The 57,671-nt window shown below is 59.1% G+C and carries 50 protein-coding genes and 1 tRNA gene (1 of these 51 running past the window's edge); 28 read left to right on the forward strand and 23 right to left on the reverse strand.

Going from position 1 to position 57,671, the window contains the following annotated elements; genetic code table 11:
* The first annotated feature begins 90 nt into the window (after positions 1-90).
* Positions 91-167: transfer RNA gene (locus AC1DTN_RS02780), tRNA-Met, on the forward strand.
* Positions 168-446: 279 nt separating this feature from the next.
* Here AC1DTN_RS02780 and AC1DTN_RS02785 read toward each other — a convergent pair.
* Positions 447-941 (reverse strand): YqhA family protein, encoded by a 495-nt coding sequence (locus tag AC1DTN_RS02785; RefSeq protein WP_113322757.1) that lies wholly within the window; start codon positions 939-941, stop codon positions 447-449.
* Between the two features lie 355 nt (positions 942-1,296).
* Between AC1DTN_RS02785 and AC1DTN_RS02790 the strand changes: the two genes are divergently transcribed.
* The 6 genes from AC1DTN_RS02790 (at position 1,297) to AC1DTN_RS02815 (ending at position 9,299) form a co-directional block, all read left to right on the forward strand.
* On the forward strand, positions 1,297-2,727 hold the full coding sequence (locus tag AC1DTN_RS02790) for a basic amino acid/polyamine antiporter (RefSeq protein WP_113322755.1): 1,431 nt from the start codon (positions 1,297-1,299) through the stop codon (positions 2,725-2,727).
* Positions 2,728-2,974: 247 nt separating this feature from the next.
* Positions 2,975-4,408 (forward strand): basic amino acid/polyamine antiporter, encoded by a 1,434-nt coding sequence (locus AC1DTN_RS02795; RefSeq protein WP_477919902.1) that lies wholly within the window; start codon positions 2,975-2,977, stop codon positions 4,406-4,408.
* Between the two features lie 18 nt (positions 4,409-4,426).
* A complete protein-coding gene (gene arcA / locus AC1DTN_RS02800; RefSeq protein ID WP_477919904.1) occupies positions 4,427-5,674 on the forward strand; it encodes an arginine deiminase in 1,248 nt (415 codons plus the stop codon).
* 83 nt (positions 5,675-5,757) lie between these two features.
* Entirely contained in the window at positions 5,758-7,428 is a 1,671-nt protein-coding gene (locus tag AC1DTN_RS02805; RefSeq protein ID WP_477919906.1) for an alpha/beta hydrolase, read from the forward strand.
* A gap of 187 nt (positions 7,429-7,615) precedes the next feature.
* The gene (locus AC1DTN_RS02810) at positions 7,616-8,110 is read left to right on the forward strand and encodes a DUF1269 domain-containing protein (RefSeq protein ID WP_025669117.1); all 495 of its coding nucleotides are present in this window, start codon (positions 7,616-7,618) and stop codon (positions 8,108-8,110) included.
* Between the two features lie 172 nt (positions 8,111-8,282).
* On the forward strand, positions 8,283-9,299 hold the full coding sequence (locus tag AC1DTN_RS02815; RefSeq protein ID WP_477919907.1) for an AI-2E family transporter: 1,017 nt from the start codon (positions 8,283-8,285) through the stop codon (positions 9,297-9,299).
* 22 nt (positions 9,300-9,321) lie between these two features.
* Here the strand turns inward: AC1DTN_RS02815 and AC1DTN_RS02820 are convergent, their stop codons facing one another.
* A complete protein-coding gene (locus AC1DTN_RS02820; protein ID WP_439016434.1) occupies positions 9,322-12,489 on the reverse strand; it encodes an efflux RND transporter permease subunit in 3,168 nt (1,055 codons plus the stop codon).
* A complete protein-coding gene (locus AC1DTN_RS02825) occupies positions 12,486-13,535 on the reverse strand; it encodes an efflux RND transporter periplasmic adaptor subunit (protein ID WP_477920067.1) in 1,050 nt (349 codons plus the stop codon). The genes AC1DTN_RS02820 and AC1DTN_RS02825 overlap by 4 nt, the downstream gene beginning before the upstream one ends.
* A 591-nt stretch (positions 13,536-14,126) precedes the next feature.
* Here AC1DTN_RS02825 and AC1DTN_RS02830 point away from each other — a divergent pair.
* The 3 genes from AC1DTN_RS02830 to AC1DTN_RS02840 all read left to right on the forward strand — a co-directional run bounded on the left by AC1DTN_RS02830 (position 14,127) and on the right by AC1DTN_RS02840 (position 16,198).
* Positions 14,127-15,272, forward strand: a complete 1,146-nt coding sequence (locus AC1DTN_RS02830; RefSeq protein WP_442206933.1) for an AraC family transcriptional regulator — start codon at positions 14,127-14,129, stop codon at positions 15,270-15,272.
* Between the two features lie 312 nt (positions 15,273-15,584).
* Positions 15,585-15,827, forward strand: coding sequence for a glycine zipper 2TM domain-containing protein (locus AC1DTN_RS02835; RefSeq protein WP_310386141.1), 243 nt, complete (start codon positions 15,585-15,587; stop codon positions 15,825-15,827).
* Between the two features lie 17 nt (positions 15,828-15,844).
* Positions 15,845-16,198: an EF-hand domain-containing protein gene (locus tag AC1DTN_RS02840; RefSeq protein WP_477919908.1), complete on the forward strand. Its 354-nt coding sequence runs from the start codon at positions 15,845-15,847 to the stop codon at positions 16,196-16,198.
* 149 nt (positions 16,199-16,347) lie between these two features.
* On the opposite strand, the gene AC1DTN_RS02845 is transcribed toward AC1DTN_RS02840, so the two are convergent.
* Together AC1DTN_RS02845 and AC1DTN_RS02850 are read right to left on the reverse strand one after the other, a co-directional pair.
* Positions 16,348-17,346: an ABC transporter permease gene (locus AC1DTN_RS02845; RefSeq protein WP_113322736.1), complete on the reverse strand. Its 999-nt coding sequence runs from the start codon at positions 17,344-17,346 to the stop codon at positions 16,348-16,350.
* A 40-nt stretch (positions 17,347-17,386) separates the two neighbouring features.
* Positions 17,387-18,127, reverse strand: a complete 741-nt coding sequence (locus AC1DTN_RS02850; RefSeq protein WP_310386138.1) for an ATP-binding cassette domain-containing protein — start codon at positions 18,125-18,127, stop codon at positions 17,387-17,389.
* 256 nt (positions 18,128-18,383) lie between these two features.
* Between AC1DTN_RS02850 and AC1DTN_RS02855 the strand changes: the two genes are divergently transcribed.
* From AC1DTN_RS02855 to AC1DTN_RS02865, 3 genes are all read left to right on the forward strand, one after another.
* Positions 18,384-19,364: an NAD-dependent epimerase/dehydratase family protein gene (locus AC1DTN_RS02855; RefSeq protein ID WP_477919910.1), complete on the forward strand. Its 981-nt coding sequence runs from the start codon at positions 18,384-18,386 to the stop codon at positions 19,362-19,364.
* A 48-nt stretch (positions 19,365-19,412) separates the two neighbouring features.
* Positions 19,413-20,399, forward strand: a complete 987-nt coding sequence (locus AC1DTN_RS02860; protein ID WP_029868596.1) for a substrate-binding domain-containing protein — start codon at positions 19,413-19,415, stop codon at positions 20,397-20,399.
* A gap of 194 nt (positions 20,400-20,593) precedes the next feature.
* Positions 20,594-21,376, forward strand: coding sequence for a FadR/GntR family transcriptional regulator (locus AC1DTN_RS02865; protein ID WP_477919911.1), 783 nt, complete (start codon positions 20,594-20,596; stop codon positions 21,374-21,376).
* A 126-nt stretch (positions 21,377-21,502) separates the two neighbouring features.
* On the opposite strand, the gene pdxA is transcribed toward AC1DTN_RS02865, so the two are convergent.
* The 4 genes from pdxA to AC1DTN_RS02885 all read right to left on the reverse strand — a co-directional run bounded on the left by pdxA (position 21,503) and on the right by AC1DTN_RS02885 (position 26,091).
* Positions 21,503-22,501, reverse strand: coding sequence for a 4-hydroxythreonine-4-phosphate dehydrogenase PdxA (pdxA, locus tag AC1DTN_RS02870; RefSeq protein WP_477919913.1), 999 nt, complete (start codon positions 22,499-22,501; stop codon positions 21,503-21,505).
* Positions 22,502-22,529: 28 nt separating this feature from the next.
* The gene (locus tag AC1DTN_RS02875; RefSeq protein WP_113322728.1) at positions 22,530-23,663 is read right to left on the reverse strand and encodes an iron-containing alcohol dehydrogenase; all 1,134 of its coding nucleotides are present in this window, start codon (positions 23,661-23,663) and stop codon (positions 22,530-22,532) included.
* Between the two features lie 326 nt (positions 23,664-23,989).
* Entirely contained in the window at positions 23,990-25,174 is a 1,185-nt protein-coding gene (locus tag AC1DTN_RS02880) for a sialidase family protein (protein ID WP_113322727.1), read from the reverse strand.
* Positions 25,175-25,185: 11 nt separating this feature from the next.
* Positions 25,186-26,091 carry a dihydrodipicolinate synthase family protein gene (locus AC1DTN_RS02885; protein ID WP_477919914.1) on the reverse strand — a complete coding sequence of 302 codons (906 nt, stop codon included), beginning with the start codon at positions 26,089-26,091 and terminating at the stop codon, positions 25,186-25,188.
* 276 nt (positions 26,092-26,367) lie between these two features.
* Between AC1DTN_RS02885 and AC1DTN_RS02890 the strand changes: the two genes are divergently transcribed.
* The 7 genes from AC1DTN_RS02890 (at position 26,368) to AC1DTN_RS02920 (ending at position 33,903) form a co-directional block, all read left to right on the forward strand.
* Positions 26,368-28,008 carry an ABC transporter substrate-binding protein gene (locus AC1DTN_RS02890; RefSeq protein WP_477919916.1) on the forward strand — a complete coding sequence of 547 codons (1,641 nt, stop codon included), beginning with the start codon at positions 26,368-26,370 and terminating at the stop codon, positions 28,006-28,008.
* 133 nt (positions 28,009-28,141) lie between these two features.
* Positions 28,142-29,098, forward strand: a complete 957-nt coding sequence (locus tag AC1DTN_RS02895; RefSeq protein ID WP_113322721.1) for an ABC transporter permease — start codon at positions 28,142-28,144, stop codon at positions 29,096-29,098.
* A 2-nt stretch (positions 29,099-29,100) separates the two neighbouring features.
* The gene (locus AC1DTN_RS02900; protein WP_310386123.1) at positions 29,101-30,060 is read left to right on the forward strand and encodes an ABC transporter permease; all 960 of its coding nucleotides are present in this window, start codon (positions 29,101-29,103) and stop codon (positions 30,058-30,060) included.
* On the forward strand, positions 30,060-31,064 hold the full coding sequence (locus AC1DTN_RS02905; RefSeq protein WP_405049747.1) for an ABC transporter ATP-binding protein: 1,005 nt from the start codon (positions 30,060-30,062) through the stop codon (positions 31,062-31,064). The genes AC1DTN_RS02900 and AC1DTN_RS02905 overlap by 1 nt, the downstream gene beginning before the upstream one ends.
* On the forward strand, positions 31,064-32,056 hold the full coding sequence (locus AC1DTN_RS02910) for an ABC transporter ATP-binding protein (RefSeq protein ID WP_477919918.1): 993 nt from the start codon (positions 31,064-31,066) through the stop codon (positions 32,054-32,056). Before AC1DTN_RS02905 ends, AC1DTN_RS02910 begins: the two co-directional genes overlap by 1 nt.
* The gene (locus tag AC1DTN_RS02915; RefSeq protein ID WP_113322715.1) at positions 32,053-33,114 is read left to right on the forward strand and encodes a four-carbon acid sugar kinase family protein; all 1,062 of its coding nucleotides are present in this window, start codon (positions 32,053-32,055) and stop codon (positions 33,112-33,114) included. Before AC1DTN_RS02910 ends, AC1DTN_RS02915 begins: the two co-directional genes overlap by 4 nt.
* A 24-nt stretch (positions 33,115-33,138) precedes the next feature.
* On the forward strand, positions 33,139-33,903 hold the full coding sequence (locus tag AC1DTN_RS02920; protein WP_477821127.1) for a FadR/GntR family transcriptional regulator: 765 nt from the start codon (positions 33,139-33,141) through the stop codon (positions 33,901-33,903).
* Positions 33,904-33,936: 33 nt separating this feature from the next.
* Here the strand turns inward: AC1DTN_RS02920 and AC1DTN_RS02925 are convergent, their stop codons facing one another.
* Positions 33,937-34,824, reverse strand: coding sequence for a LysR family transcriptional regulator (locus tag AC1DTN_RS02925; RefSeq protein WP_310386113.1), 888 nt, complete (start codon positions 34,822-34,824; stop codon positions 33,937-33,939).
* Between the two features lie 78 nt (positions 34,825-34,902).
* Here AC1DTN_RS02925 and AC1DTN_RS02930 point away from each other — a divergent pair, with 78 nt between their 5' ends.
* The 4 genes from AC1DTN_RS02930 (at position 34,903) to AC1DTN_RS02945 (ending at position 37,875) form a co-directional block, all read left to right on the forward strand.
* Entirely contained in the window at positions 34,903-35,685 is a 783-nt protein-coding gene (locus AC1DTN_RS02930; RefSeq protein WP_477919920.1) for an MBL fold metallo-hydrolase, read from the forward strand.
* Between the two features lie 48 nt (positions 35,686-35,733).
* Positions 35,734-36,447: an SDR family NAD(P)-dependent oxidoreductase gene (locus tag AC1DTN_RS02935; protein WP_439016420.1), complete on the forward strand. Its 714-nt coding sequence runs from the start codon at positions 35,734-35,736 to the stop codon at positions 36,445-36,447.
* Positions 36,448-36,508: 61 nt separating this feature from the next.
* Complete coding sequence (locus AC1DTN_RS02940) at positions 36,509-36,754, forward strand: tautomerase family protein (RefSeq protein ID WP_113322707.1); 246 nt, start codon at positions 36,509-36,511, stop codon at positions 36,752-36,754.
* A 65-nt stretch (positions 36,755-36,819) separates the two neighbouring features.
* Positions 36,820-37,875 carry an NAD(P)H-dependent flavin oxidoreductase gene (locus tag AC1DTN_RS02945; protein WP_439016419.1) on the forward strand — a complete coding sequence of 352 codons (1,056 nt, stop codon included), beginning with the start codon at positions 36,820-36,822 and terminating at the stop codon, positions 37,873-37,875.
* A 27-nt stretch (positions 37,876-37,902) separates the two neighbouring features.
* Here the strand turns inward: AC1DTN_RS02945 and AC1DTN_RS02950 are convergent, their stop codons facing one another.
* A complete protein-coding gene (locus tag AC1DTN_RS02950; protein WP_477919923.1) occupies positions 37,903-39,840 on the reverse strand; it encodes a mechanosensitive ion channel family protein in 1,938 nt (645 codons plus the stop codon).
* Positions 39,841-40,082: 242 nt separating this feature from the next.
* On the opposite strand from AC1DTN_RS02950, the gene AC1DTN_RS02955 reads away from it, so the two are divergent.
* From AC1DTN_RS02955 to AC1DTN_RS02965, 3 genes are all read left to right on the forward strand, one after another.
* Complete coding sequence (locus tag AC1DTN_RS02955) at positions 40,083-40,382, forward strand: hypothetical protein (protein WP_113322702.1); 300 nt, start codon at positions 40,083-40,085, stop codon at positions 40,380-40,382.
* Between the two features lie 126 nt (positions 40,383-40,508).
* On the forward strand, positions 40,509-42,248 hold the full coding sequence (locus AC1DTN_RS02960; RefSeq protein WP_477919925.1) for a hypothetical protein: 1,740 nt from the start codon (positions 40,509-40,511) through the stop codon (positions 42,246-42,248).
* 254 nt (positions 42,249-42,502) lie between these two features.
* The gene (locus tag AC1DTN_RS02965) at positions 42,503-43,285 is read left to right on the forward strand and encodes a DUF481 domain-containing protein (RefSeq protein WP_439016416.1); all 783 of its coding nucleotides are present in this window, start codon (positions 42,503-42,505) and stop codon (positions 43,283-43,285) included.
* A gap of 45 nt (positions 43,286-43,330) precedes the next feature.
* Here AC1DTN_RS02965 and AC1DTN_RS02970 read toward each other — a convergent pair whose 3' ends face one another.
* Positions 43,331-44,347, reverse strand: a complete 1,017-nt coding sequence (locus AC1DTN_RS02970) for an HAD family hydrolase (RefSeq protein ID WP_113322697.1) — start codon at positions 44,345-44,347, stop codon at positions 43,331-43,333.
* The gene (locus tag AC1DTN_RS02975; protein WP_439016415.1) at positions 44,322-45,326 is read right to left on the reverse strand and encodes a formylglycine-generating enzyme family protein; all 1,005 of its coding nucleotides are present in this window, start codon (positions 45,324-45,326) and stop codon (positions 44,322-44,324) included. Before AC1DTN_RS02975 ends, AC1DTN_RS02970 begins: the two co-directional genes overlap by 26 nt.
* A gap of 231 nt (positions 45,327-45,557) precedes the next feature.
* Between AC1DTN_RS02975 and AC1DTN_RS02980 the strand changes: the two genes are divergently transcribed.
* Entirely contained in the window at positions 45,558-46,313 is a 756-nt protein-coding gene (locus AC1DTN_RS02980) for a transporter (RefSeq protein WP_405049746.1), read from the forward strand.
* Between the two features lie 15 nt (positions 46,314-46,328).
* Here AC1DTN_RS02980 and AC1DTN_RS02985 read toward each other — a convergent pair whose 3' ends face one another.
* The 10 genes from AC1DTN_RS02985 to AC1DTN_RS03030 all read right to left on the reverse strand — a co-directional run.
* A complete protein-coding gene (locus AC1DTN_RS02985) occupies positions 46,329-47,627 on the reverse strand; it encodes a hypothetical protein (protein WP_477919927.1) in 1,299 nt (432 codons plus the stop codon).
* Entirely contained in the window at positions 47,624-49,180 is a 1,557-nt protein-coding gene (locus AC1DTN_RS02990) for a VWA domain-containing protein (RefSeq protein ID WP_477919928.1), read from the reverse strand. Before AC1DTN_RS02990 ends, AC1DTN_RS02985 begins: the two co-directional genes overlap by 4 nt.
* Complete coding sequence (locus AC1DTN_RS02995; protein WP_477919929.1) at positions 49,177-50,166, reverse strand: VWA domain-containing protein; 990 nt, start codon at positions 50,164-50,166, stop codon at positions 49,177-49,179. The genes AC1DTN_RS02990 and AC1DTN_RS02995 overlap by 4 nt, the downstream gene beginning before the upstream one ends.
* Positions 50,153-50,665 (reverse strand): DUF4381 domain-containing protein, encoded by a 513-nt coding sequence (locus AC1DTN_RS03000; RefSeq protein WP_477919931.1) that lies wholly within the window; start codon positions 50,663-50,665, stop codon positions 50,153-50,155. Before AC1DTN_RS03000 ends, AC1DTN_RS02995 begins: the two co-directional genes overlap by 14 nt.
* On the reverse strand, positions 50,665-51,618 hold the full coding sequence (locus AC1DTN_RS03005) for a DUF58 domain-containing protein (protein ID WP_477919932.1): 954 nt from the start codon (positions 51,616-51,618) through the stop codon (positions 50,665-50,667). The genes AC1DTN_RS03000 and AC1DTN_RS03005 overlap by 1 nt, the downstream gene beginning before the upstream one ends.
* Positions 51,615-52,592, reverse strand: a complete 978-nt coding sequence (locus AC1DTN_RS03010; protein WP_477919934.1) for an AAA family ATPase — start codon at positions 52,590-52,592, stop codon at positions 51,615-51,617. Before AC1DTN_RS03010 ends, AC1DTN_RS03005 begins: the two co-directional genes overlap by 4 nt.
* Before the next feature lie 72 nt (positions 52,593-52,664).
* Positions 52,665-54,290: an arylsulfatase gene (locus AC1DTN_RS03015; protein ID WP_113322681.1), complete on the reverse strand. Its 1,626-nt coding sequence runs from the start codon at positions 54,288-54,290 to the stop codon at positions 52,665-52,667.
* A 186-nt stretch (positions 54,291-54,476) separates the two neighbouring features.
* On the reverse strand, positions 54,477-55,691 hold the full coding sequence (locus AC1DTN_RS03020; protein WP_113322679.1) for an alpha/beta hydrolase: 1,215 nt from the start codon (positions 55,689-55,691) through the stop codon (positions 54,477-54,479).
* A 161-nt stretch (positions 55,692-55,852) separates the two neighbouring features.
* Complete coding sequence (locus AC1DTN_RS03025; protein WP_113322678.1) at positions 55,853-56,956, reverse strand: glycosyltransferase family 2 protein; 1,104 nt, start codon at positions 56,954-56,956, stop codon at positions 55,853-55,855.
* A gap of 69 nt (positions 56,957-57,025) precedes the next feature.
* On the reverse strand, positions 57,026-57,671 hold the 3' portion of the coding sequence (locus tag AC1DTN_RS03030; RefSeq protein ID WP_037104230.1) for a glycosyltransferase family 8 protein. Its footprint extends 266 nt past the window's final position; the window shows 646 of its 912 coding nt (coding positions 267-912); its start codon lies beyond the right edge, outside the window; the stop codon is at positions 57,026-57,028.

Genomic DNA, 57,671 nt, shown 5'->3' on the forward strand with positions numbered 1-57,671 from the left:
GCAGACGATATTTTGCCAAAGGCAAAAATCGGTCGGTATTTTGCCAATAGGCAAAAACCTGGACGGACGACGCTAGCGTCGCCTGGATAACGCGGGGTGGAGCAGCCCGGTAGCTCGTCAGGCTCATAACCTGAAGGCCGCAGGTTCAAATCCTGCCCCCGCAACCAAACTCTTTCCGAAGATCAAAACGAAAAAGCCCTCCATATCGGAGGGCTTTCGTATGTCTGCACCAGCGCTCGCATCGTCGGGCTCCGTGCAATTCCATCTCCCCGAAATACCGAAGTCCGTTATCGCAGGCGCTAAGACCGCATCTTCGATGGCCATCCCGACGCCTAGTCCTGCGTTCAATAGCCGCAAGGGTCTACGCAGCGAATGCAGCAATGCCGCAACACAAAACCACAAGCCCGCCGCAAAGCGGGTTGTTTTATTGTCGCGAGAAAAAGCAATCACTTTTGTGCCGCTCGCCTGCGGTTCTCGTCATGCGACGAACTCGCCACCAGTTTCATTGCGGCAGCGAGCAGGACGATAGCACCGGGCAGCACGAGAGTGTTCCACTCAAGCTCTCCCTCGGTTTCTGCGATGAGCGTCGCAAAATGAACCACCAAATACAAAATGATGACCTGGAAGAAGAGAATCTTCAATTCATTAATTGTGGACAGCAGCATCCACCTCGGCACTTTTCGACGCTCATCGTCCGACACATCGAAAACGAATCCGAACGTAATCGCATATGCAAAGATGATCAGAATGATGCCGAAAATGAACTTATCGGTAGAACGCAGCACTGCCGCGATAACGGACGAACTTGGATCCATACGAACGGCCGCGAACGCATTTCCGAGCGTCAGCGTGCCCTCCCAGAACGTGAGTGCAGCACCGCTTAGAAGGCCTAAAGGCGCGATGATGATGACATAGCGCAGCGATAGAAACAGCGAGAGCATAAACGTACTCCGTCGGCGGAACTGACGGTGGTCAAACCACCTTGCTATGTCGGGGGCAACGGCTCCATCCGGGCATGCCCAGCACCCCGCGTCAGCAAAAGCTAATCAATGACTCCTGAACCAGAAGATCGGAGGAAAGGAACTCTGGTCAATCGTTCAGGTTATTCAGATATTTGCGTGTACGGTTGGCAAAGCATAGCCCGGACCGCTCCGCCCCGCCATTGCCGTCGGGTCATTCCAGGTCGAAATGGACTTGAAGCATAGTCTTGGGATTCCATGCCGATTACCGGGACTCCGGGGCAAGGCTAAAGTGGCAATTCGACGAACACGACCAGTCCGCCAGGAGCGCGTGACGATGACTTCAGATTCAAATCGGCATTTTTCCGTTTGGACATTGATGGCGATGGTCGTGGGCTCAATGGTCGGGGCCGGAATTTTTTCTCTGCCGCAGGCCTTCGGACGCGCGACCGGACCGTTCGGCGCATTGATCGCGTGGTCGATCGCCGGTATCGGCATGCTGATGCTAGCCTTCGTATTTCAGACACTGTCTCGACGAAAACCGGAGTTGGACGCAGGGATATACGCCTATGCAAAAGCCGGGTTCGGCAACTATCTCGGGTTTCTCTCTGCGCTTGGATATTGGTCGGCTGCCTGCCTCGGCAATGTTTCGTATTTCGTCCTGATCAAGTCGACACTTGGCTTGTTTTTCCCCGTCTTCGGGGACGGTAACACAATCATCGCGATCTTCTGCTCATCGATCCTGCTGTGGCTCTTTCACACGCTCATTCTGCGCGGTGTCAAAGGCGCAGCCGCGATCAACACCATCGTGACTTTCGCCAAGATCATTCCAATTATCCTTTTCATTGCCTTTGTTGCCTGGGGATTCCACGCGGATATTTTCGCTGCCAATTTCTGGGGCGGCGAGGACGTCAGTTTCAGCAACGTCGCCAGCCAGGTTCGCGCCACGATGCTTGTGACCGTCTTCGTCTTTGTCGGAATCGAAGGCGCCAGTGTGTATTCCCGCTATGCGCGGAACCGCAACGATGTTGGAGTGGCAACGCTTGTGGGTTTCCTCGGCGTATTATGCCTGCTTGCTCTTGTTACGATCCTTTCCTATGGCGCCATGTTGCGCGCCGATCTTGCAGGACTGCGCAATCCGTCCATGGCCGGCGTTCTGCAAAGCATCGTTGGACCTTGGGGGGCCGTATTTGTCAGTTTGGGATTGTTGATTTCCGTTCTGGGCGCCTACCTGTCGTGGGTGCTTCTCGCCGCAGAAATTCTTTTTTCGGCCTCGAAATACGAAACCATGCCGCGGTTTTTGTCGCACGAAAACAGAAACGGAGTGCCCTCGAACGCATTGTGGCTCACCAATATCGTCGTCCAAACGTTTTTGATTCTGACGCTGTTTACGCAATATGCGTTCAGACTTGCGCTCGAGCTGACGAGCTCGATGATCCTCGTTCCCTATCTCCTCGTTGCCGCGTACGGATTTAAACTTGCCTGGTCAGGCGAAACATACGACCGGGATCCGGCTGGCCACCGGACGGATCTGATACGTGCCGGGATCGCCCTGATATACACTGTGGGCTTGATCTATGCGGCCGGAGCAAAACACCTGCTGCTATCGGCGGTGATCTACGGGCCGGGTTCAATTCTCTTTATTGTTGCGCGCCGCGAAGGGGGCAAAACCGTCTTCACTCCAAGCGAATTGATCATGTTCGCAGCCGCGAGTCTCGGCGCGGCAATAGCGGTCTATTCCATCACAACAGGTCTCATTTCCGTTTGACCGAGCGCCGTGACGGTGTGCGTCGAAAGAAACGCTTTGGCGCCATTGCTGGCTCAGTTAGTCGCAGCGTTTCATTTCGGTCCAAAAGGTCGTTGCTTGCGTAAGTCGCGCACGAAAATCGGGACGCGAAGAATGGTCGTGGGATTCTATGCTGATCCACTGGAGGACCGAACAACACTATAATTCAAATCAGCACTCGCTACGGTCAGCGCACTCGGACATTTGATAGAGTTTTGTAGGGGACACCATGACTTCAGACTCTACTCAGAAATTCTCGTTGTTTGCGCTAACGGCCATGGTCGTCGGATCGATGGTCGGCGCTGGCATATTCAACCTGCCCGGTCGGTTCGGTGCCGCAACAGGCCCATTTGGCGCCATGATCGCCTGGGCGATCGCGGGCACCGGCATGTTCATGCTCGCCCGCGTGTTTCAAGCGCTTGCCGAGAAAAAGCCGGATATCGACTCGGGCGTGTTCGCCTATGCCAAGGCTGGCTTCGGCAACTATATGGGCTTCCTGTCGGCTTTTGGCTACTGGCTTGGTAGTTGCCTTGGCAACGTCTTCTACTGGGTGCTGATCGGCTCGACGCTGGGGCGCTTTTTCCCTGCCGTCTTCGGCGACGGAAGCAGCGCCACGGCGATCATCGTGTCGTTGATCGGTATCTGGGCATTTCATTTCATGATCCTGCGCGGCGTCGAGCAGGCGGCGTTCATCAACACCATCGTCACCATCGCCAAGATCGTGCCGATCCTCGTCTTCATCCTGATGCTGATCTTCTCCTTCCACTACGGGCAGTTCGCCGAAAACTTCTTCGGCGGCGCCGGCATGCCGGAAAAGTCGTTGGTCGCGCAGGTGCGTGACACCATGCTGATCACCGTGTTTGTTTTCCTCGGGATCGAAGGGGCGAGTGTCTATTCGCGCTTTGCCAAAGAGCGCGCGGATGTCGGCACCGCCACGATTCTGGGGTTCGTTGGCGTCACCGGCCTGATGGTGGCGGTCACCCTGCTGCCCTACGCAGCGATGCCGCAATCGGCTATCGCAGCCGTGCAGCAGCCTTCGATGGCCAGCGTTCTTGAGGCGGTCGTCGGTCATTGGGGCGCCGTCTTCATTTCCATCGGCGTTCTGGTCTCGGTTCTTGGCGCTTATCTCGCCTGGTCGCTGATTTGCGCCGAGGTCCTGTTTGCTGCCGCCAAATCTGAGGACATGCCGAGGCTTTTTGCCGCGCAGAACGGCAATCGGGTGCCTGCCAATGCCCTGTGGCTGACCAACATCGTCGTGTCGCTATTCGTCATCTCCACCTACTGGTCCCGGGATGCGTTCAACTTCATGCTCGACATGACCAGCGTCACGGCTCTTTTGCCCTATCTGCTTGTCGCGGGTTACGGCGTGCTGCTCGCCCGCAGTGGCGAAGGCTATGAAGAAACCGCCAATGAACGCGGCCGCGACCAGATCTTTTCCTGGATTGCGGTCATCTACACGATCATCATGTTCATCGCCGCCGGGCTGAAATATGTGCTGCTCGTAGCGGTCTTGTTCGTGCCAGGCACAATTCTCTACGTCTGGGCGCGGCGTGAGCAGAAGGTGCAGATGTTTACGTCTGTCGAACTCATCGTTTTGGCCGTCACGGTGATCGCCGGCATGATCGGCGCCTACGGCCTGCTGAGCGGCACTATCACGCCTTGATAGGGAGGTAGAAGAATCATGACCCAAGACATCACATTTGGCGTTCACTCCGAGGTCGGCCAATTGCGCAAGGTGATGGTTTGTGCGCCTGGTCGTGCCCATCAGCGCCTGACGCCGACCAACTGCGACGCCTTGCTCTTCGACGACGTTCTCTGGGTCGACAACGCCAAGCGCGATCATTTCGACTTCATGACCAAAATGCGCGACCGCGGTGTTGAAGTGGTGGAGATGCACAATCTGCTCGCTGAAACCGTTGCGGTCCCTGAAGGCAAGAAGTGGATACTCGACAACCAGGTGGTGCCAAACCAGGTCGGTCTAGGCCTCGTCGATGAAATCCGCAGCTATCTTGAAGGATTGTCCAACCGCGAATTGGCGGAAACCCTGATCGGTGGCCTGTCGACGCAGGAATTCCCTGAGACCCACGGCGGCGAAATGCTGAAGCTGGTACGCGAGGCGGCTGGCGTCACCGAATATCTGCTGCCGCCGCTGCCCAACACGCTGTACACCCGCGATACGACCTGCTGGATCTATGGCGGCGTGACGCTGAACTCGCTCTACTGGCCGGCACGCCACGAGGAGACCATACTCACCACCGCCATCTATAAATTCCATCCTGACTTCGCTGGCAAGGTCAAGGTATGGTGGGGCGATCCGACCAGGGACTGGGGTCTTGCCACGCTCGAGGGCGGAGACGTCATGCCGATCGGCAAAGGCAATGTGCTCATTGGCATGAGCGAACGCACCTCGCGCCAGGCGATCAGCCAGGTTGCCGTCAATCTCTTCGCGCAAGGTGCAGCCGAACGGGTCATTGTCGCGGCGATGCCGAAACTGCGTGCCGCGATGCACCTCGATACAGTGTTCACCTTTGCCGATCGCGACTGCGTGCTGCTCTATCCCGATATCGTCAATGGCATCTCCGCCTTTTCGTATCGGCCCGGTGCAACGCCGGGAACGGTCGAATTGCACAAGGATAAGGGAACATTTGTCGAGACTGTCCGTGATGCTCTAGGTCTCAAGGAGCTACGTATCGTTGAAACGGGTGGTAACGATTATATGCGCGAACGCACGCAGTGGGACAGTGGTGCCAATCTCGTTTGCGCTGCCCCAGGTGTCGTCTTCGCATATGATCGCAACACCTACACCAACACGCTTTTGCGTAAGCAGGGCATCGAGGTCATTACCATCACAGGCGCCGAGCTTGGCCGCGGTCGTGGCGGCGGCCATTGCATGACCTGCCCGATCATCCGCGACGCGGTGGATTACTAATTCTGGGATGCTTTGATCGCTGTGGCAAATACTGCGCACGCTTTATAGTAGCAAAGTTTAACGCCTACTGTGCGGAGGGTTAGTTGCAGGCGAAAATTGTTGCATTGGCGAGATCATTCTCAATTTTCGGTTTGGTTGTCGGCACTGTCTTTTTCGCTGCATCCTTAAGCCCGAGCCTAATGCCACGAACTTACCTGGTTCAAGGCATTGTTGCTGGTTTCTGCGCAGCGCTGGGTTATGGGATCGGCGTATTGCTGCGTTGGCKTTGGCTCTATTTGGAGCTGCCGCTGCCGCGTGTTCGAACAACTGTGAAGATCGCGTCTATTGTCATCTGCATCGCAATTGCGGCTATCGTTCTTTGGAGAGCCACCGAATGGCAGAACTCCATTCGGAAGCTGATGGGGCTCGATCCAGTGCAAAGCGCAGAGCCCTTTGAGCTCGTTGTCATTGCGCTGGCTGTGTTCGGTTTGCTGGTGTTGTTCGCGCGGCTCTTCAGGCTGACCTGGATGGCTCTCGCGGCTTTGTTCGAACGATTTCTTCCAAGACGAGTGTCCATTCTCGTCGGCGGTTTGATTGCAGTCGGATTGTTTTGGTCGATCGCAGAGGGTCTTCTTTTCAGAACAGCGTTGCGGATTGCGGATAGCTCATTCCAGCAGCTCGACGCCATGATTGACGATGATCTGGCGATGCCGGGTGATCCTCTAAAAACAGGCAGTGCGGCTTCTCTTATCGACTGGAAAGAACTGGGTCGGCGGGGCCGCGAGTTCATTATTTCCGGGCCTACAGGCGCTGAAATTGGCAATTTCTTCCACGAAAACGCTCTCGACCCTATCCGGGTTTATGTCGGACTTAACAGCGCAGATACCGCTGAGGAGAGAGCTCGGTTGGCTTTGGCGGAGCTCAAGCGAAACGGGGCTTTCAAGAGATCTATCCTGATCGTCATTGTTCCAACAGGGACTGGTTGGGTGGACCCTGCGGCAGTGGACACAGTCGAATTCCTTCACAAGGGCGATGTTGCGAGCGTAGCCCTCCAGTATTCATACCTGAGCAGCTGGCTGTCGCTGTTGGTCGAGCCAGCCTACGGCGCAGAAGCGGGGCGCGCGCTTTTTCGTGAAGTCTATCGCTATTGGATCACGCTCCCTCGTGATCGGCGCCCGAAACTGTACCTGCATGGGCTCAGCCTCGGCGCAATGAATTCAGAGCTTTCGGCCGATCTCTTCGATATCGTTGCCGACCCGTTTCAAGGCGCATTGTGGAGCGGGCCTCCCTTCCAGAGCCGCACGTGGAAGTCGGTGACTGCCAATCGCAATCCCGGTTCGCCCGCCTGGTTGCCGCGTTTCCGCGACGGCTCCATCGTTCGATTTACCAATCAGCATAATGCGCTGGACATCTCGGGTTCCGTCTGGGGGCCGATCCGGATCGTTTACCTGCAGTATGCCAGCGATCCAGTCACGTTTTTCGATTTTCATTCGCTCTACCGGGAACCTGATTGGATGAAGATGCCACGCGGTCCGGATGTATCCCCTGAGTTTCGCTGGTTCCCTCTGGTCACAATGACGCAACTTTTACTGGACATGGCAACAGCCACCACATCTCCGATCGGGTATGGCCATGTCTATGCACCGGAACACTATATCGATGCGTGGATTGCCGTCACTGATCCGCAGGGTCTTTCCCCCGATGATGTTCTCCGCCTCAAAACATTTTTCGAGAACAAGTTTCGAAGTGGCGCTGAGGTGGCCGCGCACGGATAGGGTCTTAGTCAACTACGGCGCTGGTCGACTGTAGTGTCGTATGCATTGCCGACGGCGCATTCAAAAAGAGACGCAACGCATCACTCTGGGATTCTGTGCCAATTTCCTCGCTGCATTCGCGCGATATGTTTTCGATGTGGCCTCGTGATCAAGGTCTAAGGGTTCGGTTCACAACTTGGAGGGTGTCATGTCTAGTCTGATCGCCATCGTCTATCCAACGGAAGCAAAGGCTGAGGAGGTGCGCCGACGCCTTATCGAACTGCAGAAGGAGTATTTGATCAAACTTGGTGACGCTGTCATCGCAACCAAGACACAGGGCGGCAAAGTCAGGCTGAACCAGCTTGTAAGTATGACGACGTCTGGAGCTGTATCGGGCAGTTTTTGGGGCCTTCTCGTGGGTGTCCTATTTCTGAACCCGCTCATCGGCGCGGCGGTGGGGGCGGCATCGGGAGCCATCGCAGGCGCACTAACCGATGTCGGCATAGACGATGCATTCATGAAAGACCTTGCGAGCAGTCTGCAGCCCGGGAATGCGGCGTTGTTTGTGCTGGTGCAGGAAATGACGGCCGATAAGCTGCTGAAGGAGATATCCGGTTTTGGCGGTGTGGTGCTTAAAACCTCCTTGGATGAGACCAAGGAGCAGACTTTACGTGATGCCCTGCAGAAAGATGCGGCAGCCTAATTGGCCGATGTTCACGCCTGAAGCGTAACCCATTGTGATCGCCGGCATTGAGCCGGCGAGAAGGAGGTATACGGAAATCGAAATTTTCGAAGTCGCCAAGCAATCCAGGCGACGCCCAATCGGCGCATGAACATCCTGATATTCCGTTTGGCGAGCCGATAGGGAGTGAAACATGACAGGACAAAGGCAATTCGGACCTATTGCGACCGGTATTCTGATTCTTGCCCTCCTTCATTTCGCTCAGGCGATCTTCGTTCCGCTTGCATTCTCGCTGTTTCTCATCGCGTTGGTTTGTCCAATCCAATCCACACTGCAGCGGTGGTTGCCGCAGCTGATAGCGCTGCTCCTCACCCTTATTCTAACGATGGCAATCATTGCCGCCATCAGTTCATCGGTCGCTTGGGGGTTCGGCAAACTCGGTCAATGGCTTTTCACCAATGCGGGTCGTTTCCAGCTCATCTACGCGAGCTGGACCGATTGGCTGGAAGGACATGGCATAGCAATCGCCGGCGTGCTCGCCGACCGTTTCGATGTGAGGTGGCTGGTCGGCTTCACGCAAGGAATGGCCGGTCGAGTCAATAGTTTTGCCGGCTTCGCACTGCTGGTTCTTGTCTTCACCATGCTTGGTCTGCTCGAGGTTGGCGATTTCAACGAAAGACTGAAGACCCCTGCTGCACAGCCTTATGGCGCGCGCATTCTCCTTGCAAACCGCGAGATTGGCATGAAATTGCGCCGCTTCATGATCGTGCGCACATTCGCCAGTTTGTTGACGGGTCTCGTCGTCTGGATGTTCGCGCTCGCGGCAGGGCTGGAACTTGCGGCCGCTTGGGGCGCGATCGCCTTTACGCTCAATTATATTCCGTTCTTGGGTCCGTTTGTCGCAACGGTATTGCCGACACTGTTTGCCATTGCCCAATTCGAGTCATGGCCGATGGCGGTCGGGGTCTTCGTGGGGCTCAACCTGATCCAATTTGTTATCGGGAGCTATCTTGAGCCGCTGCTGATTGGCACTTCTCTTTCGATTTCGCCGTTTGCGGTAATTTTCGCAGTGTTTTTCTGGAGCTTCATGTGGGGTGTTCCTGGCGCCTTCATCGGTGTGCCAATTCTAATTGCCTTCATTGTCTATTGCTCAGGCGAGAAATCCACGAGATGGATCGCGACACTCGCTTCGCGAGGGTCGTCGACATGACCGGCCGGTGAATCTGGGCCGGTCAGCGTGAAGACTGTCGTTGTTCCGCCCTCTTTGCTTCCCGAGCATCGCCGAGCGGGCGGGTGAACCGGCCTGAAAACCATTCTGCAAATCGTTCCACAACGACGAACAATCCCGGGATCAACAATATTCCCACGGTCGTTGCCGCCAACATGCCTCCGAGAATGGTGACGCCAAGTGCCTGGCGGGCGTTGGCACCGGCGCCCGTTGCGACCACCAGCGGGATCATCCCCAAGATAAAGGAAACGGCAGTCATCATCACCGCCCTAAAACGCTGAGCCGCTGCGGAAACCGCTGAATCAACGATCGAGAGCCCGCGCTCCCGCTCAACTCGCGCAAATTCGACGATCAGGATGGCATTTTTCGAAGCGAGGCCAATCAGTAAAACGATACCAATCTGGGCATACAGCGAGTTTTCCAGTCCTGATACTGCGAGCGCCGTGATTGCGCCTAAAGCGGCAAAGGAGAGCGAGAGGATAATGGAGACCGGCAGGGTCCAGCTTTCGTACTGGGCAACAAGAAACAAGAACGCAAAGATGAGCGCCAGCGCCAAAATCATGGGGGTCTGCGCCGCAGATTGCCGCTCCTGCAGGGACAGCCCTGACCATTCGTAGCCGTAGCCTTCAGGCAGCACTTCTGAGGCCGCGCTCTCGAAAGCCGCCATCGCCCGAGCCGAACTGGTTCCCACAGCTGGAATTCCGTTTATAGGAGCGGCGGGAAAAAGATTATAGCGCGACAGCGAAAACGGTCCGAGGTCTGGTTCCAGGGTTACCAGAGTGCGCAGGGGTACCATCGTGCCATCGCGGCTTCTGACATGCAGATTGAGAACATCATCCGGAATTGTTCTGAACTGGCTGTCCGCCTGCAGGTTGACCTTGAATGATCTGCCGTCATGCGTGAAATCGTTGACATATCTTCCGCCGAACTGGGCACCGAGCGTCGAATAAATTTGATCGACGCTGACGCCCAGGCTTTCGGCACGCACGCGATTGACATTCACGAAAACCCGGGGGACATCCGCCGAGAAAGAACTGGATGCAATCGCAATCTCCGGCGTCTGGCCGGCAGCGGCTATCAGCGCCCGTGCCACCTGACTGATGTCTTCCGGCGATTGGCCCAAGTGTGCTTGTAGCCTGAAGTCCAATCCCCCCACTTGCCCGATGCCGGGGATGGGCGGAGGAGCGAATACAGCAACGTTGGCCTGCGGAAGGGTCGAGAAGCGCGCATTGAGCGATGCCAATAAGGCTGTTGTTGACAGGTTTGGCGCGTCTCTTTTTTCCCAGGGATCCAGCATGACAATGGCGAAGCCGCCATTCGGCACAGAGCCGCCCTGCAGAAGGCTGAAACCGGATATCGTCACGACCTTCGCCACGCCCTCCGTTTCTCGCAGCGCCGCTTCAACCTGTTGCATCGTTTTTTCGGTGGTCGAAAGTGTGGATGCATTGGGTAGCTGAAGGTCCACAAAGAGGAAGCCCTGATCCTCATCCGGCAGGAATGACGACGGCACTTTCAGGAAAAGCAGCATTGCTACGACGATCGTGGCAGCAAGGATGCCAAGAACAATGACGATACGCCGAGCGAGACCGCTGACAACACGGGTATAGCCACTACGCGTCTTTTCCAGCACGGACTCGAATCTTGCCAGCGGCCCGCTGAGTTCTGCCGGCTTGCGGAGAAGGGTCGCGCAAAGGGCCGGGCTCAAGGTTAAGCCGATAAAAGATGAAAAGACGAGCGATGCGGAGATTGTGACCGCAAACTGCCGGTAAAGCTGGCCGTTAATGCCTTGCAGAAATGCCGTCGGAACAAACACGCCCAGTAGCACCATCGTCGTGGAGATGATCGGGCCGGTGACCTGTAGCATGGCCCTTTCACTGGCAGTTTTTGCGTCCAATCCCTGATCTTTCATGAGCCGCTGCACATTTTCCACGACGAGAATGGCGTCATCAACAACAAGTCCCGTCGCCAGTATGAGCGCAAGCAGCGTGATGAGATTGATTGAAAACCCCGCGACATAAAGAACGGCGAATGTGGCGATCAGCGATGCCGGAATGGCGAGCGCAGGAATTATGGTGGCGCGCCATTCGCCAAGAAACAAGAAAGTGACCGCCACCACAATTACGAAGGTGATTGCGAGCGTTATGATGATTTCGCGAATGGACGCGCGCACGAACTGCGTCGAGTCATAAACCGGCTCATAGGTCAGACCGTGCGGAAACTGTCGCGAGAGAGTTTCAAGTTCCTTCGTCACCGCATCTGCTGTACCCAGCGCATTGGCGCGCGGCGCCTGATTTACGACGAGCATTGCACCAGGAGCTCCGTTCACTCTCACGCTGGACGCGTAGCTTTGCGCCCCGAGTTCGACCCGGCCGATATCGCGAATGCGAACGAGAGCGCCCGCCTGGCCTGTCTTCACGATAATGTCGCGGAAGGCTCCGGTCTCCTCAAGTCGGCCTTGGGCGACCAGCGTGTACTGAACCTTCGCATTGTCTTGCGAAGGTGGACCGCCGACCTGGCCGATCGACGCCTGAATATTCTGGGCTTGAATTGCCGATGCGACATCATCCGGTGTTATCTCGAGCGCTGCCATGCGCACGGGATCCATCCAGATGCGCATACTATATTGGGACGATCCCATGACCGACGCTTCGCCGACACCCGGCACGCGCGATAGGGCGTCTGTGACATTCATGGAGAGGTAATTGGCAATGTCGAGTTCGCTGAGCGTGTGATCCGGGGAATAGAAGCCGAAGGCCACCAGGAAATCAGGAGAGCGGGCTCGCACGGTGATCCCCTGCTGGGAGACCGCGGCCGGCAACTGTGCGGTTGCAAGTTGAGCACGATTCTGGACGTTGATCTGGGCGAGGTTGGGATCGGTGCCGACGGCGAAGGTCACCGTTAGGGTATAGGAACCGGCATCGGAGCTGTTTGATGACATATATATCATGTCATCGACGCCATTGATCGCCGTTTCCAGAGGGTCCCCGACCACCTTTGCGATGACCTCGGCATTGGCGCCGGGATAGAAAGCCGAAACCGTGATGCTTGGCGGCGTTATGTTGGGATATTGGGCAATGGGAAGCCCGAAAATTGATAGGCCGCCGGCGAGGCATAGGATAATGGCGACGACAATTGCGAACCGTGGACGGGAGATGAAGAAGCCCGAAATCATGGCTGCTTCCCAGCATCTTGCTCGACGGGCTGGACAGCGATGCCATCGGAGAGCCGCTGCGTCCCTTGCACAACGATCTTTTCTCCCGATTTCACACCCTGTCGGACAGCCCACAGATCACCGACCTTCGCCCCGGTGTCGATACGGCGTTGCCGAACAATATTGTTCTCACCCATCACGTATAAGAAGCGACCGTCGCGGTCCTGCAGGACGGCGGTTTGGGGCACGGATGGCCCCATGGCCTGCTGGACGCTACCGACAATGAGCTTGACGAACTGGCCAGGCATCAACAGTCCCTCGGGATTTGGGAATATCGTTCCGACGGTTGCTGTTCCTGTTCTTGAATCGACTTCTGGCGATAGGAACTCCAGAATACCATCCTGATTGTAAACGCTGCCGTTCGGTAACCTCAGGGTCAATTTCATGGCCTCGGCTGTCGATTTCATCTCCGCCGCGTCTCTTTGACGAAAGGTTGTGATGTCTCCTTCGGTGACAGAAAAGGCAACGCGCACCGGATCGACCTGCACCAGTCGAACAAGCGCTCCGACATCCGGACCAACGAAATTGCCTTTGGTAAAAAGCGGCTGACCGACGCGGCCCGAGATCGGCGCTGTTATGCGCGTGTAGGAAAGATCGAGTTCAGCCTTCGTGAGGCCTGCCTGAGCTGCGGCAAGGTCGGCGGTCGCAATCTCAAAGGCTGTCTGGGACTCTTCATAGGCGGCGCGCGCCACGGTGCTGCGTCGGACAAGTTCCGCATTCCTGTTTCGATTATCCGTGGCCTGGTGAAGGGTTGCCTCGGCACGTGCGACCTGCGCCTTGGCAGTGGCGACGGCAGCTTCATAGAGCGCAGGCTCAATGACGAACAGAATATCGCCATCGCTTACGGCCGCGCCCGGACTGAATGCGACTTCCTCGATGAAACCCGAAACGCGAGCGCGAACGTCCACCGCCTCCAGGGCCTCTACGCGGCCGATATTCTCACTCGGAGATTCAACCGGTCCATCGACAACCGATTGCACCACGACAGTGGGGGGCGGCCGGCCCACAGGAGGGGTGTCCTGCGCTGAAATGCGGACCGGCAATGCTAAAAAAAAGACGAGCCAAGGAGAGATGGCAAGGATAGTCCAGGAGATATTTTTCATCTGGATCTCCAAGGCGATAGCATCGTCGCACGGAGAAAATATATATTGCGGACCACTGTGCGAACAAGAAATTCCCTACCACTCCACATAGAAATGGACTGATTGCCAAGATTTGGGACGTGGAGCGAATAGAGGTCAGTTTGACCTGTTGCGCACCAAGAGATGTGTCGGCCATTTGCTGCTGACGTGCAGGGGTGGTCCGAGCTATTCCGAGCACCACCCAGAAGTGGCATGCAAGCGTTCATATGCTGTTAACCACGTCGGCGCTGCAGTTGTGCCGGGCGATCCCTGTGCAGCTTTGGATGTAAGCAACATCTAAACAATCCGGATTAATTGTGTTATGCACTATTGCTACGCAGGGGTGAGTGTCTGGCCGTCGGGGGGAGTGATGTCGGAGCAGCATCTTCAGAAAAGGGTGATTTGCTTGATTTCAGTAGACGTAGCCGCGGTAGGCGACCGGTTGCGTGCTCTCCTAGTTATCGGGAGTGTGAAGCTATGAGAGCCGAAGGCGCGATCGGACGAGATATATTGGCCAACGGCACAATCTCAGATGCAAAGCCCGCGGCGCCGAAGCAAACACCAGTTGAGCCCGAACAGGGAGCACGTGGCACCAAGCACCTGCCCACATATGAGCTCACGACACACGATCTTCCCCCGGGATACCAGTTTGAAGCTTGGCGCAACAACTTTGCACCCATGCTAGAGTTCGACGAACCCGACGACGTGACAGTCGGCTTTGGCGGCAAGCAAGTGACCTGGGACCTTGGTTGCCTTGCCTTCTCTCGCATCGAGACCGACGCATTGGGTTTCGTCAGCCTGCCCGGACATACACGACGGGATCCACTGGATCACTGGACGCTGACGACGTTACTTTACGGGTGCGTGAATACCATTGCACCAGCCAGGACGTTTGAAGGCAGTGCTGGTGTGGTTCAGGTCCATCCTCTTGGCCGACCCTTCGAAGGGAACATCACCAATAGCGAGATGCTGATGTTGTTCGTTCCACGTGATTTTTGCGCCGAAGTAACGAGCGCTCTGAATGCCGCGGAATTCTCCAATCTCAGCACCGGAATGGGGCGACTGTTCACGGACTACATGATTGGCCTTGCCAAGCGGCTGCCGGTGATTGATGAAGCTGAACTTCCAGCACTGGTGGCTGCCACCCGGGCAATGATACTCGCCTGTGCGTCGCCTTCTGCAGACCATATCGAGGAAGCGCGGGAGCCGATTGCATCGGTGCTGATCGAAAGGGCGCATCGAATTATCCAGGCCAGATTATTCGATCCGAAGTTTGGGGCAGATTCCCTGCGTCGGGAACTTGGCGTCTCACGCTCACGGCTCTATCGCCTGTTTGAACCGTTCGGCGGCGTCATGCATTATATTCAGCATCGGCGCCTGCTCGATGCGCATTCGGCACTGAGTGATCCGACCGATCAACGCCGTATCATCGAGATCGCTGAGCAACACTGTTTCAACGATGGGACGGAATTCAGCCGCGCTTTCCGGCGCGAATTTGGTTGTAGTCCCACCGACGTAAGGAGCGGGCAAAAGGCCGATCTGCCGTACAGGCCGGCGACCGATCTAAAGGCGTACGCGCCTGAAGAACGGTTTGGCGTACTGTTACGCCGGCTTCACGGCTAAGGTGGGCCGACGATCGCTTTAAACGAGACAGGAGCGGGACCGCATCCGGTCTGGAAGCGCTGAAACCAGCGATCTGTTCTCGCTCTAGCAGGACATCAGCGGTGGAGACAGGCGCAGGTGTTGTTTTCACCCATGCGCAGTGGTAGTATTCAGTAGTAGCGTTGCAGCTTTGGCGCGCGCTTTGTATGTTTCGTCTGTGAGTTGCTTCTAATCAGCAGAAAATCTCTCGCACATGAGGAACATACTCAGCCGCCACTCAACGGTGCCTCCGCCTGTTTGTCTTAAACGTGAACGGATATACTGGAGGAAAAAATGACCAAGTGCACGATAGGTCTTACTCTCTTAGGCTGCCTTGCCTTGTCTGGCTGCCAATCTGCTTCGACGTCCCAAGGAGGACGCAGTAACGAGTTCGGCTGCATCGCCGGTACGGTCGGCGGCGCGGTCGTCGGCGGATTGCTTGGCGCAACTATTGGCTCAGGGACCGGACAGCTCTGGGCTGTTGGCGGCGGTGCCACGCTGGGCGCTGCGGGCGGCAGTGCCTTGACATGTCATTGACGCGAAAGGTCGGAATTATGAAAAGAGTAGTCCTGCTGACGGGATTCGTTTTTTTTACCACCATTGCGGCCACCGCGCAGAATCAACCGGTCGCTATGAACCAGGGCCAAATGGATCGGCTCGATCGTGACAAGAATGGAGCGGTCGACCGATCCGAATATCAAGCCTTCATGACGTCGGCCTTCACGGGCCTGGACAAGAACAAGGACGGCAGCCTGAACTCTGACGAAGTTGTCGGAGTTCTGACTGTMCAGCAATTCTCCGCCACCGACGCCAACGGTGACGGCAAAGTGAGCCAGAGCGAGTTCCTGAATAGGGTGATGGCGGACTTCAAGACCGCCGACCGCGGCGGCGACGGGAACCTGCAGTAACGCACAAGCGACCGAAGCGCCAAGGAAAGCGTGTTTCTGCTCGCCTCTCTACGCGGTAGTGACGGCCAGACGTGTTCGTCCGGCAGGCGACCCTCAAATAGTTCATCACGCCGGTCTCGTGAGGCTCAGGGATGTGGGACCGGGTTTGCCTACTCGTCGCGTCGCAAGTTGCGAATTCGGTCGAAAAGAACCGCAAGCACGATTGCCCCACCGATAAAGCAGCCTTGCCAGAAGGCGTTGATGCCGAGCAGGCCAAGACTGTTGCGAATAACCTCGATGAGCGCGGCGCCGATCAACGCTCCAAAGGCGGTGCCGACGCCGCCGGCCAGATTGGCGCCCCCGATGACCGCAGCGGCAATGACCTGAAGTTCCATCCCGGCGCCGATATTTGTGGTGACAGCGCCGAGCCAACCGGTCTGGATGATGCCGGCAACCCCCGCCGACAGGGCGGAAATCATATAGACGATGACCTTGATCCTCTGCACGGGAACGCCAGTCAGTGTAGCGGCGTGCTCATTGCCGCCGATGGCAAAAACATAGCGGCCGAACTTGGTCCAGCGCAGCACAAAACCGGTAATGAGTGCCAGCACGACCATGTAAAGCACTGGATTGGCGATGCCGAAAAGCCAAGCACCACCACCCAGCGCCAGCAGCTTGTCGTGATCAGGCCCGAACTGGAAAACGACGGTGTTGTTGGACGCAACCATCGCAAGGCTGCGCGCGATCGACAACATGCCGAGCGTGACGACGAAAGGCGGGAAGCCAAGATAGGCAATCAACAGGCCATTGAAAGCTCCGACTAAAAGAGCGGTACCGATCGAGGCGGCGATGCCGACCTCAATGCTGTACCCCGCGTGCATGACGACCGCCAGCACCATGCTGCACAGGCAAAGCACGGAGCCAACGGACAAGTCGATGCCGCCGGTGATGATGACCAGCGTCATGCCCAGCGCGATAATTGCGACGAAGGTGACGTTGCGGGTGATATTGTAGATGTTCTTTGCCGTCGCAAAGGAGTCTGTCGCCATCGACAGAAAAATGCAGGCGAGAATGACCGCAATCAGAACCCAGAATGTCTGGCCGCCCAAGATCGCCGCAAGCCAGCTCCGTTGCTTCTGTCCGATCGTCTGGTCAAGTGTAATCGCCATCGTCGACCTTCTTTCTTGCTGCTGCAACGGATAGCATCGATCACACCTGTTCGATGGCGCCGGTGATCAGTCCCGTCACTTCCTCCGGCGAACTTGCCGCAATTGGCTTGTCGGCCACTTTTCTGCCCCGCCGCATCACGATCACGCGGTCTGCGACCGAAAAGACGTCGGGCATGCGGTGGCTGATCAGGACAACGACAATGCCCCGGTCACGCAATTGGCGGATCAGATTGAGAACCTCGGCCACCTGGCGCACGGAAATGGCTGCTGTCGGCTCGTCCATCAGCACGATTTTCGCTTCCGACAGCATCGTGCGAGCAATCGCGACCGCTTGCCGCTGTCCGCCTGACATTTGCTTGACGAGATCGCGCGGCCGCGTCTCGGATTTGAGTTCGCGAAATATCTCGCCGGCGCGCTTGTACATGGTCTTGTAGTCGAGGATGCGAAGAGGCCATACGCCGCGGCGCAATTCTCGTCCAAGGAATACGTTCGCTGCCGCCGTAAGATTGTTGCAGAGCGCCAGATCCTGATGAACGATCTCGATGCCATGCAGTCGTGCCTCCTTCGGCCGATGAAGCACGAGATCGGCGCCATCGAGGCGCATAGTTCCGTGGCTCGGCCGAAAGTTGCCGGCGATCATCTTGACCAATGTGGACTTACCGGCGCCGTTATCACCCATGAGGCCGACCACTTGCCCCGCTTCGAGTGAAAACGAAACATCGTTGACGGCCTGGATGGCACCGAAATGTTTGGAAATATTGGTGAGCTCGAGAACCGCCACCAGCCTCCTGGCCTCCCAAAAACTTGTCGCTATCTGTTCGCTCCGGACCCGGCTTGTTTTCGACGAGGCTCAAGCGACTTCGCCTTTCCAATATCCTCCCAGGAAAAGCGATTATTAGCATTTACGCAAAACCCCGCGACAGCGTCAACTCATTGTCCGAGGTGTTGGCCCATTTGTAACAAAAATCTGTTTTGTCGGACAAATATCAATTGACGGAAGTGGCGTCCGAATATTAGCTATCACTGGGAGAGAGAGCATGCTGATCCTTGTTACCGGTGCGACGGGCAAGGTCGGGCGGCGCTTCATTGCTGGGCTGCTTGACGATCCGAGATTTTCCAAAGCCCGTATTCGCGCGCTTTGTCATAATCGTTTGTGCGAGGCGACAGACCGTGTCGAAGTCATCCGCGGCTCGATCGCCGATCGCGATGTTGTGGCCGCGGCGCTCTCTGATGTTACCCATGTCGTGCATCTCGCCACATGCAAGGAAACGCCTGAAGACGTCATAGATGTCACGGTCAAAGGTCTCTTTTGGCTGCTTGAGGAGTTCCGTGCGAGCATCACAGCACGCCAGTTCATCCTGATCGGTGGCGATGCGGGCATCGGGCATTTCCACTATCGCCACAATGGGCCGATCACCGAGAGCGCTCCCCATTGCGCCTATCCGGGAAGCTACGCGCTCTCCAAGGTTCTGGAAGAGGTCATGCTGGAGCAGTTTGGCATTCAGTACGACCTCAATGGCTGTTGCCTACGCGCGCCCTGGATCATGGAAAAGGACGATTTCAAATATTCGCTGTCCTTTGGAGACGACGTCTTCGGTGGCCCGGACTGGAAGACGCTCGTTCCGGAAGAAGCCGCGCGGGGCTATGCGGCTATGGGTACGGTGCCGCTGCTGCTCGATGCTGACGGCCGCCCGCTGAAACGCAACTTTGTGCATGTCGATGACCTCGTATCCGCAATATTGGCAGCGATCGACAACCCTCGGGCGGAGCGGCAACTCTTTAATATCTGCATGGATCGACCGGTCGACTATGCCGAAGTCGCCGCCTACCTATCTCGCACGCGAGATCTCGGCTCCGTCGAGATTCCGAGCCGCTTTCATTCCAATTGGATGGACAACAGCAAGGCGAAATACCTGCTGGATTGGCGGCCAAACTACGATCTCGAAATGCTTATCGACTCGGCGTGGCAATACGAGCGTTCGAAGGAGGAGCCTCGTATCGTTTGGTATCCGGGTTGATTTGGTGTGGCGGGCATGCCGTGCCCGTCTGTTTCAAGGGAGGAAACCATGAGGAAGGCATTATTACTTACAGCCGCAGTTTTGGCACTGACCGCCGGGCAGGCCCTGGCCAAGAAGCAACTCGTCATCGTCGTCAAGGGCCTCGACAATCCATTCTTCGAAGCAATCAATCAAGGTTGCCAGAAATGGAACAAGGAAAACCCGACTGCGGAATATGAGTGCTTCTACACCGGTCCGGCATCGACATCGGATGAAGCCGGCGAAGCGCAGATCGTGCAGGATATGTTGGGCAAGGCAGATACGGCCGCAATCGCGATTTCGCCGTCAAATGCAAAGCTCATCGCCCAGACCCTGAAGACCGCCAATCCGACGGTTCCGGTGATGACGCTTGATGCCGATCTTGCAGCCGAGGATGCAGCCCTGCGCAAGACCTATCTCGGCACCGACAACTATCTGATGGGTGCACGCATCGGCGAGTACATCAAGAAGGCCAAGCCGAAGGGCGGTAAGATCTGCACAATCGAAGGCAATCCGGGAGCGGACAATATTCTACGCCGCGCCCAAGGCATGCGCGACACGCTCACTGGCCAGAAAGGCCTGACCGCATTGAAAGGCGAGGGCGGTTGGACCGAGGTCGCCGGCTGCCCGGTCTTCACCAATGACGACGGTGCCAAGGGTGTGCAGGCAATGACCGATATCCTCGCGGCCAATTCCGACCTCGACGCATTCGGCATCATGGGCGGCTGGCCATTGTTCGGCGCGCCGCAACCCTATCGTGACCTGTTCAAGCCGATGGCCGACAAGATCGCCAGCAACGATTTCGTCATCGGTGCTGCCGATACGATCGGTGACGAGGTTGCTATTGCGAGAGAAGGCCTGGTGACTGCACTCGTTGGCCAACGGCCGTTCGAGATGGGCTACAAGGCACCTACGGTGATGATGGATCTGATTGCCGGCAAGGCAGTTGAAGATCCGGTATTCACCGGGCTCGATGAGTGCACGAAGGACACAGTCGATACCTGCATTCAAAAGTAGGCTCGCGGCTTGGCGCACCCGGTACAAGGGTGCGCCGACTGCCTCGACGTGGCGGATCGAAAGATCTGCAGGGCTTGACGCGCCCTGAATTCCGAGCTTTGTGCCGGATCCAATCGCAGGCGACTTCCTCGTTATTACGATTGTTTTGATAATACGTGCAGACAGTCGAAAGAATGCTGAGGCAGTAGAAATAGATGCCTGACAAGAAATCGGGAAAGCCTATGACTCCGGTCGAGGTGGCGACGGCTGACCGCTCAGCCACCACAAGGCGCCCAAATGCTCCCCGCATGACTGGGCTGAGTGTTCATGTGTCTTTGGCGGGCGAGATCGGCCTCCGAATCGTGCGCGGTGACTATCCGCCCGGCACGATCCTGCCAAACGAGGCAAAATGGTCACAAGTCTTTGAAGTCAGCCGGTCGGCGGTGCGCGAAGCGATCAAGATGCTGATGGCCAAGGGCCTGCTTTCTTCCCGTCCGAAAATCGGCAGTTGGGTCGAACCCAAGGAACGTTGGAACCTGCTGGATCGGGATGTATTGGGTTGGTATGCCGCGTCACCCGATCGCGAATCGTTTCTGAGGACCGTGCAAGAACTCAGGCATATTATCGAGCCGGAAGCGACTGCGCTTGCTGCTGAGCGCCGAACTGAGGAGCAAATGAACGTGATCAGTCAGGCCCTGCATGACATGGGTCACGCGACATCACTCCAGCAGCGAACGGAAGCCGATGCGCGATTTCATATCGCGATCTTGCGCGCCTCTGGTAACGATCTGCTGGTGCCGCTCGGCGTATTGATTGAATCGGCGCTGAACCACCTCTTCACTCATGTCACGCGTGAGGAAGACGACTTGGTATATGTGCTGAAACTTCATGAAAATATTGAGAAAAGCATCCGATTGCAGCGACCGAACATGGCGCGCAACGCAGTCCGCAAGGTGCTGGCAAATACAGACCAAATCATAGCACGGTGGTCACGATAGAAGTCTGTATCCTGTCTGGCTGAGGAAGCGGTCACCAGCCCCGCGTGCGTATCTATYCACCGACGGAAAAGCCCGCTCTCACGCGGGCTTTTTGTTGGCCAAGAGCTGAAATTAAAACCCCGTTGCTTAGGAAGCCAGCGGCGCAGCTTTCCGAGGCGACCTTGCCATCAGCCGYGCATAAGCGATGGCTGACAGCATATTGACGTGGTTGGCGCGGCCGGTTCCGGCGATGTCGAAGGCAGTGCCATGATCGACCGAGACGCGGTCGATCGGCAGCCCGAGGGAGACGTTAACGGCGGTCTCAAAAGCGACGAGCTTGATCGGGATGTGACCCTGGTCGTGATATTGGGCGATCACCAGATCGAAGGCGCCGTTATAGGCGCGGGCGAAGACCGTGTCGGCGGAGATCGGGCCGACCACGTCGATACCCTTGGCCTGGGCGAGTTCGACGGCAGGTGCCAGGAATTCGGTGTCTTCGGTTCCGAACAGGCCGTTTTCGCCACAATGCGGGTTGAGACCGGCAACGGCGATGCGGGCCTTCTTGCCGAGGCGCATGAAGTGATTGTGGCCGGCTTCGATTGTTGCCAGCACGCGGTCAGTCTTGGCCCGCTCGATCGCACCCTTCAGCGAGACGTGGGTAGAGACGTGAATGGTGTTCAGCCGCTCGGAGGCGAGCAGCATGAAGGAACTCTTGGAACCGGTCAGATGTGCCAGCAGGCCGGTATGGCCATCGAAATGATGGCCGGCGAGGTTCATGGCTTCCTTGTTGATCGGCGCCGTGACGATGACGTCAGCCTCCTTCGACATTGCGAGATCGACGGCGCGGGCGATGTAGCGAACGGAGGCGTCGCCGGCGACCGGGCTGACCTTGCCGATTTCGGGGAGGGGGGCGCCAAGCGGTACCTCATCGACCGCGATGGTGTTTCCGTCATCGGAGGCGGAGGGGCCAAAATTGAGGCTGACGTCAGTGGCGCGCGCAGCGCGTTCCAATGCTTCGGCATTGCCAACGATGACGAAATCGCGCCGTTCGGCGGCCGGCAGTGCAGCCAGCGCCTTGACGATCACTTCAGGGCCTACGCCGGCAGGGTCGCCGAGGGTTACTGCGACTTTTGCATTTCTGTCCATCAGTCAAATTCCTCTTGAAAGCCCTGCCTCAATAGGCTGCTTCGTAGATCGAGCGTATGTCAGTGCGCGTCAAGTCGCGCGGATTGTTATCCAGGAGCCTGCGGATCGCGAAAGCATCGTCGGCCATGGCATCTAGATCGTTTTCCGGCACGCCGAGGCCGGAGAGCGTCATTTCGATGCCGAGTTCGGCGCAGAAGGCATAGGCCGCATCGAAGACCGATTTGACGGTATCGGATGTGTCGCGGCCAAGCGCTTCCATGACTGCCTTCGTCTTTTCCGGCACGGCCGGGGTGTTGAAGGCGAGAACATGCGGGAAGATCAGCGCATTGGCCGCGCCATGGGCGACATGCCAGCGGGTGCCGAGCGGATAGGCGAGTGCATGGCCGCCGGCTGTATTGACCGGGCCAAGGCAGAAGCCGCCATAGAGTGAGGCCAGTGAAAGCCCGGCACGGGCTTCGGCATCCGAGCCGTCGCGCACGGCTCTTGCAAGATACTTGCCGACGAGCCGCGTTCCTTCGATCGCATACATGTCGATCATCGGATGCGCCTTGCGATTGGTGAAAGCCTCGACGCAATGCGCCATGGCATCGACACCGGTTGCGGCGGTGGTGCGGGCTGGAACGGAGAAGGTCAGCGACGGGTCGATGACGGCGATATCGGCGAGCATGTGAAGGCTCTCGACTGCGAGTTTAGCCTTGGTCTCGGGATCGGTGACGAGCGCGCGGATGCCGGCCTCGCTGCCGGTGCCCGATGTGGTCGGCACCTGCGCGAGCGCTGCCTTGCGCGCCTTTTGCACCTTGTTCGGGCCGACAACTTCGCGAAGCATCTGCTGCGAGCCGGCAAGTACGGCAGCGAGCTTGGCAAGATCCATGGCGCTACCACCGCCGAAGCCGACGATGAGCTCAGCCTGTGTCGCTTCTGCCGCGGCGAGCACTTTGTCGAGATTGGCAATATCCGGCTCGGGCGTTACATCGGAGAAGACCGAAACCTCACCCGTCAGCTGCAACACATCAATGCGTGCGGCGTTGAAAGCATCCGAGATAACCAGCGTTCGGGAATAACCCTTGCCGGCCGCCCAGGCGCCCAACTTCCCCGCAGTTCCGACACCGAACTCGATCAGGTGTGGCCGGACAACGGTAATAGGTGAATCCAAACTGACCATATACGGTCCTCCCGATGCGCGACGGCCTCGACCGCCAATGATGTAAATTTGTTATCCCGTCCTATCGTTTTTGGCAAGAATGAATGAGGGTTTTTCTCGTCTGTCGATCAATTTCCGGCAAGTGGGACGTGTTTTTCATGGCCTAAGCATGGCTTAGTATGTTGATATATAACAGTTATTGTTGCCGTCATGACAGCGTGCTCATCCAGGTGAGCAGCTTGTCAATCGCTTGTCGTGTATTTGTAAAAATAATGACGCGCATGGAGGAGGCCGAAGTGTTTCACACATTCGGCTCCTCCATGCGCAGTCGGAACTTGCGATTGCTTCTAAGCAATTGATTCCAAAGGAAGACGCACATATTTGATGGCGCGCCGGTAATAGGTGTAGGCTACATGAAGCGCGCCATCTGGTCCCTGCGTGATGGAGGGATAGGAGAACTCGCGATTGAGCATATCCTTCGAATTGTTGCTCAGGCAGTAACCGTCACCGGTATCGAGATCGAACTTGCGTTTGAAATGACCATCTGTATTGGCAGAAACTGCAAGGCTGAGCGGCGCGCGCGGAACGCCCCAGATGGCCTTTCTGGCCGGCATGCTCGAAATTTCCGCGACAGGCGCCTTATCGCTTTCTATTTCGTCATAGAGCGAGTGGCGTCGCGCATCGGAGGACGCGGCATTGCTGTGGTTGTAAACCATCGCGATTCTCCGGTCCGTCAGCCCTACGGCCTGGATCGAGGAATTATTGTTGGGCAGATTGGTCGGCTCCGGAGCGCTCCAGGTCTCGCCCTGGTCTAATGACAGCGAGGCGCGAATATTCTCCGAATAACGATCGCGGAAGAAGGCGATCATCCTATCGCCCTCGAGCGGTATGATATTCATGTGCACGGCGCCCAGACTGCCTTCTATCTCCTTCATTTGCCAGCTCTTTCCGGCATCGCGGGAGATCAGAACGCCTGCAGTGTCGGCATCGCCGCTCCAGCGCTGACCGGGTAGGCTGATGCAACGGAAGATGGGAAGTAACCAGTCGCCTTTGCCATTAACGACAATCTGCTGCCGCACGAAAGTGCCTGGCAGGTCGCAGAGAATGGTGGGCGGAGCAAAACTCTTGCCACCATCTTCAGAGATCCGGCATTTGACAACCGCGCCGTCCTGATCGCCAGATGTTTGCGAGGTGTAAAGCAGCCAGACCCGACCATCCGGCGCGTTGAAAATCAACGGATTTTGCTCGGATTTTGCCGGATCATCAGACATTTTCTCCGGTTCGGACCAGCGATCCGCGCCGGGTGCCAGCAGCGACATGTAAATCGAGATGTCACCCATGCCTTCCATCGTGCCGCCAAACCAGACACAGGTCAGCGTGCCATCGGCCAGAAAAGCGAGATTGGCGGCATGGTTCTGGATGCAGGGAGAGGGCAGATAAGCATCAAAGCGGCCAATCTGGGCGGTATTTTCTCTGACGACACCGTCCATCAACGCCGGAATGTCCTCGGGCTTCAAACCTGTCATTTGCATGGCATCCTCCTTTACGGCAGCTTTGCGTAGCCTTCGGCGAGTGCCGCATATTCGGCATCATTGAGCGGCACCAGCGGCGGGCGCGTGCGCCGCCAGCCGGCATTGCCGGTCTTCAGGCCAACCATGGCTTTGATCGTCGGGATCTGGACATAGGAGTTCGACAGGGTGCGGAAGGCATTGATGCGCGCCTGCGCAGCCTCGACCTCTGCCCTCTTCGTCTCGTCGTGGACATGGTCGTAGACCGTGCGCAGCGAATTTGCGACGAGGTTCGAGGTCGCGGTAATGCAACCGGCGCCTCCGGCCTTCAGGAGCGGCAGCAGCAGCGGGTCGGCACCGCATAGCACCGAGAAGCCAGGGCAGGCTGCGATGATCGCCTGCATGTTATTGAAATCGCCTGCAGATTCCTTAATACCGACGACCGTTTCCGGGAAGGCTTCAACCAGGCGGCTGATCAGCGGAATGGAGAGCGGAACGCCTGAGACCTGCGGGATATGATAGAGGATCACCTGCAGCCTGGTATCGCCGATCTTCTCCAGAATCTGCGCATAGGCAGTGAACAGCCCCTCATCGGAGACGCCCTTGTAGTAGAAGGGCGGCAGCATGACCACCTTGGTAACGCCAAGCGAAAGCGCATGCTTCGTCAGTTCGACCGTCTCGGGAATGGCGACGACGCCGGTGCCTGGCAGCAGCTTGTCGGCTGGAATGCCAGCCTTCAGAGCCGCTTCGAGGATCATGCGGCGTTCGGGGGAAGAGAAGGAGTTGGCTTCGCCCGTCGTCCCGAGCAGTGCAACGCCGGAGCAGCCTTCTTCGATCAGCCGCTGGCAATGTTCCGCGAAAAGGCCGAGATCGGGGCTGCCATCGGTATTGAGAGGGGTGGTGGCGGCGCTATAGACGCCTGTAATCTTGTGATTGCTCAAAGTATCCTCCTCGTCAGACCGGGCCTTCCCGGCACGTTCCTACGCTGTCGTATTCATCTCAATGCGGCGTAGTTGTCAATCTTACAAATTTGAAAACTTCGTATGCGCATTTTCAAGTTATTGATTTCTATCATTAAATAATTGATGTCATCGTTTTTAATCTTTCGTACCCTATTTTCCATTGACAGATTTACATTATCGCGCAAATGTCAGCGCCATATCGCGCAGCTTCGGGGAGGTCTTTCGAAAGGCGCGCTATTTGCCACGGAGGAGCAAATGACAATTGGTAGTGACCAAAACTTTTCGCAGATTTCCCGTCGTGAAGCGCTGAAGCTCGGGCTTGCGGCCGGTGTCGGCTTCTCGCTCTTCGGTGCGAGCGCGCGCATCGTCATGGCGCAGGACGGACAGGTCTTGAAGGCCATCAATCCGGCCTTCGACCAGGACTGGTCGCCGCTGCGCGGCGGCGGCAGAACCTTCCGCTGGAATTCCTTCTGGTGGGCGTCGCCGATGTATTTCGACGCCGAGGGCAAGATCCAGCCTTACGTCTTCACGAGCTGGGACTCGCCGGACAAGAAGGTCTGGACGTTCAAGATCGACCCGAAGGCAGTCTTCTCCGATGGCAGCAAGATCACTGCGGCCGATATCAAGGGCTCCTGGGAGGTTTCTTCCATGCCCAATACGAAGAACCAGCGCGTCGATCAGGTGCTGAGCAAGGTCGCCGGTTACAAGGAAATCTCCGCCGGCTCCGCCAAGGAGCTGACCGGCGTAACAACGCCTGATGAATTGACGGTTGTCTGTACGCTGACGCAGCCAGATCCGATCTTCTTCATGCGCCTTGCCAACCACATCGTCCCGATCACCAAGGCCGCCCAGTCGCGCGGCAGCGATGGTGAGGAGGTGGCCGATTGGTACAAGCCTGATAGCAGCGCCGTCTATTCCGGTCCCTTCAAGCTGACGGCGCTTGATATCGACGCCGGCACGCTGACCTTCGAGCCGAACGAAAAGTTCTTCGGACCGAAGCCGAAGCTCGCCCGCATTGAGATCAGTTCGATCGAAGACAACGTGACTGCGACCTCGCTGATCAAGTCCGGCGAATACAATGCTCACACCGAGCTCGTCACCTCGACGATCATCCAGGATCTCGGCCCGGAGTTTTCTGCCGGTCCGCTCATCCCGACCAGCCAGCATTTCTGGTTCAACACATCGCGCGCGCCGATGGATGACCCGAAGGTGCGTCAGGCGCTGATCATGGCAGTCGATCGCGACGGCCTGTTCAAGGCGTCCTATCCGGATGGTCCGCACAAGAAGGCCGACCAGATCCTGAACTCGGTTCCGGGTGCTGACAATTCCGGTTTCGAACCCTATCCGTATGATCCTGCAGCGGCCAAGAAGTTGCTGGCTGAATCGAGCTATGGCGGTCCTGAGCGTCTTCCAAAGCTGCTGTTCGTCGGCGTTTCCGGCCCGGCGATCCAGGCGGCTGCCCAGTTCATCGCCGAGCAGTGGCGCCAGAACCTAGGCATCACTGCCGTCGACATGAAGCCGCAGCAGGACGCCTATGCCGGTCCGGACCAGAACTCGGTTCAGATCTTCCGTGATGACGTCGGTACGCGTGTTCCCGATGCGGTCTCCTATCTCGCCGGTTCGATCGCTTCCACCTCGTCCAACGCCCAGAACAAGCTCGGCGGATACAAGAACGACAAGGTGGACAGTCTGCTGGCGGAAGCCGCAACCAAGGCTGCCGATGATCCGGATCGCGTGAAGCTCGCGCAGGAGGCCCAGAAGGCCTTCCGCGACGACTGGGCCTTCCTTCCGTGGTACTCTCAGGCGATGTCGCGCTGGGCAACCAAGGACGTCAAGGCAATGGAAAAGAACCTCGACTGGCAGGTCGTGGCTCCCTGGGATGTTTCCATCGGCTGAAGCCGATAGCAGGGCCGCATGATGCGGCCAAAGCAGCGGCGCGAAGGCCGAAAGGCCTTCGCGCTATATTTCAAGAAGAACCGGCGGCTGCGGCCTCCCGCGGGAATGCGCCGGGCAAGAATGGGAGGTGGCCTTGCTACGCTATGTGTTCACGCGGTTTGCCATCTGGATTCCGTCTGTCCTTGTCGTGATGATGGCCGTCTACGCGATGGCGTTCTATGGCGCGGGCGATCCGATCAAGCTGATCTTCCTTCGCGCGCCTGGTGACGTCGCTTACAACCCACAGCGGATCGAGGCGATCCGCGAAAGTGCTGGTCTCAACAAGCCCTTCATCGAGCAGTTCGGCCTCTATGTCTGGAACCTCCTGCACGGGCAGTTCGGCAATTCGCTGACATCCGGCCGCTCCGTCTGGGCAATGGTTTCGGCAGCTGCTCCCGTCTCCTTCCAGCTTGCACTCTGTTCCATCATCCTGACGACGGTCGTTGCGATCCCGCTCGGGATGATCGCCGCTCTGAACCAGAACAACCGCATCGACTATACGATCCTCGGTACGGCACTTTTTCTCTGGGCGATCCCTGCCTATGTCGCCGGTCCGCTGCTGATGGTGGCGCTGATCGTGCTGCTGCCGATGATCAAGGTGCCCTACGGCTGGGGCGGCGTCTTCGACATGCGCATCATCCTGCCGCTCGTCGTGCTCTCCTTCCAGCCGATCGCGCTGATCGTGCGCCAGACGCGCGCCGCCGTTATCGAAGTGCTGTCCGAAGATTTCGTTCGCACCGCGCGTGCCAAGGGCGTGCCGGAAATCGTGGTGGCGCTGAAGCATATCCTGCGCCCGGTGCTGACGCCCGTCGTCACACAGCTCGGTCTCATCATGATCACCATCGTCAACGGCGCCATCTTCGTCGAGCTCGTCTTTGGCCTGCCGGGTCTCGGCCGGTTGACCGTGCAGGCGCTCACCAATTCCGATTATCCCGTCATTCTCGCGATCACCCTGATCGGATCCTTCCTGGTCATGGTGTCGAACCTGCTGGTCGATGTGCTCTACCCGCTGCTCGATCCGCGCGCCAATGATTCCAGAAGGAGCCGCTGATCATGTCCGCTATTCCTCTTTCGACGATCGACACGGCCGAGGAGCCGCCGGTCAACCTGTGGCGCGATGCCTGGCATCGCCTGAAGCGCAACAAGCTTGCGATCTTCGGCCTGATCGTGATCGTGGTCCTCGCCTTCACGGCGATCTTCGGTCCGTATCTGACGCCATATGACTATCTCAGTCAGGATCTTGCCTCGCGCAATGCACCGCCGTCCCTCGCGCATTTTTTCGGAACTGATGATCTCGGCCGCGACGTCTTCAGCCGCATCGTGTTTGGTACGCGCACGGCCTTCCTCGTTGCCGTCATCGTCACCTTTATCGCTGTCGTGATCGGGCTTCTGCTTGGTGCGGTCGCCGGCTTCTTCGGCAATCCCTTCGACCGGGTCATCATGTGGCTGACGGATGTGACGATGTCGGTACCGAACCTGCTTCTCGTCGTCGTTATCAATGCATCGCTGAAGACGCCGATCACCAAATGGATGGAGGCGCAGTATCTCGCGACCCTCAATCCGTTCTACCGCCAGACGGTCTGGGTGGACTTCCTCCTGGTCTTCGGTTCGATGGCGCTGATCTCCTGGCCGCCCTATGCGCGCCTCGTTCGCGCGCAGGTCCTGTCGATCCGCAATCGTCCCTACGTCATGGCGGCACAGGCGCTTGGCCTTTCCAACTGGATCGTCATCATGCGCTACATCGTGCCGAATGCGCTTGGTCCGTTGATCGTTTCCGTCAGCGCCGGCCTAGGCACGGCAATGGTGCTGGAAAGTGCCTTCAGCTTCCTCGGTGTCGGGGTTAACCCGCCCACGCCGAGCTGGGGCAACATGATCTCGGACGGCCTACGCGTATGGCAGCATTATCCGCATCTCCTCGCCGCTCCGGCGGCCGTGCTCGGTCTTGCTTCGGTGGCCTTCAGCTTCCTCGGCGATGGCCTCAACGACGCACTCAATCCGCGGGGCAGCAAATGATGAACGCAACCACCAGTGAACGCCTGCTGGACGTGAAGGACCTCACCATCGAGATCGACACGCGCCGCGGCCCGGCCGTCGTCGTCGACGGCATCGACCTCTACGTCAACAAGGGCGAGACGCTTGGCGTCGTCGGTGAATCCGGCTGCGGCAAGAGCCTGACGATGTTGAGCCTGATGCGGCTTCTGCCGAACAAGATCAAGGTAACGAAGGGTACGGCCAAGTTTGACGGCCGCGACCTGCAGAAGATGTCGAACCGCGAGCTGCGCAAGGTGCGCGGCGGCGATGTCGGCTTCGTCTTCCAGGATCCGATGACGTCGCTCAATCCGGTCATGCGCATCGGCGACCAGATCTGCGAGCCGCTGATCTATCACCGCGAGATGTCGAAGAAAGAGGCACGGGCTCGCGCCGTCGAGCTTCTGCGCCTCGTTGGCATTCCGGGGCCGGAAGAGCGGCTGATGGCCTATCCGCACGAGCTGTCCGGTGGCATGCGCCAGCGCGTGATGATCGCGATCGGCCTTGCCTGCAATCCGAAGCTTCTGATCGCCGACGAGCCGACGACTGCACTCGACGTGACGATCCAGGCCCAGATCGTCGATCTGGTGAAGGATCTGCGCGCCAAGCTCGGCATGTCCGTCGTCTGGATCACCCACGACCTCGCGCTGATTGCGGGTCTCGTCGATCGCGTCGCCGTGCTCTATGCCGGCACGGTCGTGGAAGATGCGCCTGTGGACGAGCTTTATGCTCGTCCCAGCCATCCTTACACGCGCGGCCTCTTGTCCTCGATCCCGAAGCTTTCGGATGCGCCGGCAAGCCGCCTGTCCTCGATCGGCGGCACGCCGCCGGAGCCCGGTCGCCGGCCTAAAGGCTGCCCCTTTGCGCCACGCTGCCCGCTGGCCGAAGCCGTCTGTCATGAGCGTGTGCCGCGGCTCGAGCCAATTTCCGGCAACAGCGCGCATCGCGCCGCTTGTTTCGTCGTCCAGAGAATGCAGGAGGCTGCGTGATGGGTGCTCAACCGCTCTTGAAGGTCGAAAACCTCGTCAAGCATTTCCATGTCAAGCTCGGTGCTTTCGGAGAACGCTCGGCGACCGTCTATGCGCTCGACAATGTCAATCTCGAGATCATGGAAGGCGAGACGCTGAGCCTTGTCGGCGAATCCGGCTGCGGCAAGTCGACGACCGGCTTCACCATCCTCAATCTCTACAAGGCGACCAGCGGCAAGGTAGTCTACAAAGGCCAGGATCTTGCGACACTGGACGAAAAGCAGATGCGGCCGTTCCGCCGTGACCTGCAGATCGTCTTCCAGGATCCCTATTCAACGCTGAACCCGCGCATGACGGTCGGCGAGGCGATCGGCGAGCCGATCCTCTTCCACAAGCTTGCCACCAAGGCCGAGCTGAAAGACAAGGTCGCGGCGCTGCTGACGGATGTCGGCCTGCCGACACGTTTTGCCCAGCGCTATCCGCATGAGCTCTCGGGCGGCCAGCGCCAGCGTGTCGTCATTGCCCGCGCGCTTGCCTGTCAGCCGAAGTTCATCGTCTGCGACGAGGCGATCTCGGCGCTCGATGTGTCGATCCAGGCGCAGATCATCAACCTGCTGCTCGACCTGCAGGAAAAATACGGCCTGACCTATCTCTTCATCGCCCATGACCTGGCTGTCGTGCGCCATATCAGTACCCGCGTCGGCGTCATGTATCTTGGCCGTCTGGCCGAGCTCGCAACGCGTGAAGAGCTCTTCGACAATCCGCTGCATCCCTATACGAAGGCGCTGCTGTCGGCTGTTCCCGAGACCGATCCGGAGCTCGAGCGCACCCGCAAGCGCCAGATCCTGCAGGGCGATGTGCCGAGCCCGCTGAACCCGCCAACAGGCTGCCGTTTCCATACGCGCTGCCCGATCGCGATGGAGGTTTGCAGCAAGGTCATTCCGGAATGGACGGAGGCAAAGCCCGGCCATCTCGTCGCCTGCCATGCCGTCAATACGGGGCACGCCTCATGACGCTGAAAGTCGCCATCATTGCCGACGACCTGACCGGCTCTCTCGATACGGGGACCCCCTTTGTCGAGGCCGGGCTGTCAGTCGCTGTGGCGATCGATATCGAAGCGGCCGGCAAGTCGCTGGAAACCGGTGCCGAAGTCGTGGTGGTCAATACGGCCTCGCGCGGCCTGCCGGAGGAGGAAGCGGATGCGCGCGTGCGGGCGGTTGCCGAGACCCTGCGCGCTGCCGGGTCGGCCATCTTCATGAAGAAAATCGACTCCCGGTTGAAGGGCAATGTTGCGGCCGAAAGCATTGCGCTGGCCGATGTGTTGGGTCTCAAGACTATCCTCATGGCGCCCGCCATTCCCGATCAGGAGCGCATCACCTATCGCGGTTGCGTGGTCGGGCGGGGCGTTGAGCATCCGTTGCCGATCGCCGATCTCTTTGCCGGATTTGGCCGCGAAGTATTGGTCGCCGATGCCGAGGACGATGCCGATCTCGATATCGTCGTCGTCGAGAATGACTGGCTTTCGACGCTTGCCGTCGGCGCTCGCGGTCTGGGCTCCGCACTGGCGCGCCGGCTCGGCGAGGCTGCACGGCTCCCGCCGGAATTTCTTGCGACGCGGAAGACACTTTTTGCCTTCGGCTCCCGCGATCCGATCACCGCCGCGCAGATGGACAGTCTTGAAGCCTCGGGTGCGCTCCGCATCGTCATGGATGCGCCGATGGGCGTGGTCGAAAGCGGCGAGGGGCTGGCACTGCCGGCGCTGATGCGCTGCACGGGCGAGATGAAGAGCGATGCCGCACTCGTTGCCACTCGCTTTGCGCAGGGTGTGAAATCGGTCATAGATGATACGAACCCGGACATGATCATGGTGGGTGGCGGCGATACTGCGCTTGCCGTTTTTCGCGAACTGGGCGTTTCAGTCCTGTTTCCGAAGGGGGAAATCGAAGCCGGTATTCCGTGGTTTGACGTTACCGGTGTCAACGGGCGGCAATTCCGGTGTGCCGTCAAGTCGGGGGGCTTCGGCAATTCCGATAGTTTGCTAAGACTGATCGTTCGGAATCAGGCGGCTTAACGGATGCCAGCGGGGAGAATGAGAGTGGATGAAGCGAATGGCGGATCGGTGAAGCCGGAGGCAGCGCCTGCAGCTCGACCGGAGCGCGGCAAGGCTGTGAAGCTGGTCGACCGTGTCTTCGATCAGTTGATGGAGCGTATCCGCGCCGGCAACTATCCGCCGGATTCACGCCTTCCGGGTGAACATGAACTTGCCTCTCTGCTCGGCGTCTCGCGCCCCATCGTGCGCGATGCGCTGGCGCGTCTCAGAGAGCAGGGGATTGTCTATGCAAGGCAGGGGGCTGGCACCTTCGTCAGCGCGCATGGCTCGCCGACAGCGCAGCTTGCCTATTCGCCGGTCAAGACGATTGCCGATATCCAGCGCTGCTACGAATTCCGCCTGACGATCGAGCCGGCTGCCGCCTATTTTGCCGCCAAGCGCCGCGACGATGCCGCGATCCAGAAGATTGCCGCAGCCCTTGCGGATCTGCGTGAAGCGACAAGTCATCAGCTACACCGGGTGGATGCCGACTTCGTCTTCCACCGTGCCGTCACCGAGGCGGCCAACAATCACTATTACACCGCCTCCATGGATGCGCTAAAAGCGCATATCGCCGTCGGCATGCATCTGCACGGGCTTTCGCTGCTCGGCCCACGACCGGGCCTGGAGCAGGTGTACCAGGAGCATAACGAAATCTACAAGGCGATCGCCGAGGGCAGGGCGGAGAATGCCCGTGACCTGATGCGGGCGCATCTCGAGGGTTCACGCGACCGCCTGTTCGAAGGCCGAGTGCTCGACCTGTCCTTCTAGGGAAGCGCGGCTTCGGGATGTGGACTCGAGGCCTCATTCCTCGAATAAAGCTCGTTCCGTCGCGAATATCTTGGTGATGTATTCGGCGACGGTCCGGATCGGCAGATCCTTGCGCTGCTGGCGTCGGGTGAGAAGCCAGGCCTCCCGCGGCGGCGGGACGAGCTCGAGCGAGCAAGCATAGAGGCTTTTTTCTGTGCGACCGATGTAATGCGGCAGGAGTGCCAGACCTGCGCCTGACTTGGCAGCCATCGCCTGGGAAACCTGATTGTTGGCGCGGAAGGACACACGCGCGTGCGAGAAGTGGCGGGCCAGCCAGATCGCCTCGGGCACATAGCCGTTCACCTCGTCAAATCCGACGAAGACGGGTTCCGCGCCGTTTTCGACCTGCCGGCAAACCTCCTGCGTTCCGTAAAATCCGTATCCGATTGTCGCGAGCTGCTTGGCAATGAGATCGCCGTCCTGAGGTTTTGCCAGGCGTATGGCGATGTCGGCCTCGTGGCGTTCAAGGCTTATGGTACGCAGGTCAGTCGCAAGGTCGATGTCGAGGCCCGGATATTGTTTGGTGATTTCCGCCAGACGGGGGATCAGGAAGCCCTGCGAGAGTGCGGGCGACGCGTTGATGCGCACCAAGCCTTTCGGCGTGTCATCCTTCCAGCCCCGTCCGAGCGTCTGGACGGAGGCTTCCATATCGCTTGCTGCAGTGAGTGCGCGGGTTCCGGCGGGTGTGAGCACATAGCCGTCCGGGCGGCGCTCGACCAGTTTTTCGCCGAGCGTTTCCTCCAGTGAATGAAGCCGGCGGGCAATCGTTGCATGGTTGACGCGCAATGTGCGGGCCGCCGCTGACAGACTGCCATGTCGCCCCAATGCGAGGAAGACCCTGATGTCCTGCCAGTCCGGCTCTGTGCGTTTTTTATCAGCCATTGGCAAAGAATAGCGAATTTTTCTCAGAAGGGAACGGCACTAAATAGGAGGCGACCTCGAAACAGAAAGGTTGCCGACATGACCTCTTCCAATCTCAATCTCACGCTTATCGGCGGACCGACCGTGCTGATCGAATACGGCACGCTCCGGCTTCTCACCGATCCGACCTTCGACCCGCCGGGCCTCTACAAGGAAACACCGGTCCGTTTCGAAAAGACCTCCGGCCCTGCATTGTCGGTCGAAGAGATTGGTCGGCTGGATGCGGTTCTTTTGAGCCACGACCAGCACTTCGACAATCTCGACAATGCCGGGCGGGCAATGCTTCCTGACGTCCGCACCACCTTCACGACGAAGGCTGGAGCGGAGCGGTTGGGCGGCAATGGGCTGGGCCTTGCACCGTTCGAAACCGTAACGCTGGAAGGCGCCGGCGGCGAGAAGCTGCTGGTCACCGCAACACCTGCCCGTCACGGCCCCGTCGGCATCGAGCCGATTTCCGGTGATGTCGTCGGTTTTGCTCTCGGCCGCGAAAAGCCAGGTGACCTTCTCTACGTGACCGGTGACACGGTCTGGTACGAGGGTACGGCCGAGGTTGCGCGGCTGTTTTCTCCCAAGGTCGTGCTGTTGTTTACGGGCGCTGCCGAGCCCCGTGGCCGCTTCCACGTGACGATGGGCAGCGAAGACGCTCTGGAGGCGGCGCACGCCTTCCCGAACGCCCTCCTCGTATCCGCGCATAACGAAGGCTGGGTGCACTTCCGCGAAACTCAGGACCAGCTCGCACACACGTTCTCGGTGTTCAACCTCAAAGATCGCCTGAAACTCTTCGAAAAAGGCAAGCCGCTCGCCGTTGACCTAACGGCCTGATCACCTCTCAAACATGGCGCAAAGCGCCATCTTCCAAGGAGACATACCATGAGCAATGAACAGAAAGTCGCAATCGTCACCGGTGCCTCGCAGGGTATCGGCGCAGGCATCGTCGAAGCCTATCGCAAGGAAGGCTATGTCGTCGTTGCCAACTCCCGCAACATCCAGCCGTCGTCCGATGCAGGCATTGTTGTAGTACCCGGCAGCATCGGCGAGCGTGGCGTGGCCGAGCAGGTCGTCAAGACGGCCATCGAGCGTTTCGGTCGTGTCGATACGCTGATCAACAATGCCGGTGTCTTCATCGGCAAGCCGTTCACCGACTACACGGTCGAAGACTTCAACAAAGTCATCAACGTCAACGTTGCCGGCTTCTTCCACGTCACGCAGTTTGCCATTGCCCAGATGCTGAAGCAGGGCCATGGTCACATCGTTCAGATCACCACGGCCCTTGTGGACCAGCCGATCGCCGATGTTCCCTCGGGTCTGGCAACGCTGACCAAGGGCGGTCTCGACGCCGTCACCCGCGGGCTTGCTATCGAATATGCCAAGAGCGGCATCCGCGTGAATGCGGTGGCACCCGGCATCATCAGGACGCCGATGCATGCGCCGGAAACGCACGCTTTCCTCAGCGCCCTGCATCCGGTCGGCCGCTTGGGTGAGGTGAGCGAAGTCGTCGATGCCGTGCTCTATCTGGAGCGTGCCGGCTTCGTCACCGGCGAGACACTGAATGTCGACGGCGGCCAGCACGCCGGCCGTTGGTAAGCCGAGAGAATAGGCAACGGACGGAGCGCTCCATAGCGCCCGTCCTTCAAGGAGAACGACAATGCCTTATGTGAATATCAAAGTGACGCGTGAAGGCACGGCTCCGGGCGCAACCAGCACGACGCCGGAGCAGAAAGCCGCCCTGATTAAAGGCGTCAGCGATCTGCTCTTCGATATCCTCGGCAAGCCGCACGACAGCACCTTTGTCGTCATTGATGAAGTCGAGATGGAAAACTGGGGTGTCGGTGGTGTGCCTGTGCCTGAATATCGCAAGCAGCTTGCGGAAAAAGCAGCAAAGCAGAAATAGTGTCGTGGCGGCCTGCAAAGCCGCCACTCGCTTATGATCAAACGCAATGCATGGAGTATCGTGTCATGGGCAATTGGCAGGACAATCGTATCATCGGCCTCTTCGGGATCGAGCTCCCCATCATTCAGGCCCCAATGGCAGGCGCGACCACGCCCGAGATGGTGATTGCGGCGAGCGAAGCCGGCGGTCTTGGATCGCTTCCTGCCGCCCTTCTGACGATCGAGCAGACGAGAGCAGCGCTTGACCAGATCCGTGCCGCCACCAACAAGCCGATCAATGTGAACTTCTTCGCGCATACCAATCCTGCCGCCGATCCCGTTGCGCAGATGGCGTGGCGTACCGCTCTCGCACCCTATTATGTTGAGCTGGGGCTGGATCCCGCCGCGCCGGTTCCGGCGGCAGGAAGAGCGCCCTTCGATGACAATTATTGCGCCCTTGTCGAAAGCTACCGGCCTGAGGTCGTGAGCTTCCATTTCGGATTGCCGGGTCCGGATCTCCTGGAGCGTGTGCGTCGCACCGGCGCGAGGATCATCGCCTCGGCAACGACGGTTGTGGAAGCGCGCTGGCTCGCCAAGCATCGCGTCGATGCTGTCATTGCGATGGGTTTCGAAGCCGGAGGGCATCGCGGCAATTTCCTGAGCGATGACATGGCAACGCAGGTCGGCACGATGGCGCTGGTGCCGCAGGTTGCCGATGCGGTTTCGGTGCCCGTCATTGCAGCAGGCGGCATCAGCGATCGGCGGGGTGTTCGCGCAGCCTTCGCGCTCGGCGCATCGGCCGTTCAGGTCGGCACGGCTTATCTTTTAACGCCGGAGGCAAAGATTACCGCGTTTCATCGCGAGGCGCTCAAATTGGCGCGGGACGACAATACGGCCGTCACCAATGTCTTCACCGGCCGTCCGGCACGGGGGATCGTCAATCGTATCATGCGGGAGATCGGACCGCTTGCGAAGGCTGCACCGGCCTTCCCGACCGCCGGCGGTGCGCTTGCGCCGCTGAGAGCGGTGACCGAGAAGGATGGCAGGCCGGATTTCAGCAATATGTGGGCTGGTCAGGCCGCGAGCCTTGCGCGCGAAATGTCGGCGGCGGCGCTGACGCGTTACCTCGTCGAGGCCGATTAAGACGGTCGCTGCCGTTACAATAATATGTCAGCCCTCCGCGCCGGCTGCCTTCGCCTGCTGGGCAGCGCGGAGCGTGGCTGTTGCGGCGGCGGCCGCGCCGTTCTTGTCGTCGCCGCCGACCTGAACCATGGGCTGGGCGAATTCGATGCCGTTGCTCTGGAAGGCTTCCCGGATCATCGCGTAGGCCTTGCGGCGAATATAGGTCTGCATGCCGGGCACGGTCGTCATGGCGAAACTCAGGACGATGCCGTAGTCGCCGAATTCCTCGACGCCCTTCATCTTGAGCGGCTCGATGAAGAGGGGACCGACCTCGGCATCTTCTTTCAGCTCTGCGCCGATCGCCTTGGTAATTTTCCTGGCCTTGTTGATGTCGGTGTTATAGGCGACCGAGATGCGGAATTTGTCGATCACCCAGTCGCGGCTCATGTTCTCCACAGCGCCGAGCTCTCCGAAGGGGACAGTGAAGACGGGGCCGCGATGGTGGCGCAGCCGCACCGAGCGCAGGCTGAAGCCTTCCACCGTTCCCTTGTAGTTTTTCGCCTGAATATATTCGCCGACGCGGAAGGCATCGTCGAGCATATAGAAAACGCCGCTGATGACGTCCTTGACGAGGGTTTGCGAGCCGAATCCGATCGCTACGCCGAAGATGCCCGCGCCGGCGATCAGCGGTCCGATCTCGACGCCAAGCTGGGAGAGAACGATCAGGCCGGCCATGACCGCCACCATGACGGCAAGTCCATTGCGGAAGATCGGCAAAAGCGTCCTGAATCTCGCGCGTTTTGCCACTTCGGCAGGGGCGAGGCCGGTCGCGTCCGCAGAGGTTGTAATGGTGCGATCGATCCAGCCCTTGGCAAGCTGCCAGAGAAGATCGGCAATCAAAAGCACGATGACGCCTTTCAGCAATCCATTGAGGACGGCCGCTATCGTCGCGTTCTGATTTGCGAGGGAATCCGGGCTGAGGCGCCAGACGAGAGCAAGCCACCCAGCAGCGAGCGCGATGACGATTGCCCGACTGCCGCGCACGAGCAATATGCTCTTCGGACTCTCAGGCGGTGCAGAAGTGAGTGTTGCCGCAGCCCTGCCCGTGGCGCGCAACAGATCCGGCAGGACAAGGACATAGACGCCGATCCAGAAAAGACCTTGCAGATCCAGGCACCAGAGTGCCCATAGGAGGGCAAGAAAGGCGGTCAGCCCTGCCTTTATGACAAGGGGATGGATGAGAGCCGACCAGACCGTTTCAATCGCCAGCGCCAGTAGAAGAATCGAGAAGCCGTAGGAGATCGCTTCGGTGACGGCGGGATCAACGCCAAGTGGTGCTCCGAGTGTTGAGGTTGCTACAGCAAACAGTGTGATGCCGAGAAAGATTCGGGCGCGGATAACAAGCCCGGGGCGATTGCTTTCCACGAGGCCAATCAGGACAGCGCCGATGCGGTAGACGATGAAGGCGACCAGATAGGCAAGGAGGACCAGCCGGGCGAGCGGCGGCCATTCGACGGCGAAGAATATGATCGCCACAACCACGCTAAAGACTGCGACCGGAAGAAGACGGGCGACCGGGCCGATCGATGCGGGGCGCACGCGCCTGAAGAGCCATTCGGCGGCCGCGCCTATTGCGACCAAGCCGGCAAAAATCAGGAAGATCGGCGCATAGCCGTGTGAGACGGCGTCCTGGCGAGCACGAGCGGCGCCTTCGGACATTTCGGAGGGGATGCGCGGAACGGCCGCAAGAATACCATCGATGCGCGCGCGCACTCGCGCTTCCCAGGTCGCAAAGCCTGATGGCTGGGCGGCTGCGGCTGTTGCGTCCTGCTCCTTCTTCCGACTTTCCAGCCAGGTTTGGATCTCGGGATCCTGCAACAGGCCTATCAGTTGGTCGATCTTCTGCTGAGGCGGTGGTGGCGCGGTTTGAGCCGCCGCCGCGGTCACAACGAGGAAAGCCAGAAGAAATACCGCCAGCCTGATCATCCTAGATGTCTCCCGGCGAAGCTGCCGGTTGCAGCAGAGGCCGTCACCGATCTGTCCATGCGCTCATCCTTACACAAATAGAAGGATGTGCACAGCCGATGCGTTTAGGGGAGTACGTTACGGTAAACTCCGGCGTAAAGGCGAGGGAGGAAGCGTAAACGGTGGCGAATTTACGGTAACGTACTTCCATCTTCCGCCCGCCACTTCATAGTTGGCGGGATGAGCAGGAGGCCGAAATTCCAATGCGTGGGAAAGGAGGCATTAATCGCAACAGTACCGAAACCGCACAGCGCGGGCTGTGGCGGCTCATGCTGAAATTGCCTGCCATGCGCGGCAGACTGCAGCTTCTCGCATCGAAATCCCATTCGCTCGACGATCTCTTCGAGGCTTATGAAGAAGCAAGCCTCGCTCTGGGGCGGCTGATGCGGCAGCCTGGAGACGAGCATTATCCGATGGTGACAGAATACGAAACCATCTGTGCCGAAATCGAATCCGACATCATCCAATATGTCCTGGAACACCGCCCGAGCGTGCCGGATTGAGGAGCTGACTCGCGTTAAAATCTATCGTCTACTGGTTTTGTTAGCATTTTCGGTTGCAACCTTCTGCTGTCTCGGCGATAAACATCTCTGTTATACTTTAGCCTAATCAGCGCGTACGGGGCGATCATGGGTGCTGAAGTACACGATACCAGGGCATGCGAAGTATCGTTGCCGGAGGCCAGGGCGGAACTCGAACGAATTCTGTCCGATCCCAGATTCCACGCCACGGAACGGCAACGGGCCATTCTCAGGTATCTTGCGGAAAGGCGTTTCGCCGGCTGCGAGGAGGGGGTTAAGGCCTATTCCATCGCACTAGACGTTCTCGGCCGAGCGAGCAATTTCGATGCATCCAACGATCCGATCGTGCGCATCGAGGTGAGCCGGCTGCGTTCGTCGGTCGAGAACTATTACGAAGCCTTCGGTGCCGAGCGTGATGTGACAATCCACATCCCCAAGGGAACGTATGTGACGCTTTTCCCCCGTTCGCATGTGCCTTACGAACAAGACGAGGAAAAGCTGGCGTTGGAAAGCGATCTGCCCGAGACGCCGGATGATGTTCCGGTTTCTCAAGTTGCGGAGAGCTCTGTTGCCGCTTCACCCTCAGGTCGGCCTCTGGCGATATATGCCAGCGGGGCGCTGCTGCTGTGCGTCGCGATTGTCGCCGGCGCTGTCGCCTATGCATCGAAGCCGTCCCTGACGGTCCGTCCGTCCGTTGCTCTTTCCATGGATGCAGTCGACAGCAGGCTGCAGGGCGAGGCTAGCCAGACGCGCGATATGCTGCTGACGGCGCTGACACAATTCCAGACGCTGACAGTGGCGAAGGCGGGTCATGCCGGTAAGCAAGCCCAGAAGGTCGCGGGGCGGGCCTATGAAATCGACATGAAATATTACGGCGACGGCGATATCAGAAGCGTCTGGTGGCAGATCGTCGATAGCCAGTCCGGCGACCTCCTGAAATCGGGGCTCGAAAAGATCGCCATCGATGGCAGGAGCCCGGCAGCGACCCGGCAGGAGATCGTCGATGTTCTTGCTCGCCGCTTTGCAGCGACGCGGGGCGCGATCAACAATATCGAAACCCATGCCAGCAGTACGGAGTCGATCGGTAATGCCTGCGTCCTGCGTGCAGAATATCAGCTCGATGACGGCAGCTCGGACAATATGGCCGCGGTGCGCTCCTGTCTCGAACGGACGCTTGCCGCCGATCCGAGCAATTCCGATGCCAAGGCGCTGTTCGCACGTGTCCTCATCGCGCCGGAGGCCGCGGCCGGGGATGCCGCGGTGCGCGCCCGTGCTCTCGATTTGGCAAACCGCGCGGTTTCGCTCGCCCCAATGTCGGACCGCGCCTATGTGGCGCTGATGATGACGCAATTCGCCGACGGGCGCATCGATGCGGCGCTGCAGGCCGGGAACCGGGCGATCTCGCTCAATCCGAGCAATCCGGATGCGGCGGCAAAACTTGCTTCCGTACTGTTTTCGGCCGGTTACTTCGACGCCGGTGTCGCCATGGCGCAGGATGCGGGGCGGGCCGTCGATATCGTGCCGCGTGATGCCATGCTCGTGCTTGCCCTGGATGCTTATCGCCGCGGTGATTGGTCGGAGGCCTCATTGCTTGCCGAACAGGTGAACTGCACCGATTTCGTCGTGCGGGCCTTACGGGTGGCCGCACTCGGTCAGCTCGGTTCCGACCAGGCGAAGGAGCGGCTTGCCGATGTGCGGGGCAGGGATCCGGATTTCGAGCGCACCTTGCGTTGGAAGCTCGAGGCAAGGCGCTTCCAGCCATTGCTTTCGGCAGAGATCGTAGCAGGACTGACAAAGGCGGGGGCCGTATTCGCGCTCAACGACGTCACCGGAGCCGTGAACCGGTAAATGGGATTAGCTGCTCGCTCCCGTTCTCTGCAACGCTCTCCTGCAACCCGGTCGGCCGCTGCGACGAGAATATTCGAAGCGTTTTTCCTTTCGGCTTACGAGGCAAAAGTGGCGCAATATCCCGAAAACGACAGTCCCGTCTACGGCGGCATTTACGGCGCGGTTTACCGTAACGTACTTCCGCCTGGAGGCGGAGATGTATCCTATCGTTACAGGGGCAAGTTTGAATTCGCGGGTCAGCAGAGGGATATTGGATGCGAACCACCATGCTATTGCTTTCCGCGGCCATTCTGGCCGCTCCCGTAGTCGTGAAGGCTGCGGATATTGCTCCCGTTCTCGCTCCGCAGCCGCGGCCGGATGATCCCGACAAATGGACCTTTTCGATCTCGCCCTATTTCTGGGCCGCCGGGATCACGGGCGACACCGGCGTTTTCGGCCTTCCGGAAGTTCATGTCGACGAGAGTTTCGGCGACATTCTCTCGGATATCGATTTCGGCTTCATGGCAGCGGGCGATGCCCGTTATGACCGTTTCAGCATCGTGACCGATATTATCTATGCCCGCATAACGACGGACTCGGCCACGCCGCGCGGCATATTCGCCGACAAGGTCGACCTGAAAACGGAAACCTTCACGGCGATGATCGGTGCGGGTTACTCGGTGATAGACGAGCCCCAGGGCCGCCTCGATGTGATCGGCGGCGTGAAGATCTGGTATACCGAAACGACAATCTCCTTTTCCGGCGGCCCGCTGGGCGGCGTGTCAGGCACTGACGATGCCACCTGGGTCGATGCCATGGCCGGCGTAAGGGGGATGTATTCGATAACGCCTTCGGTCTATTTTACCGGGTGGGGTCTGATCGGCGCCGGCGGTGCCGATCTCGACTGGGATGTCATGGCGGCTATCGGCTACAAATGGAATGACACCATTTCCGCCGTTGCCGGCTATCGTGCTCTCGGCGTGAACTATAGTGACGATACCCTGACCAACGATATCGTCGAGCATGGCCCGATCCTGGGCGTCGTCTTTCATTTCTGAGATTGCGCGAGGGCGCTCGCGGCAATCACCCGACCGAGCGCTTTTTCACTGATCGAAAGCGAAGATCTTTTTCCAGTCGTTCTTCATGTCGACCACCAGCCAGTTGCGGCGCTCGGCCTCGTTGAGTGCCTTATCCAGCTTCCCGAAGGCTGAATCCCTATCATAGGCGTATTCCCGCGCGGCGTCGGTATGGTGGACCAGCATGGCGAAGCCCGGACCTTTGCCCGCCGTCGTCCAGCGCATCATCTCGTAGTCGCCATCCGAATTGCCGGCGACGAAGATCGGCCTGAGGCCAATGAACTTGTTGATGCCCACCGGCTTGCCTGGACCATCGTCGACAAAGTCGATCTTCGGCAGGCGTCTGAGGACCGGAACGTCGCCGACCAGATCATATTCGGTGGCAATCGTACTGCCGACGACCTGTTCGGGCGGGATGCCGTAGATCTTTTCCGTCACCGGACGCATGAATTCCACGCCGCCGCCCGAGACGATATAGGTGCGAAAGCTGTTGGCGCGCAGATAGTCCAGCAGTTCGCGCATCGGCAGGTAGGTCATCTCGGTATAGAGCTTGCCGGTCTTCGGATGTTTCGATGCCGCAAACCAGTCGGTGACGATCGTGTTGAATTCGTCCGTGGTCGTGTTGGCATGCGTCACCATCACGAGGTCCACCATGCCCTTTTCACCACCTCTTGCGACGCCTTTCAGGTCGCCGCCGAGAACGCTCTTGAAGGGCTCTCTGGTCTTCCATTCGGGATGCTGTGGCGCGAGCGTCTTGACCCGGTCGAGCACAAAGCCGAGCTGCGCGTAGTAGGGCTGCTCGGACCAAAGCGTGCCGTCATTGTCGAAGACGGCGATGCGGTTCAAAGGCGCGACATAACGCTCACCACCCTCCGTGACGGTTGCCTTGACGAAATCCATGATGCGGCTCTTGGCGGACGTGTCATTCCACGAAGGCAGCGGCTCCTGCGCGAGGACCGGGTTCCACGCTGCCGCGATCAGAAGGATGAGAGCGACGACGAGGGAGGCAAGGCTTGCGTCAATGGTTTGAGTGGATCGTCTCATGGACGTCCTCCGGTGGCGCTGAAACGCGTTTGATGCAGCGGAAGCCGAGATGGCTCGTCGATGTATCCTCCGGCTCGGCATGGCGGGCGGCCGGGCGATAGCGACGGCAGTAATTCGGTGCACAAAGATGCGAGCCGCCCTTCAGCACACGGCGCGGAATGCGGATGCTGGGTTGGCGGGGATCGTAACTCGCCTCCACGCCGCCGCCGCGCGGATTGCTTGGAATGCAGCAGGCTTTTGCAGCGGGTTCCGTGTGGCGGTCGGACCAGTAGTCGGTGGTCCATTCCCAGACATTGCCGATCATGTCGTAGAGGCCGTAGCCGTTCGGCGGAAAGCTGCGAACGGGCGAAGTCCGCCCATGGCCTTTCGGTTTCGTGGATGTCACGGGGAAGGTTCCCTGCCAGGTGTTGGCCATGGGGGTGCCGCCGGGCATCAGCTCGTTGCCCCAGGCGAATTCGGTATCGTCCAGGCCGCCGCGAGCTGCAAGCTCCCATTCCGCTTCGCTCGGCAGGTCAAGGCCTGCCCAGTCCGCATAGGCCTTGGCATCGCACCAGGCGACATGAACGACGGGGTGGTCGAGCTTGCCGCGCAGGTCGCTCAGGCCACCGAGCGGCCTGCGCCAGTTCGCACCGAACTTGAAGGTCCACCACTGGGTGATATCAGACCCACTGACCGTCTTCGGCTGGAAAAAGACAAGCGATCCGGCGCGCAGCATCTCTGGCCTGGCGCCGGGGTAGTCCCTTGCCTCGGGCGTCTTTTCGGCGAAGGTGATATAGCCGGTCGCCTTGACGAACTCCGTGAACCTGCGGTTCGTGACCGGGATTTCGTCGATCCAGAAGCCATTGACCTTCACGGGATGTGCGGGCGCTTCCTCCGGGTAGTGGTCGTTCGAACCCATCGTGAAGGTCCGGCCGGGAATCCAGACCATGCCTTCGGGTGTCGCTCCCGAAGCCTGCCCATCGTCGAATGCCAACGCCATCGTCACCTCCGGAGTCTGAGCTTGAAGTTTCGCGCTTAAGCGGGGGAGACGGAAGTACGTTACCGTAAACGCGCTCGCGCGCGAGGTAATGGCTGGCGTAAATTTACGGTAACGTACTTGTTTGCGAGGGTGAGCCTGTGTCTTCTCGTGCCGCATGGGTATCGGAGGGATATTATGAGCCGGATCAGGTTGGCGTCTTGCCTGCTGGCGCTTTTGCACGGGCTGTTCGGCATGATCGGCTCGGCTGCGGCGCAGGAGTCCGACAGCGATCTTGCCAAGAAGCTCACCAATCCGGTCGCTTCGCTGATCAGCGTCCCCTTCCAGTTCAACTATGACCGCGGTTTCGGCCCGGAAGACGGCAATCGCGAGACGCTGAATATTCAGCCGGTCATTCCGTTTTCCATCAATGAGGACTGGAACATCATTTCGCGCACCATTCTGCCTGTCATATGGCAGGACGATATTGCTGGCTCCTCCGGGCATCAGTTCGGTATCGGCGATATCACGCAGAGCTTCTTCTTCTCTCCCAAGCAGCCCGGACCGGGTGGACTCATCTGGGGTGTTGGCCCGGTCTTTCTCATTCCGACAGCGACGGACGAATTGCTGGGGGCCGGGAAATGGGGCGCGGGTCCGACCGCGGTGCTGTTGAAACAGGACGGTCCCTGGACTTATGGCATTCTCGCCAACCATATCTGGTCCTTCGCGGGACAGAGCGACAGGGCGGATGTGAGCTCGACCTTCCTGCAGCCCTTCCTCTCCTACACGACAAAGGATGCCTGGACCTTCACGCTCAACACCGAGAGCACCTATGACTGGGAAGCCAACCAGTGGTCCGTACCGATCAATCTGCAGGCTTCGAAGCTTCTGAAATTCGGCCAGCAGCCAGTCAGCCTGTCCGCCGGCGTTCGCTACTGGGCGGATGCGCCCGACAATGGGGCCGAAGGCTGGGCCTTTCGCGTCGGCATGACATTCCTGTTTCCGAAATAGAAACCGGGTGGGCCGTCAGGCTGGCGATCTTTCATCGGCCGTGATCGGGTTGAGCGGCGGCAGCGCCGATCGTTTTTTCTCGTCGCTCACAGCACCGTGCAGGACAAGGGCCTTGGCGATTGCGGTCCTGTCGATATCCGTACCCACTTGTGCCGCAAAAAGCCTGCGTTCCAGAAGTTCGATCTGCTGCTTGAGGTCGGCAGAGCCCTCTCTTGCCAGCCAATCGGCGATAGTTCGGTACCCGAGTTCCGAGGCCCAGGCCTGCAGGGCCGCATAGATTGCGGTTTCGCTGCCGGTCCTGATGGTCTGCGTTATTTGACGAAGGTGATGGGAGCGGGAACCGTCTCTGAGATCCCGATGTTTCGAGCGCCATGCGGCGAAACTGGGTGCGAGCCAGCGGACAATGAGGACGGCAGCCGCCAATGCGACGGCGATTGCGGCAATGAGCCAGACGCTGCGCGGGCGCGACGAGGGGCTCTCTTCCTGTGAAAGCTGTGGAGCGATCGCCTCTTTGGCCGCTGCAGCGCCGACCGTGACTTTCACATCGGGAAGTGTCGCGGTTTTCTGCGTTTTGCTGTCGACATCGAACCACGGGTAGGAAACCGCGGGTATGTCGAATGTTCCGGCGGTGGCGGTGGTATAAACAATGGTTTCGGTGTGTCTGCTGGCCGTTTCCCTGTTGATATCTATGCCGTCTTCTATCTTAGGCGGCTTCACATATTGCTGCAGCCCGGATGCGTTGCCGATGTCTACCGGCGGCATCATCATGGCCTGTGTGTCCAGAGCCGTGACGGTGACGGTCCGCGAAAGCGCATCGCCTGCCTTCAGCCGGGACGGATCACGATCGAAGGATTGTTCGATTGTCAAACCATGGGCCGCAAATACCGGCTGGCTCGGGAGGGAGCCGTCACCGACCGTGAAAGAGATACCCGGCATGGTGACGGTTGCCTTTGTCGGCTTTCCTTCCACGGCATAGCCAAGCTCGATCGGGATATCCGGCAGGGTAAAGGAGCCGGATACTTCCGGCACGATCGCATAACTGCGGCGGATGCCGGAATATTGCACGCCGTCGATGGTCTGTGTCAGATTGAAGCTGCGCTCCTCCGGCAGGGTGACCATGGCGTTCGGAACATCGAATAGGGGAAACTGCGGCGGCGAGGTGAAGAACTCGGGTACGAAGACATCGACCGTCAGGCGCACCTGCTGCCTCGGCACGATCTCGCCGCTGCCTTCGATCGCCGCCCGCGCAAATGGTTCGGCGGCGAGCGCACTCCCCGATATCACCAGCCAAAACAACAGGCCAAAGCGCATCATTGCTTTTGCTCCTGCGCTTCCATTGCGAACTTGCGCGCCATCAGGTCGGCCGGGCTCGCCTGAATGTTCTTCATCCACATCTCCGAGGTTTGTTCGGCGATGCTGATCTGCCCTTCCTTGCCTTTTTTGCCCTTATCGTCGAACTGGACGCTGTCGGGCTTCTCGTTCGGCTCCTGCGGCTGCTCTTCTTCCTTCTCCTGTTGGGCCTTTAGTAGCCTTTCTGCGATGACGAGATCGGCCTCAGCGTCCGGCCAGTCCTTCTGTTTTTCGATCGCCTTCTGGTAAGCCGCGACGGCCTCTTCGAATTTGCCGAGATGCAGGAGTGTATTTCCCTGATTGTACCAGCTCTCGGCCGTATCGATGGCTGCGAAGGCGTCGAGCGCATCCTGAAAATGGCCAGCCCGGTAAAGCGCGACGCCTTTCCACATGGGATCCCTGAAATGGCCGGCAGCCCTCTCGAAATCGTCCTGTTCGAAAGCCAGTCGCCCCTGCTGGTTGGGCGTCAGCCACAGATCCATGAAGTCAGCTGCCTCCGCCGGAGACGGCGTCAGCAATCGGATAGCGAGGAACAGAGCGCCGACCCTGACCACCCAGCCGCGCCGGAAGGAGAAGGCGAGCAACAAGGCGACCGGACCAACCAGCCACCAGCCGGCATCCCGCCAGCGATTGCCTTCGGAAGCCTGCGCATCGGCAAAATTCGTGCTGATGCGCTGGCTGATCCAGCGCACGTCTGTATCGTCATCCGTGATCGTTGCGACATCTGCCTCCGTCGCCGACTGTACCTGCTTCAGGGCCTCGACATCGAGTTTGGGCAGGAGGCGCCCGCCGCCCGCACCTGTCAGAAAGCTGCCGTCGGCCGTCTTGACCGGACCGCCCTCGGCAGTTCCTATGCCGAGAATGACGACGCTATTGGCATTTGCGGCCTTCAGTGCATCCAGTGCCGCCGGTTCGATACCATCGGTCAGAAACAGGATCGTGCCAGCCATGCCCTCGGTCTTGAAAAGGTTGTTCGACAGCGAAAGCGCAGCTGACGTGTCCTTGCCGGGCTTGGGCATGATCCGCGTCGCCAAGGCATCCGAGTAGCTCTCGATCAAGGAGGCATCTTCTGTCAGCGGTACTACGAGGTGGGCGCTGCCGGCATAGGCGACGACTGCGGTTTTCGCCCCGGGTCGCGCGGCAAGGATATCGCGGATCTTGAGCTTTGCGCGTTCGATGCGGCTGGGGCTGATATCGATCGCATCCATGGTCGGCGAAAGATCGACGGCGATGACGAGAGGCGCTGTATTCTCGACAAAGGGCGGGGCCTCGCGCTGCCATGTCGGGCCTGCTGCGGCGATTGTGCCCAAAGCCATCAGACCGGCGAGCAGCCATGCCGGATTGATCCGGCCATGACCGACAGGCTCGACGATCAGCTTGTCGAGGAGATGCGGCGCGATCATGCCCTTCCAACGGTCGCGAATATCGTCTGAGCGCGCTGCCAGCCAGAGGATGAGCGGCGGAACGAATAGCGCCAGCAACCACCATGGCCGCAGGAAATGCAGATCCGTGATCATGCCACTGTCCTCCTGCGGATCAGGCCGTAAGAGCCTGCAAAGAGGTGATAGAGGGCGAGAATGACGATCGCGGCGCCAAGCGGCCAATGGAACAGTTCGATACGCGGGCGCCAGGACAGTACCTTCTGTTCATCAGGCGTGATCTGGTCGAGAACGTCATATATCGCCTCGAGCTGGTTCTGGTCGCCGCCGAAGAAATAGCGCCCGCCGGTATCTGCGGCAATCTTCTGCAATGTGCTCGTATCCAGCTTGTCCTCGCCTGTCGCGGCGGGATCACCGATGCCGATCCCATGGATGATGATGTTATTCCTGCTGGCGATCTCTGCCGCCTTCAGCGGCGGCATCTTGCTTGCCGTATCATTGCCGTCGGTCAGCAGAATCAGGACTTTTTCCGGGACTGTGGTCTTTTCGAACATTCTGAGCGCGAGGCCGATCGAATCCCCAAGCGATGTGCGCGGGCCGGCAATGCCGGGCAGCAATCCGTTGATCATCATCCGTACGAGATCATGGTCCATGGTGAAGGGCGCAAGCGGGTAGGGCGCATCGCCGAAAGCGATCAGGCCTAGCCGGTCGTTCGGTCGTTTCGCGACGAAATCGGCGACCACGGTTCGTACGGCGTCGACGCGCGCTCCCAGACTGCCGTCGGGTACCGGGAAATCACGTGTCTCCATCGATTGCGAGAGGTCGAGCGCCAAGAGGATATCGCGCTGCGGCTCTACCTTTTCGAGCGGTGGCTCGACGAATTGTGGCCGGGCGAGCGCCAGCACGACAAGGCACCAGGCGAGGCCCTCGACGATCGTCTGGTGCCATGCTCGCTTCGGCACGACGGAACCCTCTGTCGGCTGAACGCCGGCGGCGCGTGTTACTTGATCGAAAAACGGCAGACGGATCGATGCCGATGTCTCCCGGTGCGGTGGCAGCAACCACCAGACCAGCAGGGGAAGTGGAAGCAGCAGAAGCAGCCATGGATGCTCAAGCTGATACATGGTGCCTCCTGATCCACCGTCTCGAATTGAGTATGAGCTCATTGGCGCTATCAGGGGGAAGAGCGGCGATGGCTGCACTGTCGTGATACTCGAGATCATCGAGCAGGCGGGTCAGCGCCTTGTACGCTCCGCGGCTGTCCATGCGCTGCAGCCACGCCTGACCGGTGAGGGCTGCCACATCGCTCCTTGGCCATGCCGCGAGTGCCGTGCGCTTCAAGAGTTCCGACAGTTCGTGGACACCCTTTTCCCGGCTCGCCGGACTGCGAATGTCGGCTTCGATGCCATCAAGCAATCGCAGAGCTTCCCGCCGGTAGGCATTGCGGCGATATCGCCTGAGCCAGACAAGGAGGGCCGCCAGCACTGCAATGCCGAGCAAGACAGCAAGTGCAGCCCAGCCCCAGGTCTGAGGCAGCCAGGAGACAGGCGGCGGAACCGCAATGTCGTGTAAAGAGCGGAGTGCCGTTTCGGTCATCGGATCGAGCTGGATTTTCGGCTCCATCAGCGCCTCCGCTGCCGCCAGGCGGATTGCTCGAGCAGGCGGCGAAGCTGCGGCGCCGTCTCCTCGGCAGTGGAGACGGGCAGCATGGGCAGGCCAAGTTCGCGTTGCCATGCCCGCAATTCGCGGCCGCGATTGCGGGCGAAGGTGTCGATGGATTTGCGCACGCCGGCCTGGCTGAGCGACAGTTCCGCCTGCAATCCTCCGCCGCTGACGACGATATCGGCGGATTTGGGAAGCTCCAGGAGAAAGGGATCGTAGATCAGCAGACAGATCACGTCATTGCGAGCCGAGAGTGCCCGCAGCAGATCGCGCGTCGTCACGCCGTGCCCGCCGAAATCGCTGATGATCACGATGAGATGATCGTGATGGGCGATACCCGCTACGCGCTGCAGCACTTCATCCAGCGAGGCCGGAGAGGGCGCGCCCGCAAAGCCGGCGTTCAGCGCCTTGTTCTTGGCGGCGATCTTGTCGGCAAGCGCGATGACGGCATTGCGGCTGCGATGTGGCTTCACCTCCTCTATATCGCCATCGCCAAAGATGAAGCCGCCCACCCGGTCGCCCGATCCAAGAATGCGCCAGGCGCAGAGCATGGCGGCCTCGGCGGCGGTGACGGATTTCATGGCGCGGCGGCTGCCGAAGAACATGTTGATCCGCTGGTCGACCACCAGGATGGCCGGCCGCTCCTTCTCCTCACCATAGATGCGGACGACCGGCCTGCTCGTACGCGCCGTCACCCGCCAATCGATGGAACGGATATCGTCGCCCGGCAGGTAATCGCGCAATTCCTCGAAGATCAGGCCGCGGCCGCGCAGCGCCGATTGCATGCGGCCGGCGAGCTGCTGGTGGCTTCTCGCCTTTTGAACGAAGGTCAGGTTGCGGGCGCGGCCCTCGAGAGCGACGAGCTGTTCCGTCGTGACGTAGACGCCATCATTGCTGAGCGCCGCGCCACTCATGAGACCGCGACCAGTTCGGTGATGCGGGCGATAACCTGATCGACGCTGGTATTGGCGGCATGTGCCTCGTAGGACAGGATGAGGCGATGGCGAAAGACATCGTTGACGATGGCCTTCACATCATCGGGGGTCACGTATTCGCGGCCTTTCAGCCATGCGTAGGCGCGCGAAACCTTGTCGAGGCCGATGACGCCGCGCGGGCTGACGCCGACCTGTAGGAGTTTTGCCAGGTCCCTGTCGTATCGGTCGGGATAACGCGTGGCGAAGACGAGGGCGACCATGTATTTCTCGACCGGTTCGGAAACCGTCACCGCGCCGATTTCCTTGCGGGCATCGAAGACCGCCTGCGGGTTCAGGCGCTCCGTAGCCGGCGCGGAACCTTTGGTGTGGGCAGCGTTCTCCTCGTCTCGGTTGAGCCGCATGATCGCGGCTTCCGATACCTCGTCGGGATAGGTGACCTCGACATGCATGAGGAAGCGATCGAGCTGCGCCTCAGGCAGGGGATAGGTGCCTTCCTGTTCGATCGGGTTCTGTGTCGCCATGACCATGAAGAGATCAGGCAACGGATAGCTTTTGCCGCCGACTGTGACCTGCCGCTCTTCCATTGCCTCCAGCAGGGCCGATTGTACCTTGGCCGGTGCGCGGTTGATCTCGTCGGCAAGGATGAGATTGGCGAAGATCGGCCCTTCTTGAAACTTGAACTCGCCCTTGCCGCCTTCGGAGAAATAGATCTCCGATCCGGTGATATCGGCAGGCAGCAGGTCCGGCGTGAACTGGACACGGGAAAGCTCTGAATCGAGGTTCTTCGCCAGGCTCTTGATCGCTCTCGTCTTCGCAAGGCCTGGCAGGCCCTCGACCAGCAGATGGCCATTGGCGAGCAGGCCGAGCAGCAGCCGTTCGACCATCGTCTCCTGTCCGATGATCGATTGGCTGATACGCTTGCCGAGATCCAGGATGTCGTCACGTGCCGTCATATGCGCTCCGCGTGAGTTCGAATTGCAGGCGCGATAGAATTTGCCACGCCTGCGGTCTTTCGCCAGGCGATGCTATTGGGCGCCAGCTGGGCTCTGCTCGAGCGATCGCATCAGCGCCTCAACCATCTGGTCGACGCTGAAGCTCGCCGAACGTTGGCTTGGCGGGAATTCGCGGAAGGTCTGGAGGAATGGCGCAACACGCCAGACGCCGTACTGGATGAGATAAGCATTCTTCGCCAGCCAGTCGTAATACTGGTCGGAGACGACATCGGCTCGCTCGTACGGGTCCATCCGCAGATTGAAGACCTTCGGTGCGCGCAGGCATACGAAGGGATTGGCCCATACCACGAAGCCACCCGGCTCCCTCTGTTCGCAGAAGACGATCTTCCAGTTGTTGTAGCGATAGGCGACGAGCTGTCCGTCGTCGTTGAAGTAGTAGAAGTCCTGACGGTTCGATTTCTCTTGCTGGTCCGTGAGATAGGGAAGCTGGTTATAGCCGTCGAGATGGACCTTGAATTGGTTGCCGCCGATCGTCGTGCCTTTTACCAGCTTGTCCTTGATGTCCGGGTCGCCGGCCGCGGCAAGCAGCGTCGGGAACCAGTCGAGGCCGGATATCATCTGGTTGGAGACCTCGCCGGCCTTGATATGGCCCGGCCAGCGCACCAGGGCGGGCACGCGGAACGCGCCTTCCCAGTTGGTATCCTTCTCGCTGCGGAATGCTGTGGTAGCGGCATCCGGCCAGGACCATTGGTTCGGCCCGTTGTCGGTCGTGTAGACGACGATCGTATTGTCGGCGATGCCGAGATCGTCGAGGGCTTTCAAGAGTTTGCCGACGTCGCCGTCATGCTCGATCATGCCGTCGGCATATTCGTTGCCGGGCATGCCGCTCTGGCCCTGCATCGACGCACGCACATGCGTGAAGGCATGCATGCGGGTCGTGTTCATCCAGGTGAAGAAGGGTTTGCCCGCCTTGACCTGCCTGTCCATGAAATCGATCGCTGCGGCGGTCGTCTCATCGTCGATGGTTTCCATGCGCTTGGTGTTAAGCGCACCGGTATCCTCGATTTTTCCGTCTGCCGTTGCCTTCAGCACGCCGCGCGGTGAGTTCGCGCGCACGAAGGCCTCATCGTCCTTCGGATAATAGGGACGTTCCGGCTCCTCTTCGGCATTCAGGTGATAGAGGTTGCCGTAGAACTCATCGAAACCATGCTTGGTCGGCAGGAATTCGTCGCGGTCGCCAAGGTGGTTCTTGCCAAACTGCCCCGTCGAATAACCGAGCGGTTTGAGGGCCTGGGCAATGGTGATGTCACGCGGCTGCAGGCCGACGGTTGCGCCGGGAATGCCGACCTTGCAGAGACCGGTGCGCAGGCAGACCTGGCCGGTTATGAACGTGGAGCGGCCCGCCGTGCAGCTGTTCTCGGCATAATAATCCGTGAACATCAGGCCTTCCTTGGCGATGCGATCGATGTTGGGCGTGCGGTAGCCCATGACGCCGAAGGAATAGGCGCTGATATTCGTCTGGCCGACGTCATCACCGAAGATGACGAGGATATTCGGCTTGTCGGGCGTCGCCGGCGCTGCCGTTGCGGCAGGAGCCGCCTCCTGAGCGTAGGCGATCGAAACGAAGGGTGCAGCGGCGAGGCTCATAGCGACCGCTGCCGTTGCCGAAAGAAGTCTTCCGGAGAGTGTCGTGGCCATCACGTCCTCCCCTTCGCAAGGTCGTTCAACATTCCGCTCTCCTTGGTGTCGGGCAGGGATGACCCCGCCGGAACTGGATCGTCGCCATTCGACCGGGAGAGACTTCTACTTTGAGGTCGTTTGCGGAAGTACGTTACCGTAAATGCCGGTGTTGCGAGACGTAACCGCCCACGTAAATCGCGCTCGTTACTGCGTCAGCGGCTTCGATTGCGGGTCGGCGCGAAGTGTATCTTCGACTTCGACTGGTTTTGCAGCGGCCGGCAGAGGCTGTCCGATGATCGTCAGCGGTGCTGCGACTGCCGTGCCTGCGACCTTACCCACTGTTTGCACCGTGCCTCCTACGACGGCGGCAACGCCCTCGCCGAGGGTGATGTTGGAGTCCGTCAGGGGCTGGCCAGTCATCAGCCGCTGGCCGATCAACTGGACGATTTCAGGGCTTTCGGCAAATTTGCCGTGATTGAGCTTGTCACCGGTATCGACCTTTGTCAGATCGATGGCCGTAATGCCGGCCTCCTCCAGCCTGCTGCGATAGGGTTCCTTGGACGGGTCGATGGCGCCCAGCCGCGAGACTTTTCCGGTGATTAAGCTCGAAACTGCCAAAGCCCGATCGTCCTGCGAGACGAAGATCGTGAATTTCGGATGGGGCGTACCCATTTCCACGAACTGCTTGGCGAAAACCTGTATATCGATATCGGGCGAGGCAAGAATGACATCGCGGATCTTGGTGTTCACATGCCCGTCACGGATGCCCATCTGGCGCAGCGATTCCATGGCGAGCCAGGTTCCCATGGAATGGGCAAGGATAGTGATATCCTTGACGCTCGGATCCTGCGCGAGGATTCGCAGCGCCTGTTCGAGTGCCGTGCGCGAATAGTTCGTGCTCTCCTTGTCATATTCATAGGCCGTCAGCTTTGCACGCGAAGGCCAGGTGAAAAGGACCGGCGTCGCCTTCATGCCGCTGTCGTGGACGATCTGGGCGAGGCGGAAGACGGAATCCTCATAGGTATTGTTGAACCCGTGTATGAAAACGAGTGCGTGGCCATCAACGAGATGCTGTTGGAACCACGCACGCCCTTCCGCCCGCGTCTCGAGCTGCTCGACCCGCGTGACGGCGAAATCGGTCGCCGGGTTTGGCGGCAGCTTTTCGGGCCACTGTACGGTGCCAGCCGCGCGCTTCGGCGGAATGGAAATTGCGATATCCGTCAGGTAGGGCTTCGGACTGCGTTCCCCATTGAAAAGCGTCGCAGGATTTGCGGAAGGCTGACGAGTGGTCGCCACCAGCATCTCGACCTGCGAGGTTTTCGGAGTATTGGCCGTGAGGGCGACAGGGGTCATCACCCCGGTCGGATGGCCGCAGCCTGCCAGCACGGAAAGTGCGGCGAGGAGAATGCGTCGCAGCATGATCACTTCCTGGTTCAACAGTCCGGCACTCTAGGCCGCGCTGCAGCGCGGATGGAAGTAAGTTACCGTAAATGCGGGTGTTAATACGGATGTCTAAGGTAGCCTCGGCAGCAGCGACCCGAAGTGAAGGGCCGGCCGATACGCCATCTGAATGTACGAATTCAACGGGAAGCTTGCGCTTCGCCCACGATGACTGTGTCTCCCTGTGCCGGGGTACCTGCTTTTTCCTGTGAAAGCAGACTCTGCTGCCGCAGGTCGCTGTCGGACGCGCTGCGCCAGAGTTCCCAACCTTCGCCCTGTATAAGACCGCTGCCGGAGAGATCCTTCCAGTGGTGATAGGTGCTGGTGCCCGTGTAGACGAAGTTGCGAGCATCTTCGGGGGAAGAGTACATCGTGTACTCGGCAGTATGCTCCGAGCGGTTGGCGGGATCGGCGACCTTGTTGAGGAAGCTCGACAGGAACTTGAAGTGCAGGAGGGCGCTTGTGATGCCGACGGCGCCGCGCATTTCGCCAAGGTTCAGGGCGAGCGGCCAGACCTGGTGCGAGGATTTGAGATAGAGGCGTTCACCGGATACGTAGATCAGTGGGATCTTGTTGAGCGCTGGGCCATCCCAGATGCGGCCGCGAAAATAGACACGACCGCGTACACCGCCCTTGATCCAGATGGTGCGGCTGTTCCTGTCGAAATGCGATTCATAGCCTGATCGGTCGAAGAGGCTGCAGACCTCGAGCGGATTGCGGCCGGGCTCGCAGATGTTTTCGCTGACCGGATTGCGGCTGTACATGTCGATCATGACCGAGCGCAGCGAGCGGGCACCGACGGATTCCATATAGGCGGTCAACTGGCTGATCGAACGCGTATCGCAATGCGGATAGACGAGAAACTCATCCGCATCGACATAGAGAACCCATTTTTCCTGGCAATGGCGGTTCATGACCGCGTTGATCCAGTCATTGCCGAAGCGCGCTGCCTTGTAGGAACCGGTGGCTGACAACAGCGAGACATCCTGCATGCCGGACAGGAGCTCGGCCGTGCCGTCGCTCGAACCGTTGTCGATGCAAATGAAGTGCTCGACACCGAGATCGCGATAATATTGCAGGAAGAACTCCATCCGGTGTCCTTCGTCGCGGATCACGCAGATCAGCACGTGACGTGCCTGCTTCAGGCTGTCGCGCAGCCCGGCATAGCCGACCTGGTCGGCCTTCAGCGAACGGCGCAGCCGGGCCTTGGCGTAGTGCGAGATGCTGGTCGTCAAAGCACTCATTTCTGCTCCTGAACACTGGTGCCGGCTTTAAAGACCGGCTCTGCCTGCAGGGATCGGGCCGACTTTTCGTCAGACGACATAGTCGCCGGCGAGCAGGGTCTGGACGCGCGGATTGGGCATCTCATTCTGGAGGGCATGTCTCACGCGCTCGCGCATCGAACGATATTTGTAGACCACCTTGCGGTCGAAGCTGATGCCCCGGTAGAGCGCGTTATAGGCTGGGTGTGTCTTGCGCAGATCGATATAGACTTGGCTTTCGGTATCGCTCCACGGGAAGAACGTGCCGTGCCAGGGCTTGGGGTGCGCCATGTAGTGGACGATGGCGAGCGAGGACATGTCCACCAGATGCAGGAACTGCTTGGGGAAGTTCCAGCGGTTCGAYACCAGGATGAGCGAGGAGCCACAAACATAGTTCAACGCGCCCTGATCATGCTTGCCGTCGCATGCTTCCGGGTTCGTGGCAAAGAGTTGCAGCGCTTCCGGCCCGATCCAGCCGTCGCGGTGGAATTTCAGAACGCCGGCATTGAAGTAACTGCTGTCCTTGCCGTTTTGCAGCAAGCCATTGATAGAGGTGTAATCGCGGGCCGCGAAGAACTTTCCAGGCGGCGCGAACGCATTTTCGAGATCGGCAAGGCTGCTGACGATCTGCGTGTCGCCATCCAGATAGATGATCTGGGTATAATTCTCAGGCAGGATCTGGGCGAGTACGAGTTTG

It is taken from the genome of Rhizobium sp. 01T444, from assembly GCF_056398305.1.

Coding starts and splice junctions, on each gene's coding strand:
- AC1DTN_RS02890 (WP_477919916.1), top strand. CDS start 26,368: ATGACAATTGGTAGTGACCAAAACTTTTCGCAGATTTCCCGTCGTGAA.
- AC1DTN_RS02880 (WP_113322727.1), bottom strand. CDS start 25,174: ATGCAAATGACAGGTTTGAAGCCCGAGGACATTCCGGCGTTGATGGAC.
- AC1DTN_RS02935 (WP_439016420.1), top strand. CDS start 35,734: ATGAGCAATGAACAGAAAGTCGCAATCGTCACCGGTGCCTCGCAGGGT.
- AC1DTN_RS02905 (WP_405049747.1), top strand. CDS start 30,060: ATGAACGCAACCACCAGTGAACGCCTGCTGGACGTGAAGGACCTCACC.
- AC1DTN_RS03010 (WP_477919934.1), bottom strand. CDS start 52,592: ATGACGGCACGTGACGACATCCTGGATCTCGGCAAGCGTATCAGCCAA.
- AC1DTN_RS02865 (WP_477919911.1), top strand. CDS start 20,594: ATGCCTGACAAGAAATCGGGAAAGCCTATGACTCCGGTCGAGGTGGCG.
- AC1DTN_RS02985 (WP_477919927.1), bottom strand. CDS start 47,627: ATGATGCGCTTTGGCCTGTTGTTTTGGCTGGTGATATCGGGGAGTGCG.
- AC1DTN_RS02965 (WP_439016416.1), top strand. CDS start 42,503: ATGCGAACCACCATGCTATTGCTTTCCGCGGCCATTCTGGCCGCTCCC.
- AC1DTN_RS02995 (WP_477919929.1), bottom strand. CDS start 50,166: ATGTATCAGCTTGAGCATCCATGGCTGCTTCTGCTGCTTCCACTTCCC.
- AC1DTN_RS02810 (WP_025669117.1), top strand. CDS start 7,616: ATGTCTAGTCTGATCGCCATCGTCTATCCAACGGAAGCAAAGGCTGAG.
- AC1DTN_RS02960 (WP_477919925.1), top strand. CDS start 40,509: ATGGGTGCTGAAGTACACGATACCAGGGCATGCGAAGTATCGTTGCCG.
- AC1DTN_RS02785 (WP_113322757.1), bottom strand. CDS start 941: ATGCTCTCGCTGTTTCTATCGCTGCGCTATGTCATCATCATCGCGCCT.
- AC1DTN_RS02970 (WP_113322697.1), bottom strand. CDS start 44,347: ATGAGACGATCCACTCAAACCATTGACGCAAGCCTTGCCTCCCTCGTC.
- AC1DTN_RS02930 (WP_477919920.1), top strand. CDS start 34,903: ATGACCTCTTCCAATCTCAATCTCACGCTTATCGGCGGACCGACCGTG.
- AC1DTN_RS02975 (WP_439016415.1), bottom strand. CDS start 45,326: ATGGCGTTGGCATTCGACGATGGGCAGGCTTCGGGAGCGACACCCGAA.
- AC1DTN_RS03015 (WP_113322681.1), bottom strand. CDS start 54,290: ATGGCCACGACACTCTCCGGAAGACTTCTTTCGGCAACGGCAGCGGTC.
- AC1DTN_RS03020 (WP_113322679.1), bottom strand. CDS start 55,691: ATGCTGCGACGCATTCTCCTCGCCGCACTTTCCGTGCTGGCAGGCTGC.
- AC1DTN_RS02790 (WP_113322755.1), top strand. CDS start 1,297: ATGACTTCAGATTCAAATCGGCATTTTTCCGTTTGGACATTGATGGCG.
- AC1DTN_RS03025 (WP_113322678.1), bottom strand. CDS start 56,956: ATGAGTGCTTTGACGACCAGCATCTCGCACTACGCCAAGGCCCGGCTG.
- AC1DTN_RS02845 (WP_113322736.1), bottom strand. CDS start 17,346: ATGGCGATTACACTTGACCAGACGATCGGACAGAAGCAACGGAGCTGG.
- AC1DTN_RS02875 (WP_113322728.1), bottom strand. CDS start 23,663: ATGGTCAGTTTGGATTCACCTATTACCGTTGTCCGGCCACACCTGATC.
- AC1DTN_RS03000 (WP_477919931.1), bottom strand. CDS start 50,665: ATGGAGCCGAAAATCCAGCTCGATCCGATGACCGAAACGGCACTCCGC.
- AC1DTN_RS02855 (WP_477919910.1), top strand. CDS start 18,384: ATGCTGATCCTTGTTACCGGTGCGACGGGCAAGGTCGGGCGGCGCTTC.
- AC1DTN_RS02830 (WP_442206933.1), top strand. CDS start 14,127: ATGAGAGCCGAAGGCGCGATCGGACGAGATATATTGGCCAACGGCACA.
- AC1DTN_RS02900 (WP_310386123.1), top strand. CDS start 29,101: ATGTCCGCTATTCCTCTTTCGACGATCGACACGGCCGAGGAGCCGCCG.
- AC1DTN_RS02910 (WP_477919918.1), top strand. CDS start 31,064: ATGGGTGCTCAACCGCTCTTGAAGGTCGAAAACCTCGTCAAGCATTTC.
- AC1DTN_RS02950 (WP_477919923.1), bottom strand. CDS start 39,840: ATGATCAGGCTGGCGGTATTTCTTCTGGCTTTCCTCGTTGTGACCGCG.
- AC1DTN_RS02925 (WP_310386113.1), bottom strand. CDS start 34,824: ATGGCTGATAAAAAACGCACAGAGCCGGACTGGCAGGACATCAGGGTC.
- AC1DTN_RS02955 (WP_113322702.1), top strand. CDS start 40,083: ATGCGTGGGAAAGGAGGCATTAATCGCAACAGTACCGAAACCGCACAG.
- AC1DTN_RS02980 (WP_405049746.1), top strand. CDS start 45,558: ATGATCGGCTCGGCTGCGGCGCAGGAGTCCGACAGCGATCTTGCCAAG.
- AC1DTN_RS02820 (WP_439016434.1), bottom strand. CDS start 12,489: ATGATTTCGGGCTTCTTCATCTCCCGTCCACGGTTCGCAATTGTCGTC.
- AC1DTN_RS02815 (WP_477919907.1), top strand. CDS start 8,283: ATGACAGGACAAAGGCAATTCGGACCTATTGCGACCGGTATTCTGATT.
- AC1DTN_RS02795 (WP_477919902.1), top strand. CDS start 2,975: ATGACTTCAGACTCTACTCAGAAATTCTCGTTGTTTGCGCTAACGGCC.
- AC1DTN_RS02990 (WP_477919928.1), bottom strand. CDS start 49,180: ATGATCACGGATCTGCATTTCCTGCGGCCATGGTGGTTGCTGGCGCTA.
- arcA (WP_477919904.1), top strand. CDS start 4,427: ATGACCCAAGACATCACATTTGGCGTTCACTCCGAGGTCGGCCAATTG.
- AC1DTN_RS02945 (WP_439016419.1), top strand. CDS start 36,820: ATGGGCAATTGGCAGGACAATCGTATCATCGGCCTCTTCGGGATCGAG.
- AC1DTN_RS02860 (WP_029868596.1), top strand. CDS start 19,413: ATGAGGAAGGCATTATTACTTACAGCCGCAGTTTTGGCACTGACCGCC.
- AC1DTN_RS02940 (WP_113322707.1), top strand. CDS start 36,509: ATGCCTTATGTGAATATCAAAGTGACGCGTGAAGGCACGGCTCCGGGC.
- AC1DTN_RS03005 (WP_477919932.1), bottom strand. CDS start 51,618: ATGAGTGGCGCGGCGCTCAGCAATGATGGCGTCTACGTCACGACGGAA.
- AC1DTN_RS02835 (WP_310386141.1), top strand. CDS start 15,585: ATGACCAAGTGCACGATAGGTCTTACTCTCTTAGGCTGCCTTGCCTTG.
- AC1DTN_RS02915 (WP_113322715.1), top strand. CDS start 32,053: ATGACGCTGAAAGTCGCCATCATTGCCGACGACCTGACCGGCTCTCTC.